Here is a 56493-nt window from a genome sequence, read left to right as displayed (position 1 = left end):
GACGTTCGAGCCGGTCTCCTTGAGCTTGCCGAGCACGACCTCGAGCGCCTGGTGCGTGTCGAGGCCGGCGAGGGCGCGACGCAGCTTCCAGGTGATCTTGACCTCGTCGTTCGACAGCAGCATCTCCTCGCGGCGGGTCGACGACGCGTTGACGTCGACGGCCGGGAAGATGCGCTTGTCGGCGAGCTGACGCGACAGGCGCAGCTCGCTGTTGCCGGTGCCCTTGAACTCCTCGAAGATGACCTCATCCATCTTGGAGCCGGTCTCGACGAGCGCGGTCGCGAGGATCGTCAGCGAACCGCCGTTCTCGATATTGCGCGCGGCGCCGAAGAAGCGCTTGGGCGGGTAGAGCGCCGACGCGTCGACGCCACCAGTGAGCACACGGCCCGACGTAGGCGCCGAGATGTTGTAGGCGCGGCCGAGGCGGGTGATCGAGTCGAGGAGCACGACGACGTCGCGACCGAGTTCGACGAGGCGCTTCGCGCGCTCGATGGCGAGCTCTGCGACGGTCGTGTGGTCCTCGGCGGGACGGTCGAAGGTCGACGCGACGACCTCGCCCTTGACGGTGCGCTGCATGTCGGTGACCTCTTCGGGGCGCTCGTCGACGAGCACGACCATGAGGTGGACCTCGGGGTTGTTGATCGCGATGGCGTTCGCGATCTGCTGCAGCACGATCGTCTTGCCGGCCTTGGGCGGCGCGACGATGAGGCCGCGCTGCCCCTTGCCGATCGGTGCGACGAGGTCGATGATGCGCTGCGTGAGCTTCTCGGGCGCGGTCTCGAGGCGCAGACGCTCCTGCGGGTACAGGGGCGTCAGCTTCGAGAACTCGACACGGTTCGCGGCATCCTCGACCGACAGGCCGTTGATCGCGTCGACCTTGACGAGCGCGTTGTACTTCTGGCGGCTCGACTGCTCGCCCTCGCGGGGCTGCTTGATCGCGCCGACGACGGCGTCGCCCTTGCGGAGGTTGTACTTCTTGACCTGACCGAGCGAGACGTAGACGTCGCTCTGGCCGGGCAGGTAACCGGTCGTGCGGACGAACGCGTAGTTGTCGAGCACGTCGAGGATGCCGGCGATCGGGATGAGCACGTCATCGTCGCCGATCTCGGTGTCGAACTCGTCGTTCTGGCCCTGACCGCGACGCTTGTTGCGCTGGCGACCGCGGCCCTGGCCCTGCTCGTCGTCGGACTTCTCCTCGACAGCGGGCTTGTCCGCGGCGTTCTGGGCGTTGCCGTTTTGGCTGTTGCCAGTCTCGGACTTGTTGCGGCTGCGGCTGCGCGAGCGGCTGCGCGAGCGGCTGCGGCCGGTGCCCTCGCCCTCCGCAGGCTTGTCACCCTCGGCGGGCTTCTCGGCGTCGGTGGCCTTCTCGGCGTCGGCGGATGCCTCGCCCTCAGCGGGCTGCGCGGCGTCGGCGGATGCCTCGCCGTCGGCGGGCTTCTCGGGGTCGGCTGCGGGCGCCTCGGCGGTGGTGGTCTCGACTGCGGCGGCTGCCGCTGCGACCTCGGCGGTCTCAGTCTCGGCGGGCGTCTCGTCGGCCGGCGCAGCCTCGGCGGCGGGCGCCTCGGCGGGGGCGTCCGTGCTCTTCGCACGGCGGGGGGCGCGCTTGCGCGGTGCCTTGGCGGGCTTGTCGGCCGGTGCGGCCTCCTCGACGGGAGTCGCGTCTGCAGCGGGCGCTGCGTCTTCGACGGGCGCCTCGGCAGCCGGTGCCTCAGCAGCAGGGGCCTCGGCGACGGTCTCGGTCGCGGGCGCCTCAGCGGCGGGGGCCTCGGTGGTGGCGACGTCGTCGCCGGTCTGGATCTCGGAGATGGACTCCACGAGTGCTCTCTTTCAGATGGTGAACGTTTAGAACCGCGACAGACTCCGTCCACGACGGAGACCGATCCACAGGCGGGAGTTCAGGCGAACCCAGGTGATGCGCCGACCCGATGAGTGGGGATGTGCGGTGCTTCGCAGATTGCGATGGAGGGCAGATTCACGTGACTACGTGGCATCCTCCGTGTTGTCCCTCACTGTACCACCCTTGACATCGACGGCCAGCAGGAGCGGGAGCCACCGCGTGTCGGTGAGGGAGGCGGCGTGCTGGGCGGCGTCGAGCCGGCGGCCCGGACCGTCGGCGAGGACGAGGACGCTGGGTCCGGCACCCGAGACGACCGCCGCGAACCCCGCTGCTCGGAGGCCCCGGACGAGTGCGTCGGTCTCGGGCATGGCCTGGGCGCGATAGGACTGGTGCAGCTTGTCCTCGGTGGCGGCCATGAGCAGTTCGGGGCTCTGGGTGAGCGCGGCGATGAGCAGCGCCGACCGCGAGACGTTGAACACGGCGTCCTCGCGGGTCACCTGGAGCGGCGCGAGCCCGCGGGCGACCGAGGTCGACATCGTGAACTCCGGCACGAACACGAGCGGCGAGACGCCGCGGTGCACGCCGAGCTTCTTGTGCTGCGGGCCGTAGTCGTCGACCCACGCGATCGTGAGGCCGCCGAACAGCGCCGGTGCGACGTTGTCGGGGTGCCCCTCGATCTCGGTCGCGAGGCGCAGCAACGTCTCGGGGCCGAGCTCGACGTCGCCTGCCAGCAGACCTTTCGCGGCGAGGAGGCCCGCCACGACGGCTGCGCCGGAGGACCCCATGCCGCGGCCGTGCGGGATCGTGTTGTGCGCCGTGAGTCGGATGCCGGGCATGGTGCGGCCGACCGCCTCGAAGGCGTACGCGATCGAGCGGACGACGAGGTGCGAGGCATCCGTGGGGACGTCGGCCGCACCCTCGCCGGTGACCTCGATCTCGAGGCCGGGCCCAGGGAGCACGGTCACGACGAGCTCGTCGTGGACGCTCAGCGCGAGGCCGAGCGTGTCGAACCCCGGGCCGAGGTTCGCGCTCGTCGCCGGAACGCTGACGGCGACGCTGCGTCCTGGCGTGGTCATCCCTGAACGGGCGTGAGGTCGAGTGCCGAAGCGACTTCGCTGGTGGTCGCGTCGACGACGAGCGGCTCAACCTGCGAGCCGTCCGCGGCGCGGAGCGCCCACTGCGGGTCCTTGAGGCCGTGGCCCGTGACGGTGAGGACGACCTTCGCGCCGGCGGGGATGACGCCCGCCTCGGCGCGGTCGAGCAGGCCCGCGACACTGATCGCGGATGCCGGCTCGACGAAGACGCCGACAGTGCTCGACAGCAGCTTCTGGGCCGCGAGGATGCGCTCATCGTCGATCGCGCCGAACCAGCCGTCGGTCGCGGCCTTCGCTTCGAGGGCGAGATCCCACGAGGCGGGGTTGCCGATGCGGATCGCCGAGGCGATGGTCTCGGGGTTGCGGACGACCTCGCCGCGGACGAGCGGCGCGGAACCCTCGGCCTGGAAGCCGAACATGCGGGGCACGCGCGTGGCGACGCCGCGCTCGGCCTCTTCGCGGTACCCGCGCGAGTACGCGGTGTAGTTGCCGGCGTTGCCGACGGGGATGAAGTGGAAGTCGGGCGCGTCGCCGAGCTGGGAGACGATCTCGTACGCGGCGGTCTTCTGACCCTCGATACGGTCGGGGTTCACCGAGTTCACCAGGTGCACCTTGTAGCCGGTGGCGAGCTCACGGGCGATCTCGAGGCAGTCGTCGAAGTTGCCGCGGATCTGGATGAGCGACCCGCCGTGGGCGACGGCCTGGCTGAGCTTGCCCATCGCGATCTTGCCCTCGGGAACGAGCACGGCGGCGGTGATGCCCGCGTGCGCGGCGTAGGCCGCTGCCGACGCCGACGTGTTGCCGGTCGAGGCGCAGATGACGGCCTCGGCGCCGTGCTCGACGGCGCGCGAGAGCGCGACGGTCATGCCGCGGTCCTTGAACGACCCGGTCGGGTTCATGCCCTCGAACTTCACGTACACGTCGGCACCGGTCAGCTTCGACAGCGACGGCGCCGGGATGAGCGGCGTGCCGCCCTCCCCCAGCGTGACGACGGTCGAGGCGTCGGTGACGCCGAGCCGATCGGCGAACTCGCGGAGGACTCCGCGCCAGACATGCACCATCTCAGTCTCCTTCTACGCGCAGGACCGACACCACCCGCCGCACCGCGGGGTTCGCGGCGAGGCGGTCGACGGTGTCGGAGAGATCCTGCTCCCGTGCCGTGTGGGTTCCGATGACGAGGTGCGCGATCGCGCCCTCGGATGCCTCGTCGGCGGTGCCGGCCGAGGTGGTCTGTTCGACGGTCGCGATCGAGACGCGTCCGTCGCTGAGGATGCCGGCGACCGTGGCGAGGACGCCCGGCTTGTCGTCGACTTCGAGCGTGATCTGGCAGCTCGTCGAGATGCGCCCGATCGGGACGATCGGGAGGTTCGCACGGGTTGACTCGCCGACGCCCGGACCACCGGCGAGGTGGCGGCGGGCGGCCGAGACGACATCGCCGAGGACGGCCGAGGCGGTCTGCACGCCGCCCGCGCCGGCGCCGTAGAACATCAGGTCGCCGGCAGCTTCGGCCTCGACGAACACCGCGTTGTTCGCGCCGTGGACGGATGCCAGCGGGTGCTCGCGCGGCACGAGTGCGGGGTACACGCGGACCGAGATCGCTTCACCGGTCGGCGCGGCGTCGGGCTGGTCGACGAGACGCTCGCAGACGGCGAGCAGCTTGACGACATAGCCCGCCTTGCGTGCCGCGTCGATGATGCCGGCGTCGATGTGCGTGATGCCCTCGCGGTGGACCGCGTCGAGCGGCACCGAGGTGTGGAAGGCGAGGCTCGCGAGGATCGCCGCCTTCTGCGCGGCGTCGTAGGCCTCGACGTCGGCGGTCGGGTCGGCTTCTGCGTAGCCGAGGCGCTGCGCGTCGGCGAGGACCTCGTCGAAGTCGGATCCCTCGCGGTCCATGCGGTCGAGGATGTAGTTCGTCGTGCCGTTGACGATGCCCATGATCCGGCGCACGCGATCGCCGGCGAGCGAGTCGCGCAGCGGGCGGATGATCGGGATCGCGCCGGCCACGGCGGCCTCGTAGGCGACGGTCGCCCCGACGCGGTCGGCCGCCTCGAAGAGCTCGGTGCCGTGCGTCGCGAGCAGCGCCTTGTTGGCGGTGACCACGTCGGCGCCGGAGTTCAGTGCGTGCAGGATTCGGGTGCGCGCGGGCTCGAGCCCGCCGGTGACCTCGATGACGATGTCGGCGCCGGCGATGAGCGTGTCGGCATCCGTCGTGTAGAGCTCACGGGGCAGGTCGACCTCGCGCGGCGCGTCGACGTCGCGCACGGCGATGCCGACGAGGTCGAGCGGGGCGCCGGCGCGCTCGGCGAGCTCGTCGGCGTGCGTCACGAGCAGGCGGGCGACCTGCGATCCGACGGCGCCCGCGCCGAGCAGCGCGACACGGAGGCGGCGGGGTTCGATCATGCGGATCCCTCCGGAGACGAGCGCACGACACCGACGTCGCGCGCGAGCAGGTCGTCGACGGTCTCGCCGCGGACGATGAGACGGGCGGTGCCGCCGGCGACCGCCACGACGGGCGGGCGGGGCACATAGTTGTAGTTGCTCGCGAGCGAGTAGCAGTAGGCGCCGGTGGCGGGCACCGCGAGGAGATCGCCGGGGGCGACGTCGCCCGGCAGGTACTCCGCGTCCACGACGATGTCGCCCGACTCGCAGTGACGACCCACGACGCGGCTGAGTGCGGGGGCAGCCGGGCTCGTGCGCGAAGCGATCCGTGCGGAGTAGTGCGCGCCGTAGAGCGCAGGGCGGGCGTTGTCGCTCATGCCGCCGTCGACGCTCACGTATCGACGCTCGAGGTCGTCTGAGACCCGCACCGGCTTCACGGTGCCGACCGAGTACAGCGTGACGCCGGCCTGCCCGACGATGGTGCGACCGGGCTCGAAGGCGAGTTCGGGCAGCGGAATACCGCGGCCCGCGCACTCGCGCGCGACGGCGTCGACGATGCCGTCGGCCAGCGCCTCGATCGGTGTGGGGTCGTCGTTCGTCGTGTAGGCGATGCCGAATCCTCCCCCGAGGTTCAGGAGCGGCACATCGCCTCCGGCGAGGAGCTCGGCGTGCACCTCGACGAGGCGGGCCGCCGACTCCGCGAACCCCGCGGTGCCGAAGATCTGCGAACCGATGTGGCAGTGGAGGCCGACGAAGCGAAGCGACGCGTGCTCGCGGATGCGGGCGACGACGGCCGCGGCATCCGTCAGCGCGAAGCCGAATTTCTGGTCTTCGTGCGCCGTCGCGAGGAAGTCGTGGGTCTCGGCGTGAACGCCACTGTTGACGCGCACGAGCACGTCCTGCACCGTCCCGGCTTCGGCTGCGGCGGCGGCGACCCGCTCGATCTCGACGAGGCTGTCGAGGATGATCGTGCCGACGCCGACCCGCACGGCTGTGTCGATCTCGGGCAGCAGCTTGTTGTTGCCGTGCAGGCCGAGGCGCGATGGCTCCGCACCGGCAGCGAGCGCGACGGCGAGTTCCCCTCCCGAAGCGACGTCGACGCGCAGGCCCTCCGCGGTCACCCAGCGGACGACTTCGGTCGAGAGGAACGCCTTGCCGGCGTAATACACGCGGACGGCGCCGTCGTGACGGGATGCCGCCGACTCGAACGCCTCACGGACCCGCCGGGCGCGAGCGCGGACGGCATCTTCGTCGAGGACGTAGAGCGGCGTGCCGAACTGCGCGGCGAGATCGGTCGCGGCGACACCGCCGAGGTGCAGCACCCCGTGGTCGTCGCGGACGGCGGCATCTGGCCAGACACCAGAGACCAGGGCGTTCGCGTCTTCCGGCGCGACGAGCCACTCGGGCACGGCCGGACGTTCGGAGGCGGTGGACACGCAGGGGCACCAATCGGTGTGGGAACGGGTACTGGCCGGCGGCATGACCACGCCCGCGCAGTGCCCACAGTCTAGGGCACCGTCTATGCCCGACCCGGACCGTGTGACGCCCCGGGACAGTCCGCCGACGTCAGTCGCAGGTGCCCGACTGCTGCGCCGACGCGTCGCGCAGGATCGCGCTGTCGATCTCGAAATCAGCGACGACGGTGGCCCCGTCGACGGCGACGTCGGTGAGGGTGAGCGCCGCGGGAAGGTACTCCGCGATGCACACTGGCCACTGTTCGGCGAACGAGCCGAGGAGCGGCCCCGCCTGCTGGCGCAGAGCATCGGCAGAAATCTCGGTGCCGGCGAGGAGGAACGTCGTCGGGGAGAGCAGGATGTCGCCCTCTTCGGCGCCGACCTCGAGCCGCACGCCGAGCGGGATCGCCTGTCCGAAGAGCTCGAGCTCGGTGTCGAGCGCTACCTCGGGGTCGTCGAGACTGAAGCTGTCGACCGGGAACCCGTCGGCCTGTCCGAGGAGCGCTCGCATCTGCGCCTCGTCGAGGGTGACGCGCGCCTGCCCGCCACTCCAGTCCGTCCCACCCCACACCGGCACGTCCTGGAGGGCGACCTCGACGTCACCGGTGAGTCCTTCGACCTCGACGTCCTGCGCTGACAACGTCATCTCGGTCAGGCTGCCGACGACGAGATACGGCAACAGCACCGGACCGGGGAGCCCGACATCGATCTGCTGGTCCTCGGCGAGCCCGAGGTTCGCGACGAGCTGGTCGCGGATGATCGTCGGCGCGAGCGTACGCGCCACGACTTCGGCACCGACCATCAGTGCGACGAGCACCACCACGACCGCGCCGACGATCCACCCCGCCTTCCGGCGGCGTCGTGGCGCGTTCGAGGTCGTCACGTCACATCCGCTCGGGTGCGCTCACACCGAGAAGGTCGAGGCCGTTGCGCAGCACCTGACCGGTCGCGTCGTTCAACCAGAGGCGCGTGCGGTGCAGGTCGGTGATCTCCTCGTCGCCCAGCGGGGTGACGCGGCACGAGTCGTACCACCGGTGGTACAGGCTCGCGAGCTCTTCGAGGTAGCGCGCGACGCGGTGCGGCTCGCGCAGTTCGGCCGCGAAGGCGACCAGGCGTGGGAACTCCTGCAGCGCGCCGAGGAGCGCCGACTCGGTCTCGTGGTCGAGCAGCTCCGGCGCGAACGCGTCGCGCATCACACCCGAGTCGGCCGCGTTGCGGGCGACGTTGTGCGTGCGGGCGTGCGCGTACTGCACGTAGAAGACGGGGTTGTCGTTCGTGCGCTTGCGGAGGATCTCGGGGTCGAGCGTCAGCGGCGAGTCGGCCGGGTAGCGCGCGAGCGAGTAGCGCAGCGCGTCGGTACCGAGCCAGTCGCGCAGGTCGTCGAGCTCGATGATGTTGCCGGCACGCTTGGACAGGCGTGCACCGTTCACCGAAACGAGCTGCCCGATGAGCACCTCGATGTCCTTCTCGGGGTCGTCGCCCGCCGCACCGGCGAGCGCCTTGAGACGGTGGACGTAGCCGTGGTGGTCGGCGCCGAGCAGGTAGATCTTGTGCGCGAAGCCGCGGTCGCCCTTGTTGAGGTAGTACGCGGCGTCGGCGGCGAAGTAGGTGTACTCGCCGTTCGAACGGCGGATGACGCGGTCCTTGTCGTCGCCGAAGTCGGTCGTGCGCACCCAGACGGCGCCTTCCTGGTCGAAGACGTGGCCCTGCTCGCGGAGGCGGTCGACGGCCTCGTCGACGAGGCTCGGAGCTCCGTCCTCACCGGCGGCGTGGAGCGTCCGCTCGCTGAACCACACGTCGAAGTGGACGTTGAACTTCACGAGGGACGCCTGCAGGTCGCCGAGCTGGAACTCGTAGCCACGGTCGCGGGCGACGGTCACCTGCTCGTCCTCGGGGAGGTCGAGGATGCCCGGCTCGGCAGTTTTCACGCGCGCGGCGAGCTCGTCGATGTAGGCGCCCGGGTACCCGTCCTCGGGAGTCGGCTCGCCCTTGATCGCAGCCAACACGGAGCGACCGAAGCGCTCCATCTGCGCGCCGGCGTCGTTGATGTAGAACTCGCGGACGAGCGTCGCGCCACTGGCGAGCAGGAGGCGCGCGATCGCATCGCCGAGCGCGGCCCAACGGGTGTGGCCGATGTGCATCGGACCGGTCGGGTTCGCGCTCACGAACTCGAGGTTGATCGAGTTGCCGTCCTGCGAGCGGTTGGAGCCGAACGCGGCGCCTGCCTCGACGATCGTCTTCGCGAGGGCGCCCGCGGCAGCGGCATCCAATCGGATGTTGATGAACCCGGGCCCGGCGACCTCGACCGATGCGATGCCATCGGCGGCGCCGAGCGCGTCGGCGATCTCAGCCGCCAGCTCGCGCGGGTTCGCACCGACCTGCTTGCTGAGCTTGAGCGCGGCGTTGGACGCCCAGTCGCCGTGGTCGCGGTTCTTCGGGCGCTCCACCGGGAAGTCGGCGGCGGTGAGACCGTCGGATGCGCCCACGCGTCGCGCCTCGACGAGGGGGGCGATGACGGCGAGCAGGGCGGCGGAGAGGGCGTCGGGGTTCATAGCCCTCCAAGTCTACGTTCGGCGGGTCGCCGCCGACGCCTTGGGTCCCCGTCAGGCGGGGAAGACCGCCCACACGCGGGCACCGCCGAGCGGCGCCGTGTCGATCCCGATCCGACCACCGTGTGCTTCGACGACACGGCGACAGGTCGACAGCCCGATCCCGAACCCCGGCGCGTCCGTGTTCGACCCGCGCTCGAGCGGTTCGAACACGAGGTCGCGTTCGTCCTCCGGGATGCCGCGGCCATTGTCGTCCACCGTGAGCCGGACGCCCCCGGTGACAGCCTCCGTCCGCACCTCGACGCGAGGACGGTCGCCGCGGGCACCGGCGAACTTGATGGCGTTGCCGACGAGGTTCTGGATCAGGACGCCGAGGAGTGTGGGGTCGCCATTCACCGTCGTCGACGCGTCGACGATGACCTCGGCGTCGTGGTCGACGCCGGCGCTGCGGAGATCTTCAACGGTGGCGGACACGAGCGGCGCGACGTCGACGGCCTTCGGTCGCAGTGGCGCGCCGCCCACCCGGGCGTAGTCGAGGAGGCGGCCGATCATGCCCGCCATCCGCTCGGCGGCAGACTCGGCCCGCGAGAGCGCGCGCGTCGCCGCCGGCAGGTCGGCGACTTCGGGGACCTCGGCGGCGAGCTCGATGTACCCGGTGAGTGCGGTGAGCGGGTTGCGCAGATCGTGGGCGACCTGCGCAGCGAAGCTTTCGAGCTGCTCGTTCGATTCGCCGAGCTCACGGGTGATGCGGCGCAGCTCCAGCACGTCGACGATCTGGTGCGCGATCAGCTTCAGCGCAGCGCTGTCGTCATCGGCGAGATCGCGGGCGTAGTCGTCGAACACGCAGATCGACCCGATCGGCACTCCGACTGGCGTGACGAGGGGACTCGACGCGTAGAAGCGGACGTTCGCGATCTCGCCCGTCACGAACGGATTCGAGGCGAACCGGTCGTCGAGCGTCGCATCGCGGACCACGGTGTGCCCGGGCTTGCGGAACACGACGGCGCACATCGAGTCCTCACGACTACAGTCCGATGGTTCGAAGCCGACCGCGGCGATCTGATGCTGGAACCGGTCGTCGATGAGGTTGATGACCGCCGTGGGCACGTCGCAGACGGTCGCGGCGAGCTGCACCAGGCCTTCGAGGTCGGGCTCGGGCGGGCGCCCGACCACGCCGTAGTCCTCGATGATGGCGCGCCGGATGGCGTCGTCAGCCGTCTTCACATCTGCCCCCAGAGCGGTTCGAAGACCTCACACGGTATATCGATTGCCTACACACTAGTGCCGCGCACGGGGCGGGAGACGACTCCGGATCAGCCGATCGTGACCAGTGCCGTCCGGTCGTCCATGAGCGGATCGGATGCCGCAGCGATGACGCCCGTGTCACCCTCGACGACCGCGTCGACGACCATCCGCTGCAACGCGAGGTTGCCCCCGTAGTAGCTGAGGAACGCGCAGTCGGCGGCATCCCTCCCGGTGGCGATGCGGATGAGGCCGTGCCGGTTCGCGAGCCTGGTGGCGTCGAGCACGCGCCAGGCGCCGTCGAGCCACGCCTCGGCGACGGCGTGGAAGTCCATGGGGACGAGCCCCGGCGCGTAGCAGGCGACGTAGCGCGCAGGGACGTCCATGGCGCGCAGCAGCGCGATGACGAGGTGCGCATAGTCGCGGCACACCCCCTGCCCCGTGGACAGGGTGGTGAGTGCTGAATCGGTGCCCTGCGACAGCCCTGGCGAGTAGGTCACCGAGTCGAAGACGTACTGCTCGACCGCGGTCAGCAGCTCCGCACCGCGCAGCCCGCCGAACTGTCTGCGGGCATGCCCGAACACGGCGTCCGACGGCGCGTACCGGCTCGGCCGGAGAAAGACCGCAGTCTGCAGGCCGTCGGCGTCGAGCGGCGGCGCACCGGTCTCGACGGTCGCCTGATACCGGACGCGGACCGGTCCCGGCTCGACGCGCAGGCGGTGCAAGCGGGTGCCGACGAGGTCGCCGACTTCGTCGGGCTGCAGCGCACCGGCGTCGCTCTCGATCGTGAACGATTCCGCGCGAAGCGGGGTCACGCTCGACACCGCGACCGCCAGAATCAGGTCGAGCGAGCCTTCGATGTCGAGGTCGAGTTCAGCTCGGACGAGGCGTTGCACCGAGCAATCCTCGCACGCGTGGGAACCCATGGCGCCGGTGTCATCCGGAATCGCTTACCCTCTTCGCATGACTTCCGAACGACGCGCGCGCACGTGGGGCCTCGGCGCCATCGCGGCCGGGGTCGCCGCGGTCGTCGCGCTGTCGGCATGGCAGCCGTGGAATCGACCCTCGGCGATCGACTCGGCGGCCGTCGGCGCATCCGGCATCAGCACCGAAGCGCTCTCTGTGCCGGCGGACGCCGACGTGCTCGTGTTCGGCGACTCGTGGACGTACGGGTCGGCCGCAACTCGACCCACCGACGGGTACGCGTATCAGCTCGGCGACCTCACCGGGTGGAATGTGACCGTCGACGGCGTCCGCGGATCGGGGTACATGAAGCCGGGCATCGACGGCCCCGAGTTCGGCACACGTGCGAGCTGGCTCGATCCCGCCGAGGACTACGACCTCGTCATCATCCAGGGCTCGATCAACGACCGCCTGCAGGGTGCCCGCGGGTACCGCGAGCGTGTCGCGGAAGTGTGGGACCGGTTCGAGCGGACCTACCCGAACGCGCAGATCGTGATCTTCGGGCCGACGCCGCACCAGTTCCCGGTCGACGAGGGGACCGCGCGCATCGACGGCGACCTCGAGGCCGAGGCCGCCGAGCGCGGCTGGTGGTACATCTCGCCGCTCACCGAGCAGTGGATCACGCCGTCGAACTATCTCGACTACATCGACACCGGGGTCGGCAACAAGCACCCGTCCGACGCCGGGCACACCTACCTCGCCGAGAAGCTCGCCGAGGCGTTGCGCGATCGCAGCGCGACCACCGACGCGGGCACCGAGGCACCGCTCGAGCCCGTCGCGCCGTGACCGCGCCGCGCTGACACTCAGGCGCGGATCGCCTCCGCGATCGGGACGTCACCGCTGTTGAAGCTAATCGTCCGCCCGATGGTCGAGTCGTCGTCGACGGATGCCGCGACCACGGCTGCCACGTCGGCGCGCGACACCGACCCCGAGGTCTCCGCTGCGGTGTCGATGCGACCCGTCGGCGCGTCCAGGGTCAACGCGGACGGTGCGAGGATCGTCCACTCGAGCGCCGACGCCGCGAGGTGCACATCGGCGGCTGCCTTCGCCTCGGCGTAGGCGAAGAACGAGTTATCGGGGTCGACACCGTGGTCGGGTCCGGCGCCGAAGTACGACACCATCACGTACCGGCGCGCGCCGGCCGCGAGCGCGGCATCCATCGATCGGATCGCGGCGTCACGGTCGACGGCGTACGTCCGGCGCGGGTCTCCCCCGCCGGCACCCGCCGACCAGATCACGACATCCGCGCCATCCATCAACTGCGTGAACTGTGCGGTGTCCAACGCCTCGATGTCCGCGACGAGTGGCGTGGCGCCGGTCGCGGCGACCTCGGCTTCGTGCGAAGGATTGCGGATCACGGCGGTGACCTCGTGACCGGATGCCACAAGGAGCGGCTCGGCCAGCAGTGCGACCTTGCCGTGTCCGCCGATCAGGAGAACGTGTGCCATTGGGGATTCCTTTCGTCAGGGTTCGTCATCGAGGCGGGGGCGCGAGCGGGATCTCGCGTCGTTCGTCCCACGACTCGGTCCAGCCGAGGCGGGTGAACAGGCCGTCGAGGATCATCGCGGTGAAGCCCCAGACGAGTCGCTCGCCACGAGCCGTCGGGAGCAGGAACGCCGGGCCCCGGAAGGTCTGTGCGTCCCGCCGCAGGACGGTGACACCGCGGTTTGCGGGATCGAGCAGATCGGCGACGGGTGCGCGGAACACGTCAGCGGACTCCGCTTCGTCTACGACGGCGACCGGGGACGGATGCCGCCACCACGCGAGGACCGGGGTGACGAGATGCCCGGAGTGCTCGAGCGGGATCGCCGGGAGGGTGCCGAGCACCTCGACGCCGCTCGGGTCGAGCCCCGTCTCCTCCTCGCCTTCCCGGAGCGCGGCGGCCACCACATCGGCGTCATCGGGGTCGACGCGCCCGCCCGGGAAGGCGACTTGACCGGGGTGCGCACGCAGGGTCTCCGCCCGCGAGAGCAAGAGCACATCGAGGTCGCGCGACACCGCAGCCGCCTGCGCGTCGCGTCCGCCGGGGCGGTCGTCGAGGACGCCGAACAGCATGAGCACCGCCGCCGATCGCGCGGTCGCGGCGCGTGGCATCCGCTGGGCGAAGGCGAGGATCGGATCGTCCGCCGCTGCGCCGGGGAGCGCGGCGAGCTGGGCCCGCGCACCGAGTTCCTGCGCCTCGACGGTCATCACTCCAGGCTAGGCGAGTTCGGCGCTGGAGGGTCGGCGGATGCCGGGGCGCGGCGAGCACGGTGATAGTCTCGATCGGTACGCCTCCGTAGCTCAGGGGATAGAGCGTTGGTTTCCGGTACCAGAAGTCGGGGGTTCGAATCCCTCCGGGGGCACGGCGTACGAAACGGCCCGGATCTCACTCGAGATCCGGGCCGTCGTCGTCAGTGCTCGCCGCCGACGAGCTTGAGCCCGACGATGCAGGCGACGAGGCCGAGCAGCAGCACGACCTTCAGCAGCGACACGGATTCGGCGCCGGTGATCATCGCGTAGGTGACGGTCAGGGCTGCGCCGATGCCGACCCACACCGCGTAGCCGGTCCCCGTCGGGATCTCGCGCAGCGCGAAGGCGAGGCCGCCCATGCTCAGGGCGAGTGCGGCGCCGAACACGACGGTCGGCCACAGCTTGGTGAACCCCTCGGACTTACCGAGGGCGGTCGCCCACACGGCTTCGAGGACACCGGAGACGACGAGAACGATCCACGACAACATGACTGTGCTCCTGGCCAGTCTTGTCGCTCACCGGGTACTGAACCGTCGTCCGGGGATCCGGTCGGGATCCGCTCCCCACGATAGCCACGCCGCCTGTGCAGATCCGGTGCAGATCATCCCGGAGGATGATGCGGATGCGTCTGGCGGCGGACGCGGTGAGGATGCCGCGCTTCGTAGCGTCGAAGCATGGCAACCGCGTCGCTCCCCCGGCATCCCTCCCGTACCTCCGCATCCGCCGCGGCGGTGCTCTCGATCCTCGGCAACATCGCCGTCATCGGCGTCGTCGCGATCGGCGCGCTCGTCGTCCCGGTCGCGGCGCTCGTCGTCTTCGGCCCCGCACTCCTCGCGCTCATCTGACCGATCGTCAGGGCGCGGGGACGAGGAACAGCCAGTCGACGAGACCCGGGTTGTGGGCGTGTACGAGCACCCCGAAGACGACGGCGTCGAACAGCAGGTGCACGGTCACGACGTACGCGAGCGAGCGCGTGCGGAGGAAGATGACCGCCTGCAGCAGTGCGAACGGGATCGTAAGCACCGGCCCCCAGGCCCGATAGCCGAGCTCCCACAGGAACGACACGAACACGATCGCCTGGAGCACGTTCGACGTGGCATCCGCGAAGTGCCGGCGCAGCAGCGCGAAGCAGGTACAGATGAAGAACAACTCGTCCCAGATGCCGACCGCGCCCACGCCGACGAAGAGGCGCGCGATGAGGTCGGGTGTGTCGACGACGGGCCAGTTCTCGTACACGCCCGAGGTGATGAAGTAGAACGGCAGGATCAGCCAACCGAGGACGAGCACCGCCCCCAGCCACGTCCACTGCCAGGCCTTCCAGCGCCCGCCACCCCGCCACGGGAAGCGGATGGCGTGATCACGGTAGACGAACCGCGACACGAGATACGGCACCAGCACTGCCCCGCCGAGGGCGAGGGTGAAGCGCACCATAGCGGCGTTATCGAGCTCGGCCTTCAGTGGCACCGCGCTGACGATGAGCAGCCCGATCGCGATCAGCGACAGGTCGCGGGTCAGGCTCGGCCGACGGGCCACCCCCACGGATGCCGCAGTCCCCAGACGCGCGCCCACGGCGACGACCTCGCCCGCCGGCCGCCGACGGTCCACGAACACCGCCAGCACGAGACCTGCCGCGAGCAGCAGCCAGCCGAGCCACGGCTGCAGCAGGACGAAGAACGCGGGAGCCGCGAGGCACACGAGCAGCGCGGGCACCATGCCGATCGCGAGGATCGGTCGTTCGGTCGCCGCGCCGCGCACGCTTAGGCGTCCCGGGGTCGGCGTCGGTAGGTGAGGTCGCGGATGTCGCGGCCCTTCGCGATGCCCTTCCGCTCGAAGGCGGTCATCGTGCGGCCGTCGAACCTCGGCGCCCACTCTCCCTCGAACACGGGCTCGAAGTCGGCGGCATCCGCCATGACTTCACGCATCTGGAGCGCGTAGTCCTCCCAGTCGGTCGCGAGCCGCAGCACGCCGCCGCCCCGGAGCGCGCGGGCGACGATCGGCGGGAACGTCGGCGCGACGAGGCGGCGCTTGTTGTGCTTGGCCTTGTGCCACGGGTCGGGGAAGAAGATCCAGACCTCGTCGACGGATGCCGCGGGCAGCAGGTGCTCGAGCACTTCGGGCGCGTTCGCCTCGACAAGGCGGAGGTTCCGCGCGCCGGCACGATCGGCATCGAGCATGGTGCGCGCGAGGCCGGCGCGGAAGACCTCGACGGCGATGAAGTCGGTGTCGGGGGTCGACGAAGCGGCGTGGACGATCGCGTGCCCCTGGCCGGAGCCGATCTCGACGACGAGTGGTGCGGTGCGACCGAAGACGTCGCCGGGCTCGATGTGCGACCCGGGGAGGATGCTCGTGGCAGCGGCATCCCGTTCGACGGGGATGACGTAGCGCGGACCGAGGTCGGTCCAGGCACGTTCTTGCCCGTCGCTCATCCGACCGCTGCGGCGCACGAATGAGACCGGCTTGTCGCGGTAGCGCGGCGGAGCATCGGGAGCGTCAGACACGCCTCCAGGGTATCCGGCGGCCGGGTGCGCATCGGGCGCGGGGCCCCTTCTGCGGCCGGTCACGAGGTCACGAAATCGATGAGCTCCTCGACGCGGCCGAGGAGTGCGGGGTCGAGGTCGCGGTAGGTCTTCACCGAGGCGAGGATCCGCTGCCAGTTGCGGGCGATGTCGACGTGGTCGTCGGCGGGCCAGCCGAGCGCGCGACTCACACCCGTTTTCCAGTCCACGCCGCGCGGCACGTTCGGCCATGCCTGGATCCCGAGGGTCGCCGGCTGCACGCACTGCCAGACATCGATGTGCGGGTGCCCGACGATCTTGAGGTGCCGCCCGTGCGGGCCGCGAAGGATCTGCTCGGCGATGCGGGTCTCCTTCGACCCCGGGACGAGGTGGTCGACGAGCACGCCGTAGCGTCGCTCCGCCGTCGGCGGCTCCTCGGCGAGCACCGCTTCGAGCAGGTCAAGGCCCTGGAGAAACTCGACCACGACGCCCTCGGCGCGCAGGTCGTCGCCCCACACCTTCTCGACGAGCTCGGCGTCGTGCTTGCCCTCGACGAGGATCCGCGACGCCCGAGCCACGCGGGCGCGCTGCTGCGGTGCCGCAAACGATCCCGAAGCCGTGCGCGCACGGCCCGTCGGCGCGGCGATGGCGGGCGCAACGAGTTCGACCGGTGCCCCGTCGACGAGGAAGCCCTTGCCGAGCGGGAACAGCCGGGTGCGCCCGTGCCGGTCTTCGAGTTCGACGTGACCGGATGCCACGCCCACGACAGCCCCGACGAAGTCGTCGCCCGCCACCTCGACCACCAGGTCGCGGTCGGCGGCGACGCGCGCCACCTGCTTCTTGCCGACGTCGCGCCACCCCTTCGCGAGCACGTCCGTCCCATACCGATCGTCCACAGCACCTCCGAAGCCGTGAGCCTACGCAAGGAACACTTGGGGAACACACAGGCGCTCCGAGCGGATGCCGCTATCGAGGCATACGGCACGCGGCATAGACTCGCGGAAGGGCCGCTCGGTTTCCTGGAACGGCCCGCCGACGCCCCGGAGGAGAGGGACGGATGCGATCTCGACGGCTTCCCGCGCTCGCGGCGACGCTTCTGATCTCGCTCGCCTCGCTCGCCTTCGGGAGCGTCGCGTCGGCCACCGAGCCCGTGTCCCTCGACGCCGATCGCGTCGTCGACCAGGCCGGCGTCCTCACGGACGCGGACGAAGCACGGGTGAACGATCACCTCGAAGCGCTGTCGTCCGAGGCCGACCTCGACCTGTGGGTCGTGTACGTCGACGAGTTCACGTCACCGGCATCCGCCGAGGAATGGGCCAACGAGACCGCGAAGCAAGGGAACCTCGGACCCGACCAGTACCTGCTCGCCATCGCCACCGAAGGGCGCGCCTACTACCTGTCGGCCGATTCCTCCGGGCCGATCTCCGAGGCCGCGATCACCGCGATCGAGCGGGACGACATCGAGCCGCGGCTCGGCGCCGATGATTGGGCGGGCGCTGCGATCGGCGCCGCGGACGGTCTCGCCGACGCGCGCAACGGCGGTGGTGCATCGGGCTGGTGGATCATCGTCCTCGTCGTCGCCGTGATCGGTGCGCTCGTCATCTGGGCGCTCGTCCGAAAGCGCCGTCGCTCCGGTGGCGCGCCGGCGAAGACCGAAGTGCCGCTGGAAGAACTCGAGCGACGTGCGGCATCCGCTCTCGTCCAGACCGACGACGCGCTCACCGCCAGCCAGCAGGAGCTCGGGTTCGCGGCCGCCGAGTTCGGCGAAGAGGCGACCGCGGAGTTCGCCCAGGCCATCGCCGACGCGCGCACCGCGCTCGACTCGGCGTTCACCCTCCAGCAGCGGCTCGAGGACGGGACCCCCGACGGTCCCGAGCAACAGCGGGCCTGGCTCGGCGAGATCATCGCACTGTGTGAACGCGCCGACGACACCCTCGATGCGAAGGCGGAAGCGTTCGATTCGCTCCGAGACCTCGCGAAGAACGCGCCGGCCGCCCTGGCCACCGTCACCGCCGCGCACACCGCGGCTCTCGCCGAGGTGGATGCCGCCGCCGCGCGCGTGACCGAGCTCTCGGCGCAGTACGCGCCCTCGGCGCTCGCGACCGTCGCCGACAACCCGGCGCAGGCTCGTGACCGCCTCGACTTCGCTGCGACCCAGCTCGCCGCCGCGCAGCAGGCACTCACGTCGAACGACGGCGCCGCTGCGGCTGTCTCCATCCGTGCGGCCGAGCAGGCCGTCGACCAGGCACGCACCCTCGAGGTCGCGGTCGACACGCTCGGCGGCGACCTCGCCGCAGCCGAACAGCACGGCGCAGCGCTGCTCGCAGACCTCGAAGCCGATCTCGCGGCGGCCGCAGCCACACCCGACCCCGACGGACGCATCGCGCCGATCGTGGCATCCACTCGTCAGCAGGTCGAGACCGCACGGGCCGCGCTCACCGGCACGGCGCGAGACCCGCTGACCGTCGTCGCAGCCCTCGAACGGGCCAACACCGCGATCGACGCCGCGCTCGGCGGCATCCGCGACGCACAAGCACGGGCCGAACGCGCCCGCAGCGTGCTCGGGCAGACCATCCTCCAGGCGAAGGCGCAGGTGTCCGCGGGCGAAGACTTCATCACCGCGCGCCGCGGCGCCGTGGGCGCCCCCGCGCGCACTCGTCTCGCCGAAGCCGGCGCCGCGCTCGTGCAGGCGACGCAGCTCCAGCAGAGCGACCCGGAGCAGTCCCTCGCGCTCGCGCAGCGGGCGTCGAGCCTCGCCGCCGAGGCGATCAGCCTCGCGCAGCGCGACGTCGGTGCGTTCTCGGGTGGCGGAAGCGGTGGCGGCGGAGGGGACATCGGCGGCATGCTGGGCGGCATCGTCCTCGGTTCGCTGCTGAACAGCGGCGGCGGGTTCGGTGGCGGCTTCGGCGGCTCCCGCTCCCGGAGCTCAGGCTTCGGCGGTTCACGGAGTTCGGGATCCCGCAGCGGCGGCGCACGTCGCAGCAGCGGAGGCTCCCGCTCCAGGCGGGGAGGCGGTCGCTTCTGATCTTTCGACGCCGCTCCACACAGACACAGACACAGACTCAGATCTCGGGACCTCCCGCTAGGAAAGGAAACACGATGGCAAAGCAGTCCATCTTCGGCCGCATCTCGACGCTGGTGAAGGCGAACATCAACGCCCTCCTCGACTCCGCCGAGGACCCGCAGAAGATGCTCGACCAGCTCGTCCGCGACTACACCAACAACATCGCCGATGCCGAGGCTGCGATCGCCGAGACGATCGGCAACCTGCGCCTGCTCGAGCGCGACCACGACGAGGACGTGAAGGCTGCCGCCGAGTGGGGCAACAAGGCGATCGCCGCCAGCCGCAAGGCCGACGAGCTGCGTGGATCGGGCAACACGGCGGATGCCGACAAGTTCGACAACCTCGCCAAGATCGCGCTCCAGCGCCAGATCAGCGAGGAGAACGAGGCCCGTGCCATCGCGCCCTCGATCGCCTCGCAGACCGAGGTCGTCGAGAAGCTCAAGGACGGCCTCAACGGCATGAAGCAGAAGCTCGACCAGCTGCGCTCCAAGCGCTCCGAGCTGCTCGCGCGTGCGAAGACCGCCGAGGCCCAGAACAAGGTCCACGACGCCGTCAAGTCGATCGACGTGCTCGACCCGACGAGCGAGCTCGGCCGTTTCGAGGACAAGGTCCGCCGCCAGGAGGCCCTCGCCGCAGGCAAGGCCGAGATCGCAGCATCTTCGATCGACGCGCAGTTCAACCAGCTCGAGGACCTCGGCGAGCTCACCGAGGTCGAGGCGCGGCTCGCCGCGCTGAAGACCGGTGGGGCTGCCGGCGCGATCGAGCGCTGACACACCGCACCCACGACGGCGCCGGTCCCTGCCAGGACCGGCGCCGTCACCGCTCCCCCGGGCTGGAGGCACCGTGACCCGATTCGTCGTCGTCCCGCAGTGGCAGGGCTCGCCGTCGCCCCGCGCGATGCGCCTCATCGACGGCGCCGATGCGATCGCGGGCGACCTGCCCCGCTCACGAGTGAGCCGGGTCGACGTCCCCGCCGAAGCGGGTGAGGCGCTCGGCAGCGGCATCCGTCGGCTCAGCACCCTCACGCGCGTGCGCGATGCGATCGGCGACGCGCTGGCCGCGGACGATGAGACCGCGATCGTCGTCGGCGGCGACTGCGCGGTTGCGATCCCCGCGATCGCGCATGCTGCGACGCGGCATCCGTCGCTCGCCGTCGTCTGGTTCGACGCGCACGGCGATCTGCACACCCCTGCGACCTCGCCGTCCGGCGCCCTCGCCGGGATGGCACTCCGCGCGGTCAGCGCCCCCAACCCGTTCGTGGACGCGCAGCTCGTCCCCGCCGGCCGCGTCGTGCTCGCGGGTGCGCGAACGTTCGACGACGATGAGGCCGCGCACGTGTTCTCAGAAGAGCCGAGGCACGTCGCGGCGAGCGAGCTCGACGATCCAGCCACCCTCGCCGACGCGGTCGTCGCGACCGGCGCCGACGCCGTGTACATCCACGTCGACCTGGACGTCCTCGACCCGGCGACCGTCACCGGCGTCCTCGACCCGGTGCCGTTCGGGGTGACGCCGGCGGAGCTGGTCGCCGCGATCGGCGCCGTCCGAGACCGGATGCCGCTCGTCGGCGCCTCGATCGCCGGGTTCGCGCCGTCGTCGCCGGACGTCGCCGTCGACGATCTCGGCACCATCCTGCGGATCGTCGGGGCGCTCGCGTGAGTCCTGCTCCGCCGACGGGCTGGGAGGCGCGCGCCGAACGCGCCATGGCTCGGGGGCGTCGCCTGGATCGGTGGATCCCGGCGTTCCTCCTCGACTCCCCCATCAGCCGGCTCGGCTTCGCTGCCGGGACCGCGTTCGGATGGACCTGGGGCATGCTCTGGTCGACCGGGCGGGTCGAGCGCCGCTCGGGGCTTCTCATCTTCCGGGGGATGCCGGAGTGGACGTTCGGCCGCGGCGGCGTGTGCGTCGGCATGTGCTTCCTCACCGGGAACGGGCGCTTCGACGACCGTCTGCTCGCGCACGAAGCGGTCCACAAGACGCAGTGGCAGCGCTACGGGCTGCTGCTCCCGGTCCTCTATCTCCTCGCCGGCCGCGACCCCCTCACCAACCGCTTCGAGATCGAGGCAGGGCTCGCCGACGGCCGCTACGTCCCCCGCCGCTGACTTGAGCCGACGAGCGCGCGACGGAGCTCGGCGAGCTCGTCGGCGGTCAGGCCGTAGGCCTGCAGATACTCGACCGGCCCGCCGTACCGCACGCGCAGGTCGTCGAACACGGCGGTCATCGCCGCCGCGGGCGACCGGGTCGCGAGGTCTTCGAGGTGCCGCGCCGTCGGGTACATCCGACGCAGGTGACCGAGCACGACGGCGTTCCGCTGCGCGGGCAGCTCACCCTCGGTGCGCGCGTAGTCGGCGATGATCGCGGTTTCATCGACGCCCGCCGCGGCGAGGATGAGCGCGACGCTCACCCCGGTGCGATCCTTGCCGACGGTGCAGTGGACGAGCACCGGATGCCGCTCCAGCACGGCGCGCGCCACGTCGACGAGCCGAGCCGCCGAGCCGTCGATCAGCGCCCGGTAGAGGTCGTCGAGCGAGAGGTCCTCGTCGAAGAACGACAGGGCCGATCCGGCGAACATCGGGAGTCGGATCGTCTCGACGTCGAGGTCGCCGAGCTGCGAGGGCTCGTACCGGACCTCGGCATCGTCGCGCAGATCGACGATGCGCCGGATGCCGCGTTCCCGCAGCACCGCGCGGCCGTCGTCGGTCAGCCGCGCGAGGTTCCCCGAACGGAACAGCACGCCCGAGCGGGTCGAGCCCGCGCCGGCCGGGAGCCCACCGACGTCGCGGAAGTTGAACGCGCCGGGGAGGTCGGTCATGCGCCCTTCCGTGGCGGCACCGGGTACTTCCCCGCGATGGTGATCCGGTTGAAGGCGTTGATCGAGACGAGCAGCCAGCTGAGCGCGACGTACTCCTGCTCGCTGAGGATACCGCCGACCCGGTCGTACACGTCGTCGGGGACGCCGTCCTCGTGGATGAAGACGTAGCACTCGGCGAGTTCGAGGGCGGCGCGCTCGCGCTCGCTGAACACGCCGGATTCGCGCCACACGGCCAGCTGCGAGATGTCGTCGGCGGTGATGCCCGCCTTCGCCGCACGGTCGACGTGAACGCGCACGCAGTACGCGCAGCCGTTGAGCTGCGACGCGTGGATCATCGCCAGCTCCTTGAGCCGGTCGTCGATCCCCGCCTTCGCAGCGAGATCGCCCACCGTCGTCGCAAACGCATCGAGTGCGTCGTACGCGGGGCGGGCGGCACGGGAGAGGTGGACGCGGTGCTCATCCGTCATGACGCCACACTACCGACGCCCGCGCCATGCCCAGCCGGATCGGTGAGAATGGCCCGGTGAGCACCCCCGACGACGAGTTCTCGTTCCTTCCCGCGCAGGCGGCGGCCGCGGGCGTCGCGGTCCCACCGGTGCGACGACTGTTCCACTCGCTCCCCGACGGACGTCGGCTGAGTGCGCTCCAGTTCGGGCGACCCGGTGCCGCCGACTTCGCGACCCCCGAGGTCACCTTCCTGCACGGCGCCGGCCTCAATGCGCACACCTGGGACACGACCGTGCTCGCGCTCGGCCTGCCGGCGCTCGTCCTCGACCTCCCCGGTCACGGTGACTCGTCCTGGCGGGAGGATGCCGCGTACACCGGCGCCACGATCGCCGCCGACATCGCCCCGGCGATCGCGGCCTGGACCCGCGCGCCACAACTGCTCGTCGGGCACTCCCTGGGCGGGTTGACCGGTGCCGCCCTCGCCGCGACCGACCCGCGGCTCGTCGCCTCGCTCGTCGTGGTCGACATCTCCCCCGGCATCGATCCCAATGGCGGCGCCGCGCAGATCCGGGCCTTCTTCGCGGGCCCGTCCGACTGGGCGTCGCGCGATGATCTCGTCGAACGCGCGCTGTCGTTCGGGCTCGGCGGGTCGCGCGAGGCCGCCGAGCGCGGCGTCTTCCTCAACTCGCGCGTGCGCGAGGACGGCCGCGTCGAGTGGAAGCACCACTTCGCGCACGTCGCGAACCGGCTCGCGGCAGACCCCGACGCGGCGGCCGTCGTCGATGCGCAGCAGCGTGGGCGGGCGGGCATCCTCTCCGCGGAGGGATGGGACCACCTGGCCGCAGTCACTGCCCCCGTCACGCTCATCCGGGGCACGCGAGGGTTCGTCACCGAGGCCGACCGCGACGAATTCACCACACGCCTGCCCACCGCGCGGGTCTTCGAGCTGAGCGCCGGCCACAACATCCACGAGGAACTGCCCGCCGATCTGGCACAGACCATCGCGGGCGTGTGGCGCGTCGATCATGACGATGCGTGACACTGCGGCCGATGACCGAACCGGTCCCGCGGGACTCTAGGCTGTAACCCGCACCCGAGCACGAGGCGTCGGCAGCAACGACGCCCCATGTCCTCGCGAAAGGATCCCCCACATGTTCCGCCGCACTGCTTTGGCCGCGACGAGCCTGCTCCTCGCCGGCGCACTGGCGTTCACCGGCTGCACCGCCGAGACCCCCGACGACGACGCCACGACGGGGACGCCCGACCCCGCGGCATCCGTCGCGATCCGCCTCGTGCTGGAGCCCGGCAACCTCGACGTCCGCGAGACCGCGGGTGCGGCACTCGATCAGATCCTCATCGACAACGTGTACCAGGGCCTGGTCGCGCGCACGGCCGACCAGGAGATCGTGCCCGCGCTGGCGAGCGACTACGAGGTGTCGGACGATCGCCTCACCTACACCTTCACCCTCCGCGAGGGCGTCACCTTCCACGGCGGCGAAGAACTCACTCCCGAGGACGTCGTGTGGTCGCTCACGCAGGTGCGCGACACCCCCGAGTACCGCGATTCGGCGCGACTCGCGCACGTCACCGACATCGCAGCCGACGGTGACGAGATCACCCTCACGCTCGACGAGCCCGACTCGACACTGCTGTGGACCCTCACCGGTCGCGCCGGCCTCATCCTCAAGAAGGGCGACAAGACCGACCGTCAGACGGCCGCGAACGGCACCGGCCCCTTCACACTCGCCGACTGGAAGCAGGGCGACAGCATCACCTTCGCCCGCAACGACGAGTACTGGGGCGAGCCCGCCGGCGTCGCCGAGGTCGTCTTCTCGTACGTGGGCGACAACCAGGCCGCGCTCAGCGGCGCCGCAGCGGGCGACTTCGACGTGCTCACCGGGTTCGACGCGAACCTGCGCGAGCAGGTCGAGGCGAACGGCGACTTCGAACTCGTGCTGGGCGAATCGACCGACAAGGGGACGCTCGCCTTCAACAGCACCGAGGGCCCACTCGCCGACGTCCGCGTGCGCCAGGCGATCCGCCAGGCGATCGACAAAGAGGCGATCGTCACGGCGCTCGGCTCCGGTTCGACGCAGTACGGCCCGATCCCCTCGCTCGACCCCGGGTACGAAGACCTGAGCGAGCTCGCCCCGTTCGACCCGGAGGCCGCCACGGCACTGCTTGCCGAGGCGGGCGCCGAAGACCTCGACCTGACCCTCACGATCCCGTCCGCGTACGGCACGACGGTGGCGCAGATCCTCGTCTCCAACCTCCGCGACGTCGGCGTGACGCTGCACGTCGATCCGGTGGAGTTCCCGGCGTGGATCAACGACGTGTACGTGAACCGCGACTACGAGCTGAGCTTCGTCCTGCACACCGAAGCGCGCGACTTCGAGAACTGGGCCAACCCGGACTACTACTTCACCTACGACAACCCCGAGGTGCAGGAGCTGTACGCCGAGTCCGTCGCCGCCACCGACGACGCCGAAGCCGCCGCACTCCTGGCCGAGGCCGCTCGGATCGTCTCCGAGGACCACGCCGCCGACTGGCTGTACAACGGCGCCTCGGTGCTCGCGATCTCGACCGCCGTCTCGGGGATGCCGGAGGCGAACGTGAACGAGCGGCTCAACCTCGCAGAGTTGACCAAGAGCGAGGAGTGATCCGCTACGCGCTGACTCGACTGGCCCTGCTGGTGCTGGGCCTGTTCGTCGCCAGCGCGCTCATCTTCGCCACGCTCCGGGTGCTTCCCGGTGATGTCGCCCAGCTCATCGCCGGGATGAACTCCTCGCCCGAGCAGATCGCGGCGGTCCGTGAACGCTTGGGGCTCGACCGGCCCCTGCCGGTGCAGTACGCGGACTGGATCGGCGGCGTCCTGCGCGGCGACCTCGGCACCTCGCAGCTCAACGGCGCCCCGGTCTTCGACGAGTTGGTCGAGAAGGCGGAAGTCACGATCCCCCTCGGCGTGATGGCGCTGATGGTCGCGCTCCTCATCGCCGTGCCGTTCGGCGTGCTCGCAGCGGTCCGACGTCGACACGTCGATGGCACGCTTCTGTCGTTCGGTGCGCAGGCGCTCGCCGCCGTTCCCGTGGTGTGGGCGGGAATGATGCTCGTCGTCGTGTTCGCGGTGTGGCTGGGCTGGCTCCCCGCACAAGGGTTCCCCCGCTCGGGCTGGGCCGATCCGGTTGCGGCCTTCCGCGCCCTCATCCTTCCGGCGCTCACGATCGGCGTGGTCGAAGGCGCGGTGCTGCTGCGCTTCGTCCGGTCGGCGACGCTGCAGGCGGTCGGGCAGGACTTCGTCCGCACTGCCGCGGCCAAGGGCCTCACGCGCACGCAGGCGCTCCTCCGGCACGGCCTGCCGAGCGTCGGGCTCTCGGTCATCACCGTGCTGGGCCTGCAGGTCGCGGGCATCATCGTCGGCGCCGTCGTCATCGAGCAGCTCTTCAGCCTGCCGGGCATCGGCCGGATGCTCGTCGCCGACACCGGCAACCGCGACCTCGTGAAGGTGCAGGGCGAGCTGCTCGTCCTGACCGGGTTCGTGCTCGTCGTGGGCTTCCTCGTCGATCTGCTCCACCGCGTCATCGACCCCCGACAGCGGGAGGCAGCATGAGCCGCTTCGCCTGGCTCCCCCGCCTGTGGGCGACCGCGACCGGCCGCTTCGGGCTGCTCGTCGTGGTCGCGATCGCGCTGATCGCCCTCGTCTCGGTGTTCTGGACGCCGTTCGACCCCCTCCGCGTCGACATCGACAACCGCTGGGCGGGCCCCGGCGGCGCAAACCTCCTCGGCACCGACGGCTCGGGGCGCGACATCCTGAGCGTGCTGATGGCGGGCGCCCGCACGACGATCTGGGTCGCCGTGGGAGCTGGGGTCATCGCGACGCTCACCGGGCTCGCCCTGGCCGCCCTCGGGGCGCTCACACCGCGCGCGGTGCGCGAGAGCGTCGCGGTCGCGGTCGACATCCTGATCGCGTTCCCGGTCCTGCTGCTCGCGATGATGCTCTCCGCAGTCTGGGGAGGCTCGCTGCTGATCGTCGTCGTCTCGGTCGGACTCGGCTTCGGGGTCAACATCGCACGGGTCACGCGGCCGGAGCTCCGCCGGGTGCTGCACAGCGACTTCGTGCTCGCGGGACGCGCAAGCGGCCTCACGCCGTGGCAGAACCTGTGGCGGCATCTGCTCCCGAACGTCGCGCCGGTGTTCATCGTGCAGCTGTCCTGGGGCATGGCGGTCGCCGTGCTCGCCGAGGCCGGGCTCTCGTACCTCGGCTTCGGCGCAACCGTCACCGAGCCCTCGTGGGGGCTGCTGCTGGCGGAACTGCAACAGTTCATCACGATCCACCCCGGATCGGTCCTGTGGCCGGGCCTCGCGATCACCCTCACTGTGCTCGGGTTCAACCTGCTCGGCGACGGCCTGCGCGATGCCACCGACCCGACACTCGCCCGCCGCGCCACTCGTGCGGCGACACCTCCCCCGGCGGTGGTCGCATGAGCCTCACCGTGACCGACCTGGTCGTCGAGATCGGCGGCATCCGCGTCGTCGACGGCGTCTCGTTCGAGGTCGAGGCCGGCGCGCGCACCGGCCTCATCGGCGAGTCCGGCTCGGGCAAGTCGCTCACCGCCCTCGCCCTGCTGGGCCTCCTGCCCGACGGCGCGGCCGCCTCGGGCAGCGTGCGATGGGAGGGGCGCGAACTGCTCACGCTTCGCGACCGCGACCTCGCCGGCATCCGCGGCGACGAGATCGGCATCGTGTTCCAGGAGCCGCAGACCGCGCTCAACCCCATCCGCACCGTCGGCCGGCAGATCGCCGAGTCGATCCGCATCCACCAGCGGGGCGTCTCGCGGCGCGAGGCATGGGCGCGAGCGGTTGAAGAGGCCCGACGTGTGCGCTTGCCAGACCCCGAGCAGATCGTGAACCGCTACCCGCACCAGCTCTCCGGCGGGCAGCGACAGCGCGTCGCCATCGCGATGGCGCTCGCATGCCGCCCGCGCCTGCTCATCGCCGATGAACCGACGACCGCGCTCGACGTGACGATCCAGGCGGAGATCCTCGAACTCCTGCAGCACCTCGTCGACGAAGACGGCATGTCCCTCGTCTTCATCACCCACGACCTCGCCGTCCTCTCGCAGGTCGCGACCGACGCGGTCGTGCTCGAGTCGGGCCGCATCGTCGAGCAGGGGCCGCTCTCGCGCCTCCTGACGACGCCGCAGTCCCCCGTCACGCAGGGGCTACTCCGCGACGCGACCGCGACGCTGTGGAAGCCGGGAGGCATCGGATGACCGCCCTCCTGTCCGCCCGGGGACTCACCCGCCGATACCGGATGCCGCGCGCCGGGCTGTTCGCCCCCGTACGCGAAACCATCGCGCTCGACGACGCCGACGTCGACGTCCGCGCCGGCAGCACGCTCGGGGTCATCGGCGAGTCCGGATCGGGCAAGTCGACCCTCGTCCGGCTGCTGCTCGGGCTCGACACCCCGACGGCCGGCTCGGTGACCTTCGACGGTCGGGCGGTCGACGCCGCGGCATCCGCTCGGTCGCTCCACTGGCTGCGGCGCGAGACGGGCATCGTGTTCCAGGACCCGTACGCGTCGCTCGACCCGAGGATGCGCGTCGACCGCATCGTCGGCGAGCCGCTGTGGGCGCTGGACGTCGACGTGGACCGCAGAGCGCGGGTGCGGGAGGTGCTGGACGACGTGGGATTGCCCTCGGATGCCGGCGAGCGGTACCCGCACGAGTTCTCGGGCGGGCAGCGGCAGCGCATCGCACTGGCTCGTGCGCTCGTGCACCGGCCGCGGCTGCTCGTCGGCGACGAACCGCTCTCGGCGCTCGACGTGACGGTGCGCGCGCAGGTGCTGGAGCTCATCCGCGAGCTCCGCGTCCGCGATGGGCTGACCCTCGTCATGGTGTCGCACGACATCGGCGTCGTGCAGAACCTGTGCGACGAGGTCGTGGTCATGAAGGACGGCCGCATCGTCGAGGAGGGGCCGACCGAGAAGGTGCTGCTGCAGCCGCAGGTCGCCTACACGCGACGTCTGCTCGCCTCGATCCCGGTCATCGATCCGCCGCGCTGAGTGTGTGCAGTCGGCGCACGTGTCGGCGCCGGGCGTTACCGTGGCGTCATGCACGCGATCGTCCCGCCGTACCTGCTCGCCGCCCTCGCCGCCGCGCCCGCGGATCGGTTCCCCGCCGCGTCCGCGGCGGCGCGTGCCACGCTCGCGCTGCCCCGTACCTATACGCCGACGCGCGCGCATCTCGACCTCAGCGTTGACGGCGGCGCACTCGTCGTCTCGGCGAGCCCCGATCCCGACCGGCTCGTGTCCGATGCGCAGCAGCGCGAGGAGCTCCCGGGAGTGCCGGCGCGCGCCGAGGGCGCCGAGCCCACCGGTGACGCCGCGGTCGACGAAGCGTATGACGGACTCGGTGCGACGTTCGCGTTCTTCTGGCAGGCCTTCGAACGGGTCGGATTGGATGCCGCGGGCGGGCCGCTGCTCGCAACCGTGCACTTCGGCCGCGACTACGACAACGCGTTCTGGGACGGCACACGGATGGTGTTCGGCGACGGCGACGGCGAGGTCTTCACCGGGTTCACCCGCTCGGTCAGTGTCATCGCGCACGAACTCGCGCACGGCGTGATCGAGCACGCCGGCGGCCTGGTCTACCAGGGCCAGTCCGGAGCGCTCAACGAATCGGTCGCCGACGTGTTCGGCGCGCTCACCGAACAGCACCTCCGCGGCGAGACGGCCGGCGAGGCGACCTGGCTCGTGGGCGCCGAGATCTTCACCGACGCCGTCACCGGCTCCGCGCTTCGCTCACTCGCGGCGCCCGGCACAGCGTACGACGACGACATCCTCGGAAGGGATCCGCAGCCGGGCCACATGCGCGACTATGTCGAGACCTCGGGTGACAACGGCGGCGTCCACATCAACTCGGGAATCCCGAACAAGGCGTTCCACCTGGTTGCGACCACGCTCGGCGGGAACGCCTGGGAGCGCGCCGGACGTATCTGGTATCTGACGCTGACCGGCGGCTCGCTGTCGAGCACGGCGACCTTCACCGACTTCGCCGCCGCCACGACCGCGACAGCGATCGCGGAGTACGGTGAGGAATCGGAGGAGGCCGCCGCAGTCCGCAAGGCGTGGGACGCGGTCGGGGTCACGGGAGATGTCGCAGTCGGCTGATTCGCTCACGATCCTCGTCGTGCGCACCGGCGGCTTCGCCGGGCTCCGTCGCGCCTGGCGCGTCGCCGCCGACGAGGCATCCGCTCCGGGGTGGCGCGAACTCGTCGACGCATGCCCGTGGAATGCGGCCGCGCCCGCGGCGCCGGCGACGGGAGCGGACCGCTACGTCTGGGAGGTCACAGCGGCGGAAGCGCGGCATCCGCTCTCGAGCGAGGAACGGCACGTCGTCCTCGGCGAGCGCGCGGTCGCAGGGCCGTGGCGCGACCTCATCGATGCCGTCCGCGAGGGCGGGGAGCCGGCGGACGTCAGCGGTTGATCAGTCGCGACCACCAGGACGGCTGCTTCCGCGGCGACAGCGACTTCTGCAGGTAGATCGTGCCGAGCGGCCGCCCGAACTTGTATCCGACCCGGCCCATGCGCCCCACCTCGACGAAGCCGAGCTTCTCGTGCAGCGCGACCGACGCCTCGGCACCCTTGTCGCTGATCACGGCGACCATCTCGCGAAGGCCCTTCGCCTCGCACGCCGCGATGAGCGCTTCGAGGAGGGCTCGACCGAGGCCCTTTCCGGTCGCCGCCTGACCGAGGTAGATCGAGTTCTCGACGGTGTAGCGGACGCCGCTGCCGCCGGTCCACGGGCCGACCATGCCGTAGCCGAGCACCTGGTCGTTCGGTGACACCGCGACGAGGAACGGCAGACCGAGCTTCTGCAGGTGGTCGAACTTGTCGCTCCAGCGCTTGTGCGACCAGCGCTTCTCGTCGAGGGTGACGACCGAGTTCGTCACGTAGTAGTTGTAGATCTCGCGGATGTCGGGGATGTCCGCGCGCACCGCCGGACGGATCGAGAACGCGAACGCGGCTTCGGGTTCGGGCCGGCGACGCAGGTGGCGCGGAAGACGACGGCGATCACGCTCGTACTCGTCCTCCAACATGCGGACAGTGTACGGGTCAGTCTCCGACGCGCCAGTCGACCGGGGCGGCACCATGTGCAGCGAGCAGTTCGTTCGCGCGAGAGAACGGACGCGATCCGAAGAAGCCGCGACGTGCCGACAGCGGCGACGGGTGCGCCGACTGGATGACCGGGGTGTCGCCGAGGAGCGGGCGCAGGTTCGCGGCATCCCTCCCCCACAGGATCGCGACGAGTGGCGCCTCGCGCGCGACGAGCGTGCGGATCGCGTGCTCGGTGACGCGCTCCCAGCCCCAGCCGCGATGCGAGCCGGCGGCACCCGGCGCGACGGTGAGTACGCGGTTCAGCAGCATGACGCCCTGGTCGCTCCAGGCGGAGAGGTCACCGTGCGGGGCGCGGGCGATGCCGAGGTCGGACTCGAGCTCGGTGTAGATGTTCCCGAGGCTGCGCGGCAGCGGGCGGACGTGACGCTCGACGGCGAACGAGAGCCCGATCGCGTGCCCCGGCGTCGGGTACGGGTCCTGGCCGACGATGAGCACCTTCACGTCCGCGAGCGGCCGGGCGAACGCGCGCAAGACGTGCTCGCCGGCGGGAAGGTACCCGCCCTCGGCTTCTCGCAAGCGATCGCCGAGCGCCGCGATGTCGTCCGCGACGGGTGCGAGGGCTTTGGCCCAGCCGGCGTCGATGAGACCGGATGCCGCGAGCTCGGCGAGCGTCTTCGCCATCAGGCGCTCGCGGGGAGGCCGGCGTCTTCCTGCTCGACGGTGCCCTGGAACGACCACGGGAAGTTGATCCAGAGGTCGGTCTCGCGCCACGAGTAGTCGGGCGTCGCGACCGAGCCGGGCTTCGTGTAGATGCAGACCGAGCGGACGTCGGCGGCCGCCTCTTCGAGCATGCGGACGGCGAGCGCGAGCGTGCGGCCACTGTCGGCGACGTCGTCGACGAGGAGGACGCGCTTGCCGGGCAGGTAACCGAGGTCGAGGTCCGGCGGGAGGAGCTCAGGGGCATCGAGCACGGTGCCGATCCCGGTGTAGAACTCGACGTTCAGGGCGCCGCAGCTCTTCACACCGAGCCCGTACGCGATTGCCCCGGCCGGCAGCAGGCCGCCGCGTGCGATCGCGACGACGACGTCGGGCATGAACCCGTCGGCGACGATCGATCGGGCCAGGTCACGGGTCGCCTGGCCGAAGCCGTCCCAGGTCAACGTCTCTCGCTCGGTCACCGGCATCCCTTCGTCTGAAGACTCCAGCCTAGGCCGCCGGCCTCCGGGCGCGAGGTCGTTGAGCGAGGAAGCGAAGCGACCGAGACGAAACGTCCGACGAATCGCGGATGCCGCGGGTCCCGGACGCCCGCGATGACCGAGCAAACTGCTCGCCCGAAGAATGAACGCTTTCTGATCTTGATCTGGGATTCAGAAGCCCGAATCGACCCTCTCAATGTCGTACCCCCTCACCACAATGGAGGTATGACCAACCCAGTCGAGCACCCCGGATCGGACGCCTTCATGACGTCCCTCGCCGGGCTCGCGCACGGGATGGAAGGGCTGGCTCAGGATGCCGCTGCCCTGCAGATCCGAGAGGTCCGACTCCTCGCTGCCGCGGCCGCCCTCGCCGAGAAGACCGCAGCCGGGTCACCCGCGAAGGTGCGCGAGCAGGACATGGCGCTCCGGTCGATCTCCGCGGAGCTCGCAGGCATCATGCGGATCGCCGACCGCACGATGCAGCGCCGTATCGATGAAGCCCGAACAATCGTCGAGGACTACACCGCCGCCCTCGACGCGTGGGAAGCCGGTCGGATCGTGCGGGGGCACGTCCTCACGATCGTGGCCGCCGGCTCAGTACTGCCACCCGAGTTGCGTGGTCAGTTCGCGGAGTCCGCGATCCCGAAGTGCGAACGCGACACCCCCAACCGGGTCCGGCCCGCGCTGGAGATGCTCGCGCAACACCTGCACCCGCGGTCGTTCGCGGAGCGGCACGAAGCAGCCGCGGCCGGTCGGTGCGTCCGCATCGTGCCCGGGTCGAACGGGATGTCCGAGCTGATCGCGAAGATGCCGACCGCGATCGCAGAGGGCATCCACGACCGTCTCACCCAGATGGGCCGCGCGATCATCGACACGCGTGGCGAGCGCGCGGCCGGTGGTGGCCTGACCCTCGGGATTGACGGCAGTGACGAATCCCGCGCTGAGATCGTCTCCACCGACGCCCGCACCATGGACCAGGTTCGCGCCGACCTCTTCGCCGACCTGCTCCTCGCCGGAACGCCAGCGCTCGACGACACGCGCGACACCTCGGCCGGCCCGCTCGGGAAGATTCGCGCACGCATCCAGGTCGTCATCCCCGCACACGCCCTCGCTGGCGACGACCACGACGCCTGCGACCTCGTCGGACGCTCCCCCATCGACGCGGCCACCGCGCGTCAGCTCGCGGCAGGGAACAGGCAGTGGGAACGCCTCCTCACCCACCCCGTCACCGGCACCGTCCTGGCGGTGGACTCGTACCGGGTGCCGGAGAAGATGCGCCGGTACCTGCAGGCGAGGGACCAGCACTGCCGGTTCCCCGGATGCCGCCAGGCGGCCATTCGGTGTGAGGTCGACCACAGCGAGGATCACGCGCTTGGCGGGAAGACCAACACCTGCAACCTGTGCCATCTGTGCCAGCGACATCACTCGATGAAGCACTTCACTTGCTGGAGAGTCCGACAACTTTTGGGTGGCGTCCTCGAATGGACCTCACCCCTCGGCAGGATCTACAGAGAAGACGCACCCGCACCGGCCGTCGCCTTCACCCCTGCCATCGTCACGCCCACCGAAGCCGCACCCTTCTGATCGCCCCGGAGTGTTGCGGTGCCGCTGCACACCCGCGACGACGCCGCACCACTAGGCTCCGGAACGTGACCAGCCCGAACGCGTCCCCACTCACGACCTCGACGCTGCGCACCTCAGCGCTGCGTACTTCGGCTTTGGGAATCACTGCCGGGCTCATCGGCTGGTTCATCGTGGTCGAGATCGTCAGCGGCATCCTGCAGGGGTACTACATCCCCCTCTTCAGCGACATCGTCATCGAACTCGGCATCCGCGACGCCGACGTCAACTGGTTCGAAGCCGGGCAGCTCCTCCTCTCGGCCATCGTCGTCCCGATCCTCGCGAAGCTCGGCGACATGTACGGCCACAAGAAGATCCTGCTCATCGCGGCCGTTCTCACCGCCCTCGCCTCGTGGGGGCTCGTCTTCGCCGGCGACTTCTGGTCGTTCCTGCTGTTCTGGTCGCTGCAGGGCTTCTACGTCGTCTGGCTGCCGCTCGAGATCGCCCTCATCTTCGAGCGCGGCCGCCAGCAGAACCACGGCGTCTCGCTCACCCGCCGCGCCGCGGGCCTGCTCGTTGTCGGCCTCGAAGCCGGCGCCATCATCGGCGCCCTCGCCGCCGGCCGCATCTACGCCGCCACCGGTGACCTCGCCCTCACCCTCATGGTCCCGGCGATCGCCGTCTCGCTCGTCGCCGTCGTCATCGCCGTCTTCGTCCCCGAGTCCGCCCCCTCCGGCGCGAAGAAGATCGACACGCTCGGTACCGTCATCCTCGCGTGGGGCCTCCTCCTCGTCACCGGCGCTCTCGCCTGGATGCGCCTCATCGGCGAGCTCGACCTCGGCGCAGCCGCCTGGTGGGGCGTCGCAGGGCTCCTCGTCCTCGGCATCCTGCTGCTGGTCGGCTTCGTCTTCTATGAACTCCGCCAGACGAACCCCATCATCGACATCCGCATTCTCGCCCGCCCCGACATGTGGCCCGTGCAGGCGACGGCGTTCCTCATCGGCATCAGCCTGCTCGGCGCGCAGGGTCCTCTCTCCACGTACGCCGGCACCGACCCCGCCCTCGGCTACGGGCTCGGCCTTGACGCGTCCGAACGCTCCTACGTGATCGGGCTCTACCTCGTGTCGCTCATCATCGGCGCCGTCGCGTTCTCGGCGACCTCCCGGCGCATGAGCCCGCGCATCATGCTCATCGTCGCGGCGCTCCTCGTCGGCGTCGGGTACACGCTGTTCCTGCCGTTCCACCTCGAGCTCTGGCAGGTGCTCCTCAACCTCTCGATCGCAGGCATCGGATGCGGCGCCCTCGTCGGCGCCATGCCCGCCGCGGCGGCCGCCGCGGCGCCGTTCGGCCACACCGGCGAGGCATCCGGCATGACGAACACGACCAAGACGATCGGCGGGGCATTCTCGTCCGCGGTCTTCGGCGTCGTCCTCGCCGGCGGCGCGGGCGCCGTCGCGGGTCAGACCGCGGGATCGCTCGGCGGCTACATGACAGTGTGGGCGATCTGCGCCGCGGGCGGCTTCCTCGCTGCGCTGCTCCTGCTGCTCGTGCCGAAGGTCGCGTTCGCCGACGCCCATCCCGCCTGAACCGGGCTACCCCTCGAAGACGCGCGGCACCAGCGGCCCGCGCGCGAGCAGGTGCTGCGCCGACTGCGCGACCGGCCGCATCGTCACGAGATCGAGGTTGACGTGCCCCGGAGCGTTCAGCGCGTACGCGATCACGTCGGCGACGTCGCCCGCCGTCAGCGGGTCGGCGACACCGTCGTAGACCTTCTCGGCTGCGGCGCGGTCGCCGCCCAACCGGTTGAGCGAGAACTCTTCGGTGTAGACCATGCCGGGCGCGATCTCGACGACGCGGATCGGCTCGCCGTTCAGCTCCAACCGCAGCGCGTGCACGAGCATCGACTCCCCCGCCTTCGCGGCGTTGTAGCCGGCGCCGCCCGGGTAGGCGGTCTGCGCCGCAGTGGAGGTCACATACAGGGTGTCCGCGTGGCCGTCCTCGTGCGCCGCACGCCGCAGCAACGGCAGCAGCGCCGCCGTCAGCAGCTGCGCCGACAGGACGTTGACCTCGAACATCCACTGCCAGTCGGCGGCGGAGCCGTCCTCGACGCGGTCGGTCCCCCGCGCGCCGCCGGCGACGTGCACCAGCGCGTGCACCGGTCCGGTCTCGGCGAGGTGCGCGGCGAGCGCGGTGACATCGGCTTCTTTCGTGAGGTCGGCTGCGACCGACCGCGACCCGACCTCGGCGTCAAGTTCCTCGAGCCGTGACGCGCGTCGGGCGACGCCGACGACGTCCCACCCGCTCGACCGGAGTGCGCGCACAACGGCCTCACCGATCCCCGAGCTCGCACCGGTCACCACTGCACGTCGATTCGCCATGGCTCCACGCTAGCGCCGCCAGACGAATGCCCAGGCCGCGGCACGTTACGTCCCGTGTCTCGTGCCGTTGTCGCGGATGCCGCCCGCTCGTAACGTCGTACCCGGTCGCGGCATCCGTCGCACCCCCACTACATAGACGCAGGGAGCCTGACATGTCCGCACCCGAGAACTGGCGCTTCGAGACGAAGCAGATCCACACCGGCGCCGCTCCGGACCCGGTCACCAAGGCCCGGGCGACGCCGATCTACCAGACGACGTCGTACGTGTTCGACAACGCCGACCACGCCGCGAACCTGTTCGCGCTGGCCGAGTTCGGCAACATCTACACGCGCATCCAGAACCCGACGCAGGACGTGCTCGAGCAGCGACTCGCCGGTCTCGAGGGCGGCACCGGTGCCCTGCTCGTCGCATCCGGCCAGGCCGCGGAGACCTTCGCCGTCCTCAACATCGCGCAGGCCGGCGACCACATCGTCTCGTCGAGCTCGATCTACGGCGGCACCTACAACCTCTTCAAGTACACGCTCGCGAAGCTCGGCATCGAGACGACGTTCGTCGAGAACCAGGACGACGCCGAGGAGTGGCGCCGCGCTGTCCGCCCGAACACGAAGCTCTTCTTCGCCGAGACCATCGGCAACCCGAAGATCAACGTGCTCGACATCCGCACCGTCGCCGACGTCGCACACGACGCGGGCGTCCCGCTCATCGTCGACAACACGATCGCGACGCCGTACCTCATCCGTCCGTTCGAGCACGGTGCCGACATCGTCGTGCACTCGGTCACGAAGTTCCTCGGCGGCCACGGCACGACCATCGGCGGCGCCATCATCGACGGCGGCACCTTCCCGTGGTCGCAGCACAGCGACCGGTTCCCCGGCCTCACGACCCCCGACGAGTCGTACCACGGCGCGGTCTACACCGCCGCGGTCGGCGACGCGCTCGCGTACATCATCAAGGCGCGGGTGCAGCTGCTCCGCGACCTCGGCTCGGCCATCTCGCCGCAGAGTGCGTGGAACCTCATCCAGGGCGTCGAGACCCTCTCGCTGCGCATCGAGCGACACGTGCAGAACGCGCAGGAGATCGCCGAGTGGCTCGAGAACCACGCCGACGTGGCGTCCGTGAACTACTCCGGGCTGCCCACCTCGCCCTGGTACGCCGCAGCGAACCGCTACGCCCCGAAGGGCGTCGGCGCGGTGCTGTCGTTCGAGCTCAAGGGCGGTGTCGAGGCGGGCCGCGAGTTCGTCAACTCGCTCACCCTGTTCAGCCACCTCGCCAACATCGGCGACGTCCGCTCGCTGGTCATCCACCCGGCATCCACGACGCACTCGCAGCTCACGCCCGAGCAGCAGCTCACGTCGGGGGTGACGCCGGGCCTCGTGCGCCTGTCGGTCGGGCTCGAGAACATCGACGATCTCAAGGCCGACCTCGAGCAGGCTCTCGCCGCCGCGCGCCGCGTCTCCGAGGCCGCACGCGCCTGACACGCACCGTCCACGACACCCCGCCCGGTTCGCCGCGGCGGGGTGTCGTGCGTCCGGGTGACCCCGCATGACGTAACACGCGGGCCGCGGCCGGATCCCGCCGTGAGAATGGATGCCATGGACTGGCAGACCTCGGAAGACACGGTGCCCTCGGCGCCCGTGACCGAGGCCGACGCGCGCCTGCTCCTCGGCCGCCCGCCCGCAACCGGCGCATGGCGCGACGGCGACCCGGCCGGCCAGCGCCGCTTCGCGTCGCTCGGCGCGTTCACGACCGAGGGCGGCGAACGACTCCCCGGCATCCGACTCGCCTATGAGACCTGGGGCGAGCTCTCCCCCGCCCGCGACAACGCGATCCTCATCCTGCACGCCCTCACCGGCGACAGCCACGTCCGCGGCGAAGCGGGCCCGGGCCACGCGACCGAAGGCTGGTGGGGCGACATCGTCGGCCCCGGAGCCGCGATCGACACCGACCGCTGGTTCGTCGTCGCCCCGAACATCCTGGGTGGCTGCCAGGGCTCGACGGGCCCCTCGAGCATCGCGCCCGACGGGTACGAGTGGGCGTCCCGCTTCCCGTTCCTGACGATCCGCGACCAGGTCGCCGCGCAGGTGCTGCTCGCCGACGCCCTCGGCATCGACCGTTGGGGCGCCGTCGTGGGCGGCTCGATGGGCGGCATGCACGCCCTCGAGTGGGCCGTCGGCCTCCCCGACCGTGTCGAACGCCTTGCCGTGCTGTGCTCGCCGCCGACGACGACCGCCGACCAGGTCGCCCTCAACTCCGTGCAGCTCGCGGCCATCCAGATGGACCCGCGGTTCGCGGGTGGGTCGTACTACGACGCCGCCGACGGCGATGGTCCGCACCGCGGCCTGTCGCTCGCCCGGCGCATGGCCCTCCTGAACTACCGGACGCCGACCGAGTTGAACCAGCGGTTCCAACGCTCGTGGCAGTCAGACAAGAGCCCGTTCGGCGAGGGCGGTCGCTACGCCGTCGAGAGCTACCTCGACTTCCACGGCAACCGCTTCACCCGCCGCTTCGACGCGAACAGCTACCTCACCCTCGTCGAGGCGATGAACTCCCACGACGTCGGGCGGGACCGCGGCGGCGTCGAGGATGCCCTTGCACGCGTGACGGCGCGGACGCTCGTCCTCGGGATCGACAGCGATCGACTGTTCCCGGTCGAAGGGCAGCACCGCATCGCACGCGGCATCCGCTCGACGATCGACGATGACACGGTCGTCCTCTCGAGCGACTTCGGGCACGACGGCTTCCTCATCGAGACCGCCGCGGTCGCGGTGCACCTGCGACGACTGCTCGCGAGCTGACTCAGACGGGCGAGAGGTCTGGCATCGTCGTGATGCCGAACTCGCGCCGCAGTGCGCTGCGCGCGGCGTGCCATCCCGCCAGGCCGTGGACGCCCGGGCCCGGACTCGTCGACGCCGACGACAGGTAGACCCCCGGCAAGGGCGTGCGCCAAGGCTCCGGCGACAGCGTCGGCCGACGAAGCAGCTGTCGAAGGCTCGGCGCACCGGCCGCGATATCCCCGTCGATGTAGTTCGGGTTGTGGGATGCCACCTGCACCGCGGTCCGCGACGCGTGTGCGACGACGACATCGCGGAACCCCGGCGCGAACCGCTCGATCTGCGCGGTCACGGCCTCGGTACGGTCGACGCCACTGCCGGCTGGGACATGCGTGTACGCCCACAACGTGTGCGCGCCGGTGGGCGCACGGGTGTCGTCGAACAGCGACGGCTGCGACACCAGGACGTAGGGGTTCGCGGGCACTTCGCCCCGTGCGACTGCCCGTTCGGATGCCGCGATCTCGGCTCGCGTGCCACCGAGGTGCACCGTGCCAGCCTCGGCGACCGCCGGGTCGCGCCACGGCACCGGCGCCGACAACGCGAAGTCGACCTTCGCGACGGCACCGCCGAAACGGAACCGCGCCAACGCCCGTCGATACGCGGCGGGGAGCCGGTCACCCGCCATGCGCAACAGCGCCGGCGGCGCGATGTCGAGCAGCACCGCGCGCGAGGGCGGCAGCTCGTCGAGGCTCCGGATCGTCGTGCCGGTGACGATCTCGCCGCCGTGTGCGCGCAGGTCGGCTTCGAGCGCGTCGGCGATCCGCTGACTGCCGCCGACCGGGATCGGCCAGCCGCGGGCATGCCCGTAGGCCCCGAGCACGAGCCCCGCGCCGGCCGCGGCGAGCCCCGGCATCGGCAAGATCGCGTGGGCGGCCACGCCGGCCAGGAGCGCGGGCGCCGCCTCGGCCGAGAACCCCCTATCCCACCACGGGCCGCCCTGGTCGAGTGTCGCCGCAGCCAGTCGGGCGGCGGTCAGCGGATGCCGCGGCATCCGCACCAGCGACCCACCCGTGGTCTCGGCGACCTCGGCGGCGCGTGCGGCGAGCGGTGCCAGCAGTCGCGCGTATCGGGCGCCGTCGCCGCGAAGCGTGTCGGCGGTGCGCTCCAGGTCGCGGTAGGCGATCGCCGCGGGGCCGTCGTCGAGCGGCTGCGCGTACGACGCCTCCGGGACGACGAAGGGCACCCGGTCGGTGAGTCCGAAGGCGCGGAAGAACGGCGACTCGAAGGCGAGCGGATGCACCGCCGAGCAGATGTCGTGCCGATATCCGGGAAGGGTGAGCTCGTCGGTCCGGGTGCCGCCGCCGAGCTGCGGCGCGGCTTCGATGAGGAGCACCGACAGGCCGGCGCGGGCGAGCGTCACGGCCGCGGCCAGCCCGTTCGGGCCGGATCCGACGACCACCGCATCGCGCATGCTCACACCGTGATGTTCTCCTGTGCCGCAGCGCGGGCGGCGACGCCACGGCGTTCGACGCCGAACCCGATGATCGCGACGACGAGGCCGCCGACCGCCAGGAACATCCCCGCCCAGACGGGCGCGGCGTAGCCGAACCCCGCCGCGATGACCGCACCGCCGAGGGCCGCGCCGAGCGCATTGCCCATGTTGAACGCGGAGTGGTTGAGCGCGGCGGCAATCGATTGGTTGTCGCCCGCGACGTCCATGAGGCGCGTCTGGATCGTGGGGCTCACCGCGGACGCCGCGAAGCTGACCGCGAAGGCGAAGAAGACGAGCGTGACGATCCATCCAGCCGTGAGCGCGAGCAGGAGCTGGGTGAGGATCAGGGCGCTCAGCAGCCCGAGCAGCGAGCGCTTGAGGTTCACGTCGGCGAGGTGTCCGCCGACGAGGTTGCCGATCGTCATGCCCAGACCGACGACGACGAGCGTGAGTGGCACCATCCATTGCGGCGACCCGGCGACCTCGGTGACGAGCGTCGCGACGTATGAGTACACGGCGAAGAAGCCACCGAAACCGACGGCAGCGATGCCCAGCGTGAACCAGACCTGACCGATCCGGAAGACGCTGAGTTCGGCGCGGAGCGTCCGAGACGGCTCGCCCGCGCGCTGCGGCACCGTTGCGAAGATGGCGATGGTCGCCACCGCGAAGATGAGGACGACGAGCAGGTGCGCCCACCGCCATCCGAAGTGCTGACCGAGGAACGTGCCGATCGGCACCCCGACGACGTTCGCCACGGTGAGGCCCGTAAGCACGAACGCGACGCCCTTCGCCCGGTTGCCGGGGCCCATGACCTCGGCGGCGATGAGCGCGCCGATCCCGAAATAGGCGCCGTGCGGGAGGCCTGCGAGCAGGCGCGACGCGGCGACGAGCTCGAACGTCGGGAGGACGAGCGTCAGCAGGTTGAAGACCGTCAGTGCGAACGCGAGCGCGATCATGACCCGGTGCCGCGGATACTTCGCGACCGACCCCGCGATCGTGGGGGCGCCGATGACGACACCGAGGGCATAGAAGCTGATGAGCCACCCGGCCTGCGCGATCGCGTCCTCCTGGCTCGCCTGCCAGACGGTCGGGAGCAGTTCGCGCGCGATCTCGGGAAGCAGCCCCATCACGACGAACTCGGTCATCCCGATGCCGAAGCTGCCGATCGCGAGCGCGAGGAGAGCTCCGGTGGTGTGGCGGCGCGAGGGGGTGGTCACTCCGCGATGGTACTGCCGCCCGAGGCCGTGGCACGAATCGATTCGATCGCGGCCTCGAGACGTTCCACCTTCCCGTCGATCTCTCCGACGTACCCCGGCCGGATGTCAGCCTTGAGGACGAGCGAGACCCGCGAGCCGAACGGGGTGACGGCGTCGACGGCGCCCTTCACGACCGCCATCACCTCGTCCCACTCCCCCTCGATCTCGGTGAACATCGAGCCGGTCCGGTGCGGGAGCCCCGAGGCACGGACCACCGAGACCGCGGCGGCGACCGCGTCGTGCACCGACGCGTCGGGGCGGCCGGTGCCGCTGGGGGCGACGGAGAAGGCGATGAGCATGGGAACCTCCGGTCAGACGAGGGCGGGGCGAGTGGGGACGGGCAGGCGCACGAGCCGGACGACCATCCAGGCCAGCAACGCGAACAGGAGCAGGTTCCGGACGGAAAGCACCGTCACTGCGATCGGCTCGGGGTACAAGATCCCCATGTACAGCACGGGGTACACGAGCTGGGTGAGCCCGGCGACCGCGAGGACGAGGACACCGGGCAGCGCCCACCGTCGACGGTCGACGACGAGCCCCAAGACGATCACCGGGAACAGCCAGGTCTGGAACTGCGGCGACCCGACCTTGTTGCAGACGATGAGCGCCGCCACGAGCGCGAGAGCGAGGGGCGGGAAGAGCCGTACGAACGACACCCCTCGCGACGCCTTCCACGCGCCGATCCCGGCGATGGCGAGCGCCGTCACCGCGAGCACCGGCGTCATGACGGCGATGACGACGTCGACCTGGCTGCCGGTCACCTGGAAGGTCAGCAGTTCCTGGTCGTAGAACACCCAGAACCCGTCGACGCGCAGGAGCGCACCCCAGAGGTAGGGCGCACTGATCGGCGCCTCGACCTGCAGGCCGCGGCCGGTCTGCCCCGCGACGAATCCGAGCGCGTGCGCGCCGCCGCCGGCCGCGACGACGCCCCCGATGACGAGCGCCGTCACGATCGCGGCACCGCCGACGACGGCACCGCGGCGGCGGATGGCGACGAGTGCCGCCGCGAGCAGCGCTGCCGGCCAGACCTTCATCCAGGTCGCCGCCGCGAGCAGGATGGATGCCGCCCAGGGTCGACCGACGAGCCAGAGCAGCGCGATGATCGCCAGCGGCACCGTCATGCCGTCGAGCCGGTACATCCCGACCGGGCCGAGGCAGGCGATCGCGACGAGCCAGAACCACGCCGCGACGACGCGGCCGTGCGAGCGCCCCGCGCCGACCAGGACCGCGAACGCGACGGCGTCGACGGCCGTCACGAGGACGGCCCACCCGAGCGTGTAGTCGCCGAGGAGCGCACCCGGTGCGTGCGCGAGGAGCATCGGCAGGAGCGCGAGCTGCGGATACACCCACGCCTCGGTGACGCCGACGATGCCGCGACCCTCCCAGGCGGCGGCGGACCACGGCTCGTAGACGCGGTACACGTCCCCCATGGGCTCGTTCGGCATGAAGAATCCGAGCCAGGCGACGACGAGGTGGACGACGGCGAATGCGATCCACAGCACGACCCGATTCGTCACGACCCCATCCTACGAGCGGGGTCTCCGCGTCAGCGTCGCAGCACGCGCCCGATCACACCCGGGATGTGCTCGGCCACGTCGAGCGCGACGATCGGCCCGCCGCCGTTCGCTGCCACCGCTGCGGATGCCGCCTGCCCGTGCAGCCACACCGCCGAGGCGGCGATCCGCTGCAGCGTGGGCGCGTCGGTGGCATCCGCTCCCGCGGCCAGCGCACCGACGATCCCGGCGAGCACGTCGCCCGTGCCGGCGGTCGCGAGCCACGATGTCGGCGCCTCCACCACCAGGGAATCGAGTCCCGGTGCGGCGATCTCGGAGCGCGCGCCCTTGCGGACGACGACGGCGCCGAGTGCGGTCGCGGTCTCCGCCGGGCTGTCGACGTCGGCATCCAGTCCGAGCGCGTCGCGCAGCTGCCCGTGCTCCCCGGCGTGCGGCGTCACGATGACCGGAGCGGATGCCGCCGGCGCAAGGTCGAGCGCGCCGGCGTCGACGACGACGGGCACACTGCCTTCGAGCACCTCGCGCAGGGCCTCGGTCTCGGCGGCGTCTCGAGACGCGGCATTCGTCCCCGACCCGATCACCCACGCCTGCACGCGACCGGCGGCCGCGACCGTCTCGGGACGGCGTGCGAGGACGAGGGACGCCGCGGGCCCGAGGTAACGGACCATGCCGACGCCCGTGCGCCAGGCTGCTTCGACGCCGAGCACGGCGGCACCGGGGAACGCCGTCGACCCGGTCCGCATGCCGACGACGCCGCGGGAATACTTGTCATCCGAGGCCGTTGGGCTTCTGAGCACCGCGGCGACATCCGCTTCGGTCCATCCGCGCCCCGTCATGGCGCCACCCTACTGCGACGGAGACCTGCATGAGCCTGCTGTTCACGCCCCTCGAGATCGACGGGCTGACCGTCCGCAACCGCCTCTGGGTGTCACCGATGTGTCAGTACTCGGCGCAGGACGGCGTGCCGAACGACTGGCACCACGTGCACCTCGCGCAGTTCGCCTCGGGTGGCGCCGGCGTGGTCATCGCAGAGGCGAGCGGCGTCGTCCCCGAGGGTCGGATCACGCCGTTCGACACGGGGCTCTGGAACGACGAACAGCGCGACGCGTGGGCGCCGATCGTCGCCGCGATCCACGCTCGCGGCGCGGCCGCCGGCATCCAGCTTGCCCACGCAGGACGCAAGGCCTCGACACACCGCCCGTTCGACGCGACCCGCGGGAGCGTGCCGCTCGATGCCGGCGGCTGGGTCACCGAAGCCCCCTCGGCGATCGCGTTCGACGGCTACGCAGAGCCTGCAGAGCTGACGACCGCCCGCATCGACGACCTCGTGGGTGCGTTCGCCGCCGCGGCCCGCCGCGCCGGCGAGGCTGGTTTCGACCTGCTCGAGATCCACGCCGCCCACGGCTACCTGCTGCACCAGTTCCTCTCGCCGCTGTCGAATCTCCGCACGGACGAGTACGGCGGGACGCTCGAGAACCGCGCACGATTCCTGCTCCGCGTCGTCGAGGCCGTCCGGGCCGCAGCGCCCACCCGCACGATCGCGGTCCGGTTCTCCGCCACCGACTGGGCCGACGGCGGCTGGGACGTCGAAGAGACCGCGACGGTCGCGCAATGGGTCGCCGACCGCGGCGCCACCGTCATCGACATCTCCACTGGCGGCCTCGTCGCCCACCAGCGCATCACCACCGGCCCGGGCTACCAGGTGCCGTTCGCCGCCGCGATCCGCGAGCGCACCGGCCTGCTCGTCACCGCCGTCGGCGAGATCACCGACGGCCCGCAGGCCGAGACGGTCCTGCAGGACGGCCTCGCCGACGCGATCATGGTCGGCCGGGAGTGGCTCCGCGACCCGCACTTCGCGCTCCGCGCCGCGGGAGAACTGCGCGACGCGGATGCCGCGTCGTTGTGGCCCCCGCAGTACGACCGCGCCCGCCGGCACCGCTGACGCGCACAGGCGACGACGCCCGCCCCCGCACGAAGCGGGCGGCGGGCGTCGTGGCATCCGGGTCAGATCCGACGCGTCGCGTCGTGCACCTCTCCGACGAGTTCCTCGATGATGTCCTCGAGGAACAGCACTGCCGTCGTCTCACCGGCCGCGTCGCGCACCTGCGCGAGGTGACGCGACGAGCGGCGCATGAGCGCCAGCGCGTCCTCGAGGTCGGTCGACTCGCTGATCGGCAGCATGTGGTGGATGCGCTTCGGCTTGATCGGCCGCTCGACGTTCGACTCGGCGTCGGCACCCTCGGCGGCCCGCAGCACGTCCTTGAGGTGGACGTACCCGAGGGGCGCGCCGTCCTCGTCGACGATCACATAGCGCGAGAACCCGTGGCGGGCGACGGCGCGTTCGATCTCATCGGGCGTCGTCGTCTCGGGCAACGTGACGAGCTCGGCCAGCGGCACCGCGATGTCGCCCGCCTTCTTGTCGGTGAACTCCACGACCGCGGCGACCGCGCCGGAGGCGTCGTCGAGGACGCCTTCCATGCGCGACTGGTTCACGATCGTGGCGACCTCGTCGAGCGTGAAGGTCGAGGCGGCCTCGTCCTTCGGCTCGACGCGGAACAGGCGCACGATGTGGTTCGCGATCCAGTTCAGCGCCACGATCACGGGGTGGAACACCCGCGAGACCCACACGAGCGGCGGAGCCAGCAGCAGCACGGCGCGGTCGGGCACCGAGAACGCGAGGTTCTTGGGCACCATCTCGCCGAACACGACGTGCAGGTACGACACCAGCAGCAGCGCGATGACGAACGCGACGACATCCACGACCGCGTACGGCCAGCCGAAGAACTCCAGCGGCACCGCCAGCAGGTGGTGGATCGCGGGTTCCGAGACGTTCAGGATCAGCAGCGAGCAGATCGTGATGCCGAGCTGACAGGTCGCGAGCATGAGCGTCGCGTGCTCCATCGCCCACAGCGCGGTCTTCGCCGCACGCGAGCCCTTCTCGGCGAGCGGCTCGATCTGCGAGCGTCGCGCCGAGATGACGGCGAACTCGGCACCGACGAAGAAGGCGTTGGCGACGAGGAGCACCACGAGCCAGGCGATTCCAGCCCAATCGCTCATCGGTCCTCACCCCCTTCCGTCTCGGCCCCGACCGGCACCGGCGCGGGCACGAACTTCACGCGGTCGACGCGGCGACCGTCCATGCGCTGGACGGCGATCGTGCCGTCCTCGAGCTGGATCTCGTCACCGACGATCGGGATGCGTTCGAGTGTCGCCATGATGAACCCGCCGACGGTGTCGTAGACATCGCCTTCGGGCACCCGGATGCCGGTGCGGTCGAGCACTTCATCGGGGCGCAGGTCACCGGGGAAGATGATCGACCCCGCGGCGCGGACGACGCCCGCACGGCTGCGGTCGTGCTCATCGAGCACTTCACCGACGATCTCCTCGACGAGGTCCTCGAGCGTCACGACGCCCGCGGTCCCGCCGTACTCGTCGACGACGACGGCCATCTGGTAGCCACGGGAGCGGAGCTCGGACATGAGCCCGTCGAGGTGGACCGCCTCCGGCACACGGAGCGGCTCCTCGGCGATCGCGGCCGCGGGCACCTCGGCGCGACGCTCGCGCGGAACGGCGACGGCCTGCTTGAGGTGGACGATGCCGGTGATGTCGTCCATCGACTCGGCGTACACCGGGAACCGGCTGTGGCCGGTGCGGCGGGCGAGCTGGATGACGTCTTCAACGCTGTCGTCGGATGCCACGGCGTGGATGCTCGGCCGCGGGGTCATGACGTCCGCCGTGGTGAGGCGCGAGAAGGTGAGCGTGCGGTCGAGCAGCGACGCGGTGTCCTTCTCGAGCACGCCGGCGCTCGCGGAGCGACGCACGAGGCTCGAGAGCTCTTCCGCGGTGCGCGCCCCCGACAGCTCCTCCTTCGGCTCGATGCCCATCGACCGCAGCACGGCGTTCGCGCTGCCGTTGAGCACGACGATGGCGGGCCGGAACACGGCGGTGAACACGGTCTGGAACCCGATGACGAGCTTCGCGGTCTGCCGCGGCACGGCGAGCGCGAAGTTCTTCGGCACCAGTTCGCCGATGATCATCGAGAAGATCGTCGCGATGGTCATCGCCACGACGGTCGAGATCGGGCGCGATGCCTCTTCGGGCACGCCCCACGCGGTGAACAGCGGGCGCATCAGGTTCGAGAGCGCCGGCTCCATCGTGTAGCCGGTGAGCAGGGTCGTGAGCGTGATGCCCAGTTGCGCGCTCGAGAGGTGCGTGGAGGTGATGCGCAGCGCGTTGATCGTCAACGACAAGCGGGATTCGCCTGCGGCGCGACGCGCTTCGAGGTCGGCGCGGTCGAGGTTCACGAGCGCGAACTCGCTCGCGACGAACAGGCCGGTCCCCACGGTCAGGAGGAGCCCCACGCCCAACATGACGTAGTCCATCACACGTCACCCCCGAACATCGGGGAGCAGGGTCGGTGGGGCGAAGGTCTACTGGGAGGGTCGTCCATTGTGCGGACGATTCTACGGCACGCGCACCCGTGTGCGCGTGGGCGCGTGCGTGATCTGTCGCGCGCGCGGCATCCGCGTCACCAGCTGACGGGGAGCGCCTTGCCCTCTTCGTAGCCCGCGGCCGACTGCAGGCCGACCGTCGCGCGCTCGTGGAACTCGGGAACCGTGGCCGCACCGGCATACGTGAACGACGACCGGACACCCGAGGTGATCATGTCGACGAGGTCCTCGACGCTCGGCCGCAGGGGGTCGAGATAGATCTTCGACGACGAGATGCCCTCGGCGAACAGCTCCTTGCGGGCACGCTCGTAGGCGTCGAGCCGACCGAACCGGCCCTGCACCGCCTTCGTCGAGGCCATGCCCCACGATTCCTTGAAGACGCGGCCGTCCGGGTCGACGCGCAACTCCCCCGGCGCCTCGATCGTGCCGGCGAACCAGGAGCCGATCATGACGGATGCCGCGCCCGCGGCCAGCGCGAGCGCGACGTCACGCGGGTAGCGGACGCCGCCGTCGGCCCACACGTGCGCACCGACCGCGCGAGCTGCCTCCGCGGTCTCGAGGACGGCGGAGAACTGCGGTCGTCCGACGGCGGTCATCATGCGGGTCGTGCACATCGCCCCCGGGCCGACGCCGACCTTGAGGATCGACGCACCCGCATCCACGAGATCGGCGACGCCCTCGGCGGTGACGATGTTGCCCGCGACGACGGGGAGCCCGAGCTGCAGCGCCGAGATCGTCCGGAGCGCCCGGATCATGCTGTCCTGATGACCGTGGGCGGTGTCGACGACGAGCACGTCGACACCCGCGACGGCGAGCGCGCGGGCCTTCGCGGCGACGTCGCCGTTGATCCCGACCGCGGCCGCGACGATGAGCCGACCGTCGGCGTCGAGCGCCGGCTGGTAGAGCGCGGCACGCAGCGCGGTCCGCTGCGAGAGCGTGCCGACGAGGTACCCGTGGTGCAGCACGGTCGCGATGTCCGCATCCGCCTCGACGAGCAGGTCGAACGCTGCGCGCGCCGACTCGACGTCGTCCGCGTTGATCGAGACGGCCCGAGTTCGCACGAGGTCGCCGAGCGTCGCATCGGGGAGCGCCGTGCCGAGCCGCTCGGCCGACACGACGCCGAGGATGTCGTCCGCGTGCACGCGCGGCCCACCGGTCGCGACGACGATGCCGTGACCGGGCGCCGGCGGCAGGAGTGCGGCGGCCTCGGCGACGGTGGCATCCGGCGTCAGGACGAGCGGCGAGTCCCACCGGACCGGCTGATCCTTGACCCACCGGATCGCCGCGTCGATGTCCTGCAGCGGCATGTCCTGCGGCAGTACCGCGAGCCCGCCGCGTCGAGCGAGCGCGGCCGCCAACCGGGGCCCGGTGACCGAGTTCATGTTGGATGCCACGAGGGGCAGCGTCGCCGTCGTACCGTCGCGCGGCGAGAGGTCGACGTCCAGGCGGCTCGAGACACCGGATCGGCGCGGCACGAGGAACACGTCGGAGTAGGTCAGATCGACCGCGGGACGCTCGCCGGAGAAGTGCATGCCTCCACGCTACCCACCCGCCGCGCGCCCGGATCGGCGCCCTCGATCGGCGGGGCCGTGGGCGGTCGGGGCGCGCCAACCTGAGATACCCTTGATCTCTGTGCGCGTAGCCGCGCGGGCTCCGCACACTCTGACACCTCAACGACGAAAGCAGGCGGATCCGTGTCCAGTCAGGTGACCGGCGTGGGAACTACGAACGACGGGGAATTCGGAGCCAATGAATGGCTCGTCGCGGAGCTGTACGAGCAGTACAGCCGCGACAAGAACTCCGTGGACAAGGAGTGGTGGCCGATCCTGGCCGCGTACACGCCTGAGGGCGACTCCCCCGCATCCGCTCCCGCCGCCGCGCCGGCCGAGGATGCACCCGCCCCCGCGGCGCCCGCCGCACCGGCTGCAGCCCCCGCCGCATCCCCCGCCACCGCGGCGCAGCCGGTCGCGCGCACGACCGCCCGTCCCGCCGCGCCGCAGCCCATCCCCGCCGAAGCGCCGAAGACGGCGCCCGCCGCCGACGCCGAGGCCGGTGAAGACAAGGTCACCCCGCTGCGCGGTCTGCCGAAGACCCTCGCCGCGAACATGGACGAGTCGCTGACCGTCCCGACCGCGACGAGCGTGCGCACCATCCCGGCGAAGCTGATGATCGACAACCGCATCGTCATCAACAACCACATGTCGCGCACCCGCGGCGGCAAGGTGAGCTTCACCCACATCATCGGCTGGGCGCTCATCCAGGCGCTCAAGGCCTTCCCGTCGCAGAACGTCTTCTATGCCGACGTCGACGGCAAGCCGTCGGTCGTCGCGCCCGCCCACATCAACCTGGGCATCGCGATCGACCTCCCCAAGCCCGACGGTACGCGCGCCCTCATGGTGCCGAGCATCAAGCGCGCGGAGTCCCTCACCTTCGGCGAGTACCTCGCCGCGTACGAGGACCTGGTCCGCCGCGCCCGCGGCAACAAGCTCACCGCCGCGGACTTCCAGGGGACGACCGTCTCGCTGACGAACCCCGGCGGCATCGGCACCGTGCACTCGGTCCCCCGCCTGATGAAGGGGCAGGGCTGCATCATCGGCGCCGGTGCCCTCGACTACCCGGCCGAGTTCCAGGGCGCGAGCGAGAAGACGCTCGGCGAGCTGGGCATCGGCAAGACGATCACGCTGACGAGCACCTACGACCACCGTGTCATCCAGGGCGCGGGTTCCGGCGAGTTCCTGAAGATCGTCCACCAGCTGCTGATCGGCCAGGACGACTTCTACGAGGGCATCTTCGCGGCCCTCCGCATCCCCTACAAGCCGATCCGCTGGTCGAGCGACATCAAGGTCGACATCGCCGAGCGCGTCGACAAGACCGCCCGCGTGCAGGAGCTCATCAACTCCTTCCGGGTCCGCGGCCACATGATGGCCGACATCGACCCGCTCGAGTACGTCCAGCGCACGCACCCCGACCTCGAGATCGAGAACCACGGGCTGACGTTCTGGGACCTCGACCGCGAGTTCGTCACCAACGGGTTCGGCGGCAAGCGCACGTCGAAGCTGCGTGACGTCCTCGGCATCCTGCGCGACTCGTACTGCCGCACGATCGGCATCGAGTACATGCACATCCAGGACCCGGCGCAGCGCGCGTGGTTCCAGGAGAACCTCGAGGTCAAGTACCAGAAGCCCGGCCACGACGAGCAGCTGCGCGTCCTCGGCAAGCTGAACGAGGCCGAGGCGTTCGAGACGTTCCTGCAGACCAAGTACGTCGGGCAGAAGCGCTTCAGCCTCGAGGGCGGCGAATCGCTCGTGCCCCTGCTCGACCGGATCCTGCAGGGCGCCGCGGTCGAGGGCCTCGAAGGCGCCGCGATCGCCATGGCCCACCGCGGTCGCCTCAACGTCCTCACCAACATCGCCGGCAAGACCTACAGCCAGATCTTCCGCGAGTTCGAGGGCTCCGTCGCCATCGGCTCCAAGAGCGGCTCGGGCGACGTGAAGTACCACCTCGGCACCGAGGGCACCTTCGTCGCCGAGAGCGGCGAGGAGCTCCCCGTCTACCTCGCCGCGAACCCGTCGCACCTCGAGACCGTCGACGGCGTGCTCGAGGGCATCGTCCGCGCCAAGCAGGACCGTCTGCCGATCGGGTCGTTCTCGTGGCTGCCGATCCTCGTGCACGGCGACGCGGCCTTCGCCGGCCAGGGCGTCGTCATGGAGACGCTGCAGATGTCGCGCCTGCGCGGCTACCGCACCGGCGGCACCATCCACGTGGTCGTCAACAACCAGCTCGGGTTCACGACCCTGCCGCTCGACGCCCGCACGTCGATCTACGCCACCGACGTCGCCAAGACGATCCAGGCACCGATCTTCCACGTGAACGGCGACGACCCCGAGGCCGTGGTCCACGTCGCGGAGCTCGCCTTCCGCTACCGGCAGGAGTTCAAGCGCGACGTCGTCATCGACCTCGTCTGCTACCGCCGTCGTGGTCACAACGAGGGCGACGACCCCTCGATGACGCAGCCGCTGATGACAAACCTCATCGAGGCGAAGCGCTCGGTCCGCAAGCTCTACACCGAGGCGCTCGTCGGTCGCGGCGACATCACCGAGGAGGAGTACGACAAGGCGAAGCAGGACTTCCAGAACCGCCTCGAGATCGCCTTCGCCGAGACGCACGCCGCCGAGACCGGCACCTCGCCCGTCATCACCCCGGAGATGACCGAGGCCGTCGTCGCCGGTGCGCCCGAGACCACAGGTGTCTCGCGCGAGCTCATCGAGCGGATCGGCGACGCGTTCGTGAACAAGCCCGAGGGCTTCACGGTGCACACGAAGCTCCAGCAGCTGCTCGACAAGCGCAACGACATGAGCCGCAGCGGCAAGATCGACTGGGGCTTCGGCGAACTGCTCGCATTCGGTTCGATCCTGGCCGAGGGCTCGAACGTCCGGCTCGCCGGTCAGGACGTCCGCCGCGGCACCTTCGTGCAGCGCCACTCGGTCCTCCACGACCGCGAGAACGGTCAGGAATGGCTGCCGCTCGCGAACGTCAGCGAGAACCAGGGCCGTTTCTACGTTTACGACTCGCTGCTGAGCGAGTACGCGGCGATGGCGTTCGAGTACGGCTACTCCGTCGAGCGCGCCGACACCCTCGTCCTGTGGGAGGCGCAGTTCGGCGACTTCGCCAACGGTGCACAGTCGGTCATCGACGAGTTCATCTCCTCCGCTGAGCAGAAGTGGGGCCAGCAGTCGAGCGTCGTCCTGCTGCTCCCCCACGGCTACGAGGGCCAAGGGCCCGACCACTCGTCGGCACGTATCGAGCGATACCTGCAGATGTGCGCGCAGGACAACATGACCGTCGCGCGCCCCTCGACCCCGGCGTCCTACTTCCACCTGCTGCGTCGACAGGCGTACGCGCGCCCGCGTCGCCCGCTCGTGGTCTTCACCCCGAAGGCGATGCTGCGGCTGCGCAGCGCGACGAGCCCCGTCGAGGACTTCCTCGAGGGCACGTTCGAGCCGGTGATCGACGACCAGCGGGGTCTCGACAAGAACGCGGTGACCCGCGTCCTGCTGCACGCCGGCAAGATCCACTGGGACCTCGTCGCCGAGCTCGAGAAGAACCCGAATGAGCGCGTCGCCCTCGTGCGTCTGGAGCAGTACTACCCGGCGCCGATCGACGAGCTGAACGCGGTCATCGACACGTACCCGAACGCCGAGCTGTTCTGGGTCCAGGAAGAGCCCGAGAACCAGGGTGCCTGGCCGTTCATCGCGCTCGAGGTTGTGAAGCACCTGCACGGGCGCACGATCCGTCGCATCTCGCGTTCGGCCGCGGCATCCACCGCGACCGGCTCGCCGAAGGTGCACGCTCGCGAGCAGGCGGCGATCGTCGAGAAGTCCCTGCAGTTCTGAGCCATCCGGTGCGCGTCTGCCTGATCGTGAATCCGGCCGCGCGCGCCGGCTCCGGTGACGCGCCCGCGACACGGGCCGCGACGCGGTTGCGCGCAGCCGGCGTGGACGTCGAAACCGTGACCCCGGCGGATGCCGCGGGTACTGCGGCCGCAGTGGACACGGTGGCGACCACCGGCGTCGACGCCGTCCTCGTCGCCGGCGGCGACGGGACCGTGGGGCTCGCGCTCGCGCGACTGCGCGGCGGCATCCCGCTCGGCATCGTACCGACCGGCACGGGGAACGACCTCGCACGGGCGCTCGGCCTCGCGGCCGACGACGACGCACTCGTCGACGCGGTACGCAGCGGGACGACCCGCCGGATCGATCTCGCCGTGGTGACGGATGCCGCGGGGCGAGCGTCGCGCTTCGCGACGGTGTTCGCCAGCGGATTCGACTCGCGTGTCAACGATCGCGCGAACCGGATGCGCTGGCCGCGTGGCCCGCTGCGGTACACGCTCGCGATCCTGCTCGAGTTCCTCGTGCTGCGCGCGATCCCCTACGTGATCGAGCTCGAGCACGCCGACGGCACGATGACGCGCATCGAGGAGGAGCTATTGGTCGCGGCGGTCGGCAACTCGCGTTCCTACGGTGGCGGCATCCCGATCTGCCCCGACGCGATCCTCGACGACGGACTGCTGGATGTGACGCTGATCCGTTCGGCCGGGCGCCTGCGGCTGCTCCGGCTGCTGCGATCCGTCTACGCGGGCACGCACACGGCGGCCCCCGAAGTGCGCACGTTCCGGGTACGGGCCGTGTCGCTCGCGGCACCGGGCAGCACGGGCTATGCCGACGGTGAGCCGCTCGGCGCCCTTCCGGTGCGCATCTCGGTGGAGCCTGCCGCGGTCACGGTGCTCGCAGCGCGCTGACTCGCAGCACCCTGGCTCGCAGCACCCTGGCTCGCAGCACCCTGGCCCGCACCACCTGGGGAGCCTCGCTCAGTGGTGCGTGGCCTGCTCCGCGCGCAGGCGCGTCAGCACGAGGTCGCGCAGCTGCTCCGGAGCGGTCTCTTTGCAGGCACGCGCGACGACAGCGGTGAGCGTGGTCGCGACGAGGGCCTCGTCGCGGCACGCCTGGCAGTTCTCAAGGTGCTCGGTGATGTCCGAGTGCTCCGTCTTGCAGACCTCGTTGCGGAGGTACTCCTCGAGATCTTTCCGCGCCTTGTTGCAACCGCAATCGGTCATTTCGCACTCCTCGTGGCGGGCACGTCGATGCCGCGCTCTCTCGCGTAGTCGGCCAACAGGTCACGCAGCTGCCGCCTGCCACGGTGCAGACGGCTCATGACCGTGCCGATGGGGGTCTTCATGATGTCGGCGATCTCCTGGTACGCGAAGCCCTCGACGTCCGCCAGGTACACCGCCATCCGGAAGTCCTCGGGGAGCGCCTGGAGGGCGTCCTTCACGACGGATGCCGGCATGTGGTCGATCGCCTCGGCCTCGGCCGACCGCGCCGACGAGGCCGTCGTCGATTCCGCACCGCCGAGCTGCCAATCCTCGAGTTCGTCGATCGTGCCCTGGAACGGCTCGCGCTGCTTCTTGCGGTACGTGTTGATGTACGTGTTCGTGAGGATGCGGTACAGCCAGGCCTTGAGGTTCGTGCCCTGCGTGAACGATGCCCACGCCGCGAACGCCTTGACGAAGGTCTCCTGTACGAGATCGGCGGCGTCGGCCGGATTGCGCGTCATCCGCATCGCCGCGGCATAGAGCTGATCCATGAAGGGCAATGCCTGCTCTTCGAACTGGGTGCGCGGGTCGTCAGCCGCCGGTGCGTTCATCGCCCGCAATTCTACGTCCGACCACAGATCGAGCACGGTGGACTCGAGCAGGGGGGTCTCGACGGTGGTGGTCATCCCACTCCTTCGGCGGTCGGGGCCCACGCCTTCGGCAGGAATGGCGCGGTTCAGTAGGCTGGAACCGATGACCGCCGACTCGTATTCCCCCGCCGCCTGGCCCGCGCCGACCCCCGACGCACCGGTCGAGGCGACGGTCGCCGTGCCGGGCTCGAAGTCGCTGACGAACCGCGAGCTCGTCCTCGCCGCGCTCGCCGACGGCCCGAGCCGGCTGACCGGTGCGCTCCACTCCGACGACTCGGCCCGCATGATCGGCGCACTGCGCTCGCTCGGCGTCGAGATCGAAGCGGTTCCGGGCGACAACCCGTTCGGCCCCGACCTCGACGTCACGCCGCCCGCGGCGTTCGCCGGCGGGACGACGGTGGACTGCGGGCAGGCCGGCACGGTCATGCGCTTCGTGACACCGATGGCGGGGCTCGCCGTTGGCGACGTCCACGTGACCGCGCACGAGACCGCCCTGCACAGGCCGATGGGCGCGATGATCAGCGCCCTTCGCGAGGCCGGCGCCGACATCGACGACGCGGGCAGCTGGTCGCTCCCCTTCGACGTCCGCGGCCATGGCCACATCCGGGGCGGCGAGGTCACCGTCGACGCGAGCCAGTCGAGCCAATTCGTGTCGGGCCTGCTGCTGGCCGCCGCACGCTTCGACGTCGGGCTGCGCCTGATCCACGACGGCGAGCGGCTCCCGAGCCTGCCGCACATCGAGATGACGATCGAAGCGCTCGCCCGCCGCGGTGTGCACGTCGAGCACCCGAGCCCCAACGAGTGGCTCGTGCCGGCGGGGCCCATCCGCGGCAAAGACGTCACGATCGAGCCCGACCTGTCCAACGCGGCCCCGTTCCTTGCCGCCGGCATCCTCACCGGCGGATCGGTCACCGTCCCCGGCTGGCCCGCCCACTCGACGCAGCCGGGCGCCCTCCTGGCCGACATCCTCCCCGTCATGGGCGCCCGCGCGCACCGTCGCGGTGGCGCGCTCACCGTGACCGCGGGCGAGACGATCACGGGTGTCGACCTCGACCTCTCGGCAGCGAGCGAGCTCACCCCCGCGCTGTTCGCGCTCGCCGCCTTCGCCGACAGCCCGACGACCTTCCACGGGATCGGGCACATCCGCGGCCACGAGACCGACCGGATCGCGGCGCTCGTTGCGAACCTGCGCGCCCTCGGCGGTGAGGCGGAGGAGCTCGAGGACGGCATCCGTGTGGTCCCCCGCCCCCTCCACGGCGGCGTCTGGAAGGCGTACCACGACCACCGGATGGCGACCGCCGGCGCGGTCATCGGCCTCCGCGTCCCCGGCGTGACCGTCGACGACATCGGCACGACGGCGAAGACCATGCCGGAGTTCCCCGAGCTCTGGGCGGACATGCTCGCGTGAGCTGGCTCAGCGACGACGAAGACGACGACCTCGAGTACGACGAGGCCGACATCCGCGTCCGACCGAACCCGAAGGCGAACCGGCCGCGCACGAAGCGTCGCCCCGCGCACGCCGACGCACGCATCGCCCGCGTCCTCGGCGTCGACCGGGGCCGGTACACCGTCCTCGTCGACGAGGACGGCCCCGATGAGCGCCAGATCCTCGCCTCACGTGCGCGGGAGCTCCGCAAGCAGCCGATCGTCAACGGCGACCTCGCCCGCGTCGTCGGCGACACCTCGGGTGACGACGGCACGCTCGGCCGCATCGTCGGCATCCAGGACAGGACGTCGTTGCTCCGGCGGAGCGCCGACGACACCGATCAGGTCGAGCGGATCATCGTCGCCAACGCCGATCAGATGCTGATCGTCGTGGCCGCCGCCGACCCCGAACCGCGTCCGCGGCTCGTCGACCGGTACTTGATCGCAGCCCTCGACGCCGGCATCCACCCCATGCTCGTCGTCACCAAGACCGATCTCGCCGATCCGACCGCGTTCCTCGCCCACTT

General features: G+C 70.8%; 54 protein-coding genes, 1 tRNA gene and 1 riboswitch (2 of these 56 only partly in view). Of the genes, 24 read left to right on the top strand and 31 right to left on the bottom strand.

All coding sequences use genetic code 11. The annotated features are described in order from the left end of the window. From rho to QNI14_RS00995, 9 genes are all read right to left on the bottom strand, one after another. A protein-coding gene (gene rho, locus QNI14_RS01035) for a transcription termination factor Rho (RefSeq protein WP_283714330.1) crosses the window boundary here: on the bottom strand, positions 1-1815 show its 5' portion. The gene continues 84 nt to the left of window position 1, outside the view; the window shows 1815 of its 1899 coding nt (coding positions 1-1815); it begins with the start codon at positions 1813-1815; the stop codon falls past the left edge of the window. 165 nt (positions 1816-1980) lie between these two features. After that, positions 1981-2913: a homoserine kinase gene (gene thrB, locus QNI14_RS01030; RefSeq protein WP_283714329.1), complete on the bottom strand. Its 933-nt coding sequence runs from the start codon at positions 2911-2913 to the stop codon at positions 1981-1983. Further along, positions 2910-3992, bottom strand: a complete 1083-nt coding sequence (thrC, locus tag QNI14_RS01025) for a threonine synthase (RefSeq protein ID WP_283714328.1) — start codon at positions 3990-3992, stop codon at positions 2910-2912. The genes thrB and thrC overlap by 4 nt, the downstream gene beginning before the upstream one ends. Before the next feature lies 1 nt (position 3993). Next, on the bottom strand, positions 3994-5331 hold the full coding sequence (locus QNI14_RS01020; protein ID WP_283714327.1) for a homoserine dehydrogenase: 1338 nt from the start codon (positions 5329-5331) through the stop codon (positions 3994-3996). Then, positions 5328-6746 (bottom strand): diaminopimelate decarboxylase, encoded by a 1419-nt coding sequence (lysA, locus tag QNI14_RS01015; RefSeq protein ID WP_283714326.1) that lies wholly within the window; start codon positions 6744-6746, stop codon positions 5328-5330. The genes QNI14_RS01020 and lysA overlap by 4 nt, the downstream gene beginning before the upstream one ends. Before the next feature lie 130 nt (positions 6747-6876). Then, on the bottom strand, positions 6877-7647 hold the full coding sequence (locus QNI14_RS01010; protein WP_283714325.1) for an LmeA family phospholipid-binding protein: 771 nt from the start codon (positions 7645-7647) through the stop codon (positions 6877-6879). Between the two features lies 1 nt (position 7648). Beyond that, on the bottom strand, positions 7649-9316 hold the full coding sequence (locus QNI14_RS01005; RefSeq protein ID WP_283714324.1) for an arginine--tRNA ligase: 1668 nt from the start codon (positions 9314-9316) through the stop codon (positions 7649-7651). A gap of 51 nt (positions 9317-9367) precedes the next feature. Beyond that, on the bottom strand, positions 9368-10537 hold the full coding sequence (locus QNI14_RS01000; RefSeq protein ID WP_283714323.1) for a sensor histidine kinase: 1170 nt from the start codon (positions 10535-10537) through the stop codon (positions 9368-9370). Between the two features lie 89 nt (positions 10538-10626). After that, entirely contained in the window at positions 10627-11451 is an 825-nt protein-coding gene (locus QNI14_RS00995) for a transglutaminase-like domain-containing protein (protein ID WP_283714322.1), read from the bottom strand. Between the two features lie 67 nt (positions 11452-11518). On the opposite strand from QNI14_RS00995, the gene QNI14_RS00990 reads away from it, so the two are divergent. Beyond that, entirely contained in the window at positions 11519-12304 is a 786-nt protein-coding gene (locus QNI14_RS00990) for an SGNH/GDSL hydrolase family protein (RefSeq protein ID WP_283714321.1), read from the top strand. Positions 12305-12321: 17 nt separating this feature from the next. On the opposite strand, the gene QNI14_RS00985 is transcribed toward QNI14_RS00990, so the two are convergent. After that, the gene (locus QNI14_RS00985) at positions 12322-12966 is read right to left on the bottom strand and encodes an NAD(P)H-binding protein (protein ID WP_283714320.1); all 645 of its coding nucleotides are present in this window, start codon (positions 12964-12966) and stop codon (positions 12322-12324) included. A gap of 25 nt (positions 12967-12991) precedes the next feature. Continuing rightward, positions 12992-13708, bottom strand: coding sequence for an NUDIX hydrolase (locus QNI14_RS00980; protein WP_283714319.1), 717 nt, complete (start codon positions 13706-13708; stop codon positions 12992-12994). A gap of 82 nt (positions 13709-13790) precedes the next feature. Here QNI14_RS00980 and QNI14_RS00975 point away from each other — a divergent pair. Further along, positions 13791-13863 (top strand) — tRNA-Arg (locus QNI14_RS00975). Positions 13864-13911: 48 nt separating this feature from the next. On the opposite strand, the gene QNI14_RS00970 is transcribed toward QNI14_RS00975, so the two are convergent. Further along, positions 13912-14235: a DMT family transporter gene (locus tag QNI14_RS00970; RefSeq protein ID WP_283714850.1), complete on the bottom strand. Its 324-nt coding sequence runs from the start codon at positions 14233-14235 to the stop codon at positions 13912-13914. A 12-nt stretch (positions 14236-14247) separates the two neighbouring features. Next, a riboswitch (guanidine-III (ykkC-III) riboswitch) is annotated at positions 14248-14312 on the bottom strand. A gap of 112 nt (positions 14313-14424) precedes the next feature. Between QNI14_RS00970 and QNI14_RS00965 the strand changes: the two genes are divergently transcribed. Continuing rightward, positions 14425-14595, top strand: a complete 171-nt coding sequence (locus QNI14_RS00965) for a hypothetical protein (RefSeq protein WP_283714318.1) — start codon at positions 14425-14427, stop codon at positions 14593-14595. Between the two features lie 7 nt (positions 14596-14602). On the opposite strand, the gene QNI14_RS00960 is transcribed toward QNI14_RS00965, so the two are convergent. The 3 genes from QNI14_RS00960 to QNI14_RS00950 form a co-directional block, all read right to left on the bottom strand. Continuing rightward, positions 14603-15463, bottom strand: coding sequence for a CPBP family intramembrane glutamic endopeptidase (locus QNI14_RS00960; protein WP_283714848.1), 861 nt, complete (start codon positions 15461-15463; stop codon positions 14603-14605). 44 nt (positions 15464-15507) lie between these two features. Next, positions 15508-16176, bottom strand: a complete 669-nt coding sequence (gene trmB, locus QNI14_RS00955; RefSeq protein ID WP_283714847.1) for a tRNA (guanosine(46)-N7)-methyltransferase TrmB — start codon at positions 16174-16176, stop codon at positions 15508-15510. Between the two features lie 131 nt (positions 16177-16307). Next, positions 16308-17141, bottom strand: coding sequence for a DUF3097 domain-containing protein (locus QNI14_RS00950; RefSeq protein WP_283714317.1), 834 nt, complete (start codon positions 17139-17141; stop codon positions 16308-16310). Between the two features lie 161 nt (positions 17142-17302). Here QNI14_RS00950 and QNI14_RS00945 point away from each other — a divergent pair, with 161 nt between their 5' ends. The 4 genes from QNI14_RS00945 to QNI14_RS00930 all read left to right on the top strand — a co-directional run bounded on the left by QNI14_RS00945 (position 17303) and on the right by QNI14_RS00930 (position 21408). Next, positions 17303-19270: a TPM domain-containing protein gene (locus QNI14_RS00945; protein WP_283714316.1), complete on the top strand. Its 1968-nt coding sequence runs from the start codon at positions 17303-17305 to the stop codon at positions 19268-19270. A 74-nt stretch (positions 19271-19344) separates the two neighbouring features. Beyond that, positions 19345-20079: a PspA/IM30 family protein gene (locus tag QNI14_RS00940; RefSeq protein ID WP_283714315.1), complete on the top strand. Its 735-nt coding sequence runs from the start codon at positions 19345-19347 to the stop codon at positions 20077-20079. Positions 20080-20152: 73 nt separating this feature from the next. After that, a complete protein-coding gene (locus QNI14_RS00935; protein ID WP_283714314.1) occupies positions 20153-20965 on the top strand; it encodes an arginase family protein in 813 nt (270 codons plus the stop codon). Positions 20966-21009: 44 nt separating this feature from the next. Next, positions 21010-21408 carry a Fe-S oxidoreductase gene (locus tag QNI14_RS00930; RefSeq protein WP_430539232.1) on the top strand — a complete coding sequence of 133 codons (399 nt, stop codon included), beginning with the start codon at positions 21010-21012 and terminating at the stop codon, positions 21406-21408. Here QNI14_RS00930 and QNI14_RS00925 read toward each other — a convergent pair. Both QNI14_RS00925 and QNI14_RS00920 read right to left on the bottom strand, forming a co-directional pair. Continuing rightward, positions 21390-22118: a tyrosine-protein phosphatase gene (locus tag QNI14_RS00925; protein ID WP_283714312.1), complete on the bottom strand. Its 729-nt coding sequence runs from the start codon at positions 22116-22118 to the stop codon at positions 21390-21392. The genes QNI14_RS00930 and QNI14_RS00925 overlap by 19 nt on opposite strands. Then, positions 22115-22585, bottom strand: coding sequence for a carboxymuconolactone decarboxylase family protein (locus QNI14_RS00920; RefSeq protein WP_283714311.1), 471 nt, complete (start codon positions 22583-22585; stop codon positions 22115-22117). The genes QNI14_RS00925 and QNI14_RS00920 overlap by 4 nt, the downstream gene beginning before the upstream one ends. 56 nt (positions 22586-22641) lie before the next feature. On the opposite strand from QNI14_RS00920, the gene QNI14_RS00915 reads away from it, so the two are divergent. The 8 genes from QNI14_RS00915 (at position 22642) to QNI14_RS00880 (ending at position 30049) form a co-directional block, all read left to right on the top strand. Further along, positions 22642-23604 carry an alpha/beta fold hydrolase gene (locus tag QNI14_RS00915; RefSeq protein ID WP_283714310.1) on the top strand — a complete coding sequence of 321 codons (963 nt, stop codon included), beginning with the start codon at positions 22642-22644 and terminating at the stop codon, positions 23602-23604. Positions 23605-23716: 112 nt separating this feature from the next. Continuing rightward, the gene (locus QNI14_RS00910) at positions 23717-25225 is read left to right on the top strand and encodes an ABC transporter substrate-binding protein (RefSeq protein ID WP_283714309.1); all 1509 of its coding nucleotides are present in this window, start codon (positions 23717-23719) and stop codon (positions 25223-25225) included. After that, entirely contained in the window at positions 25222-26172 is a 951-nt protein-coding gene (locus tag QNI14_RS00905; protein WP_283714308.1) for an ABC transporter permease, read from the top strand. The genes QNI14_RS00910 and QNI14_RS00905 overlap by 4 nt, the downstream gene beginning before the upstream one ends. Then, on the top strand, positions 26169-27047 hold the full coding sequence (locus QNI14_RS00900; protein ID WP_283714307.1) for an ABC transporter permease: 879 nt from the start codon (positions 26169-26171) through the stop codon (positions 27045-27047). Before QNI14_RS00905 ends, QNI14_RS00900 begins: the two co-directional genes overlap by 4 nt. Beyond that, a complete protein-coding gene (locus QNI14_RS00895; protein WP_283714306.1) occupies positions 27044-27835 on the top strand; it encodes an ABC transporter ATP-binding protein in 792 nt (263 codons plus the stop codon). The genes QNI14_RS00900 and QNI14_RS00895 overlap by 4 nt, the downstream gene beginning before the upstream one ends. Beyond that, positions 27832-28626 (top strand): ABC transporter ATP-binding protein, encoded by a 795-nt coding sequence (locus tag QNI14_RS00890; RefSeq protein WP_283714305.1) that lies wholly within the window; start codon positions 27832-27834, stop codon positions 28624-28626. Before QNI14_RS00895 ends, QNI14_RS00890 begins: the two co-directional genes overlap by 4 nt. Before the next feature lie 48 nt (positions 28627-28674). Continuing rightward, a complete protein-coding gene (locus tag QNI14_RS00885; RefSeq protein WP_283714304.1) occupies positions 28675-29733 on the top strand; it encodes a M4 family metallopeptidase in 1059 nt (352 codons plus the stop codon). Then, positions 29717-30049, top strand: coding sequence for a protealysin inhibitor emfourin (locus QNI14_RS00880; protein ID WP_283714303.1), 333 nt, complete (start codon positions 29717-29719; stop codon positions 30047-30049). Before QNI14_RS00885 ends, QNI14_RS00880 begins: the two co-directional genes overlap by 17 nt. On the opposite strand, the gene QNI14_RS00875 is transcribed toward QNI14_RS00880, so the two are convergent. The 3 genes from QNI14_RS00875 to QNI14_RS00865 are packed head-to-tail and all read right to left on the bottom strand — an operon-like array spanning position 30039 to position 31865. Continuing rightward, a complete protein-coding gene (locus QNI14_RS00875; protein WP_283714302.1) occupies positions 30039-30662 on the bottom strand; it encodes a GNAT family N-acetyltransferase in 624 nt (207 codons plus the stop codon). The genes QNI14_RS00880 and QNI14_RS00875 overlap by 11 nt on opposite strands. Positions 30663-30678: 16 nt before the next feature. Then, positions 30679-31362: a uracil-DNA glycosylase gene (locus tag QNI14_RS00870; RefSeq protein WP_283714301.1), complete on the bottom strand. Its 684-nt coding sequence runs from the start codon at positions 31360-31362 to the stop codon at positions 30679-30681. After that, positions 31362-31865 (bottom strand): phosphoribosyltransferase, encoded by a 504-nt coding sequence (locus QNI14_RS00865; RefSeq protein ID WP_283714300.1) that lies wholly within the window; start codon positions 31863-31865, stop codon positions 31362-31364. The genes QNI14_RS00870 and QNI14_RS00865 overlap by 1 nt, the downstream gene beginning before the upstream one ends. A gap of 237 nt (positions 31866-32102) precedes the next feature. Here QNI14_RS00865 and QNI14_RS00860 point away from each other — a divergent pair, with 237 nt between their 5' ends. Beyond that, the gene (locus QNI14_RS00860) at positions 32103-33461 is read left to right on the top strand and encodes an HNH endonuclease signature motif containing protein (RefSeq protein WP_283714299.1); all 1359 of its coding nucleotides are present in this window, start codon (positions 32103-32105) and stop codon (positions 33459-33461) included. Positions 33462-33526: 65 nt separating this feature from the next. Next, complete coding sequence (locus QNI14_RS00855) at positions 33527-35023, top strand: MFS transporter (protein ID WP_283714298.1); 1497 nt, start codon at positions 33527-33529, stop codon at positions 35021-35023. 6 nt (positions 35024-35029) lie between these two features. Here QNI14_RS00855 and QNI14_RS00850 read toward each other — a convergent pair whose 3' ends face one another. Next, a complete protein-coding gene (locus tag QNI14_RS00850) occupies positions 35030-35815 on the bottom strand; it encodes an SDR family oxidoreductase (protein WP_283714297.1) in 786 nt (261 codons plus the stop codon). A gap of 152 nt (positions 35816-35967) precedes the next feature. On the opposite strand from QNI14_RS00850, the gene QNI14_RS00845 reads away from it, so the two are divergent. Both QNI14_RS00845 and metX read left to right on the top strand, forming a co-directional pair. After that, positions 35968-37290 (top strand): bifunctional o-acetylhomoserine/o-acetylserine sulfhydrylase, encoded by a 1323-nt coding sequence (locus tag QNI14_RS00845; protein ID WP_283714296.1) that lies wholly within the window; start codon positions 35968-35970, stop codon positions 37288-37290. A gap of 117 nt (positions 37291-37407) precedes the next feature. Further along, positions 37408-38610: a homoserine O-acetyltransferase MetX gene (gene metX / locus QNI14_RS00840; RefSeq protein WP_283714295.1), complete on the top strand. Its 1203-nt coding sequence runs from the start codon at positions 37408-37410 to the stop codon at positions 38608-38610. Between the two features lies 1 nt (position 38611). On the opposite strand, the gene QNI14_RS00835 is transcribed toward metX, so the two are convergent. From QNI14_RS00835 to QNI14_RS00815, 5 genes are read right to left on the bottom strand one after another with little or no spacing between them, the layout of a single operon-like run. After that, complete coding sequence (locus QNI14_RS00835; RefSeq protein WP_283714846.1) at positions 38612-40057, bottom strand: phytoene desaturase family protein; 1446 nt, start codon at positions 40055-40057, stop codon at positions 38612-38614. 2 nt (positions 40058-40059) lie between these two features. Continuing rightward, entirely contained in the window at positions 40060-41295 is a 1236-nt protein-coding gene (locus tag QNI14_RS00830; RefSeq protein ID WP_283714294.1) for an MFS transporter, read from the bottom strand. Further along, positions 41292-41633 (bottom strand): thiamine-binding protein, encoded by a 342-nt coding sequence (locus QNI14_RS00825; RefSeq protein ID WP_283714293.1) that lies wholly within the window; start codon positions 41631-41633, stop codon positions 41292-41294. The genes QNI14_RS00830 and QNI14_RS00825 overlap by 4 nt, the downstream gene beginning before the upstream one ends. 12 nt (positions 41634-41645) lie before the next feature. Continuing rightward, a complete protein-coding gene (locus QNI14_RS00820) occupies positions 41646-42851 on the bottom strand; it encodes a hypothetical protein (protein WP_283714292.1) in 1206 nt (401 codons plus the stop codon). A gap of 29 nt (positions 42852-42880) precedes the next feature. Further along, positions 42881-43684 (bottom strand): ADP-dependent NAD(P)H-hydrate dehydratase, encoded by an 804-nt coding sequence (locus QNI14_RS00815; protein ID WP_283714291.1) that lies wholly within the window; start codon positions 43682-43684, stop codon positions 42881-42883. 29 nt (positions 43685-43713) lie between these two features. Here QNI14_RS00815 and QNI14_RS00810 point away from each other — a divergent pair, with 29 nt between their 5' ends. Next, the gene (locus QNI14_RS00810) at positions 43714-44790 is read left to right on the top strand and encodes an NADH:flavin oxidoreductase/NADH oxidase (protein ID WP_283714290.1); all 1077 of its coding nucleotides are present in this window, start codon (positions 43714-43716) and stop codon (positions 44788-44790) included. Positions 44791-44852: 62 nt separating this feature from the next. Here the strand turns inward: QNI14_RS00810 and QNI14_RS00805 are convergent, their stop codons facing one another. The 3 genes from QNI14_RS00805 to guaB1 all read right to left on the bottom strand — a co-directional run bounded on the left by QNI14_RS00805 (position 44853) and on the right by guaB1 (position 48831). Continuing rightward, complete coding sequence (locus QNI14_RS00805) at positions 44853-45905, bottom strand: hemolysin family protein (RefSeq protein WP_283714289.1); 1053 nt, start codon at positions 45903-45905, stop codon at positions 44853-44855. After that, a complete protein-coding gene (locus QNI14_RS00800; RefSeq protein WP_283714288.1) occupies positions 45902-47230 on the bottom strand; it encodes a hemolysin family protein in 1329 nt (442 codons plus the stop codon). Before QNI14_RS00800 ends, QNI14_RS00805 begins: the two co-directional genes overlap by 4 nt. A gap of 146 nt (positions 47231-47376) precedes the next feature. Continuing rightward, complete coding sequence (gene guaB1 / locus QNI14_RS00795; protein WP_283714287.1) at positions 47377-48831, bottom strand: GMP reductase; 1455 nt, start codon at positions 48829-48831, stop codon at positions 47377-47379. Between the two features lie 162 nt (positions 48832-48993). On the opposite strand from guaB1, the gene QNI14_RS00790 reads away from it, so the two are divergent. Together QNI14_RS00790 and QNI14_RS00785 are read left to right on the top strand one after the other, a co-directional pair. Then, positions 48994-52692, top strand: a complete 3699-nt coding sequence (locus tag QNI14_RS00790) for a multifunctional oxoglutarate decarboxylase/oxoglutarate dehydrogenase thiamine pyrophosphate-binding subunit/dihydrolipoyllysine-residue succinyltransferase subunit (protein ID WP_283714286.1) — start codon at positions 48994-48996, stop codon at positions 52690-52692. 8 nt (positions 52693-52700) lie between these two features. Continuing rightward, positions 52701-53597 carry a YegS/Rv2252/BmrU family lipid kinase gene (locus QNI14_RS00785; RefSeq protein WP_283714285.1) on the top strand — a complete coding sequence of 299 codons (897 nt, stop codon included), beginning with the start codon at positions 52701-52703 and terminating at the stop codon, positions 53595-53597. Positions 53598-53666: 69 nt separating this feature from the next. Here the strand turns inward: QNI14_RS00785 and QNI14_RS00780 are convergent, their stop codons facing one another. Both QNI14_RS00780 and QNI14_RS00775 read right to left on the bottom strand, forming a co-directional pair. Beyond that, on the bottom strand, positions 53667-53912 hold the full coding sequence (locus QNI14_RS00780; protein ID WP_283714284.1) for a zf-HC2 domain-containing protein: 246 nt from the start codon (positions 53910-53912) through the stop codon (positions 53667-53669). Beyond that, positions 53909-54502 carry a sigma-70 family RNA polymerase sigma factor gene (locus tag QNI14_RS00775; protein WP_347177825.1) on the bottom strand — a complete coding sequence of 198 codons (594 nt, stop codon included), beginning with the start codon at positions 54500-54502 and terminating at the stop codon, positions 53909-53911. Before QNI14_RS00775 ends, QNI14_RS00780 begins: the two co-directional genes overlap by 4 nt. Positions 54503-54644: 142 nt before the next feature. Between QNI14_RS00775 and aroA the strand changes: the two genes are divergently transcribed. Both aroA and rsgA read left to right on the top strand, forming a co-directional pair. Further along, positions 54645-55949: a 3-phosphoshikimate 1-carboxyvinyltransferase gene (aroA, locus tag QNI14_RS00770; protein WP_283714282.1), complete on the top strand. Its 1305-nt coding sequence runs from the start codon at positions 54645-54647 to the stop codon at positions 55947-55949. Beyond that, positions 55946-56493, top strand: the 5' portion of a protein-coding gene (rsgA, locus tag QNI14_RS00765; RefSeq protein WP_283714281.1) for a ribosome small subunit-dependent GTPase A. The gene runs 490 nt beyond the window's last position; 548 of the gene's 1038 nt are visible here — the first part of the coding sequence; its start codon is at positions 55946-55948; its stop codon lies off the right edge, out of view. The genes aroA and rsgA overlap by 4 nt, the downstream gene beginning before the upstream one ends.

The organism is Microbacterium dauci (assembly GCF_030065535.1).
Taxonomy (GTDB): Bacteria; Actinomycetota; Actinomycetes; order Actinomycetales; family Microbacteriaceae; genus Microbacterium; species Microbacterium dauci.
This window is presented reverse-complemented; position numbering and strand designations above follow the sequence as displayed.

What these genes read in the sequence shown, in the direction of transcription:
- thrB (WP_283714329.1), bottom strand. Translation starts at nt 2,913, where the DNA reads ATGACCACGCCAGGACGCAGCGTCGCCGTCAGCGTTCCGGCGACGAGC.
- thrC (WP_283714328.1), bottom strand. Translation starts at nt 3,992, where the DNA reads ATGGTGCATGTCTGGCGCGGAGTCCTCCGCGAGTTCGCCGATCGGCTC.
- QNI14_RS01020 (WP_283714327.1), bottom strand. Translation starts at nt 5,331, where the DNA reads ATGATCGAACCCCGCCGCCTCCGTGTCGCGCTGCTCGGCGCGGGCGCC.
- QNI14_RS01005 (WP_283714324.1), bottom strand. Translation starts at nt 9,316, where the DNA reads ATGAACCCCGACGCCCTCTCCGCCGCCCTGCTCGCCGTCATCGCCCCC.
- QNI14_RS00990 (WP_283714321.1), top strand. Translation starts at nt 11,519, where the DNA reads ATGACTTCCGAACGACGCGCGCGCACGTGGGGCCTCGGCGCCATCGCG.
- QNI14_RS00985 (WP_283714320.1), bottom strand. Translation starts at nt 12,966, where the DNA reads ATGGCACACGTTCTCCTGATCGGCGGACACGGCAAGGTCGCACTGCTG.
- QNI14_RS00980 (WP_283714319.1), bottom strand. Translation starts at nt 13,708, where the DNA reads ATGACCGTCGAGGCGCAGGAACTCGGTGCGCGGGCCCAGCTCGCCGCG.
- QNI14_RS00965 (WP_283714318.1), top strand. Translation starts at nt 14,425, where the DNA reads ATGGCAACCGCGTCGCTCCCCCGGCATCCCTCCCGTACCTCCGCATCC.
- QNI14_RS00960 (WP_283714848.1), bottom strand. Translation starts at nt 15,463, where the DNA reads ATGGTGCCCGCGCTGCTCGTGTGCCTCGCGGCTCCCGCGTTCTTCGTC.
- trmB (WP_283714847.1), bottom strand. Translation starts at nt 16,176, where the DNA reads ATGAGCGACGGGCAAGAACGTGCCTGGACCGACCTCGGTCCGCGCTAC.
- QNI14_RS00945 (WP_283714316.1), top strand. Translation starts at nt 17,303, where the DNA reads ATGCGATCTCGACGGCTTCCCGCGCTCGCGGCGACGCTTCTGATCTCG.
- QNI14_RS00940 (WP_283714315.1), top strand. Translation starts at nt 19,345, where the DNA reads ATGGCAAAGCAGTCCATCTTCGGCCGCATCTCGACGCTGGTGAAGGCG.
- QNI14_RS00930 (WP_430539232.1), top strand. Translation starts at nt 21,010, where the DNA reads ATGGCTCGGGGGCGTCGCCTGGATCGGTGGATCCCGGCGTTCCTCCTC.
- QNI14_RS00925 (WP_283714312.1), bottom strand. Translation starts at nt 22,118, where the DNA reads ATGACCGACCTCCCCGGCGCGTTCAACTTCCGCGACGTCGGTGGGCTC.
- QNI14_RS00920 (WP_283714311.1), bottom strand. Translation starts at nt 22,585, where the DNA reads ATGACGGATGAGCACCGCGTCCACCTCTCCCGTGCCGCCCGCCCCGCG.
- QNI14_RS00910 (WP_283714309.1), top strand. Translation starts at nt 23,717, where the DNA reads ATGTTCCGCCGCACTGCTTTGGCCGCGACGAGCCTGCTCCTCGCCGGC.
- QNI14_RS00900 (WP_283714307.1), top strand. Translation starts at nt 26,169, where the DNA reads ATGAGCCGCTTCGCCTGGCTCCCCCGCCTGTGGGCGACCGCGACCGGC.
- QNI14_RS00895 (WP_283714306.1), top strand. Translation starts at nt 27,044, where the DNA reads ATGAGCCTCACCGTGACCGACCTGGTCGTCGAGATCGGCGGCATCCGC.
- QNI14_RS00890 (WP_283714305.1), top strand. Translation starts at nt 27,832, where the DNA reads ATGACCGCCCTCCTGTCCGCCCGGGGACTCACCCGCCGATACCGGATG.
- QNI14_RS00885 (WP_283714304.1), top strand. Translation starts at nt 28,675, where the DNA reads ATGCACGCGATCGTCCCGCCGTACCTGCTCGCCGCCCTCGCCGCCGCG.
- QNI14_RS00880 (WP_283714303.1), top strand. Translation starts at nt 29,717, where the DNA reads ATGTCGCAGTCGGCTGATTCGCTCACGATCCTCGTCGTGCGCACCGGC.
- QNI14_RS00875 (WP_283714302.1), bottom strand. Translation starts at nt 30,662, where the DNA reads ATGTTGGAGGACGAGTACGAGCGTGATCGCCGTCGTCTTCCGCGCCAC.
- QNI14_RS00870 (WP_283714301.1), bottom strand. Translation starts at nt 31,362, where the DNA reads ATGGCGAAGACGCTCGCCGAGCTCGCGGCATCCGGTCTCATCGACGCC.
- QNI14_RS00865 (WP_283714300.1), bottom strand. Translation starts at nt 31,865, where the DNA reads ATGCCGGTGACCGAGCGAGAGACGTTGACCTGGGACGGCTTCGGCCAG.
- QNI14_RS00860 (WP_283714299.1), top strand. Translation starts at nt 32,103, where the DNA reads ATGACCAACCCAGTCGAGCACCCCGGATCGGACGCCTTCATGACGTCC.
- QNI14_RS00850 (WP_283714297.1), bottom strand. Translation starts at nt 35,815, where the DNA reads ATGGCGAATCGACGTGCAGTGGTGACCGGTGCGAGCTCGGGGATCGGT.
- QNI14_RS00845 (WP_283714296.1), top strand. Translation starts at nt 35,968, where the DNA reads ATGTCCGCACCCGAGAACTGGCGCTTCGAGACGAAGCAGATCCACACC.
- metX (WP_283714295.1), top strand. Translation starts at nt 37,408, where the DNA reads ATGGACTGGCAGACCTCGGAAGACACGGTGCCCTCGGCGCCCGTGACC.
- QNI14_RS00835 (WP_283714846.1), bottom strand. Translation starts at nt 40,057, where the DNA reads ATGCGCGATGCGGTGGTCGTCGGATCCGGCCCGAACGGGCTGGCCGCG.
- QNI14_RS00825 (WP_283714293.1), bottom strand. Translation starts at nt 41,633, where the DNA reads ATGCTCATCGCCTTCTCCGTCGCCCCCAGCGGCACCGGCCGCCCCGAC.
- QNI14_RS00815 (WP_283714291.1), bottom strand. Translation starts at nt 43,684, where the DNA reads ATGACGGGGCGCGGATGGACCGAAGCGGATGTCGCCGCGGTGCTCAGA.
- QNI14_RS00810 (WP_283714290.1), top strand. Translation starts at nt 43,714, where the DNA reads ATGAGCCTGCTGTTCACGCCCCTCGAGATCGACGGGCTGACCGTCCGC.
- QNI14_RS00805 (WP_283714289.1), bottom strand. Translation starts at nt 45,905, where the DNA reads ATGAGCGATTGGGCTGGAATCGCCTGGCTCGTGGTGCTCCTCGTCGCC.
- QNI14_RS00800 (WP_283714288.1), bottom strand. Translation starts at nt 47,230, where the DNA reads ATGGACTACGTCATGTTGGGCGTGGGGCTCCTCCTGACCGTGGGGACC.
- guaB1 (WP_283714287.1), bottom strand. Translation starts at nt 48,831, where the DNA reads ATGCACTTCTCCGGCGAGCGTCCCGCGGTCGATCTGACCTACTCCGAC.
- QNI14_RS00780 (WP_283714284.1), bottom strand. Translation starts at nt 53,912, where the DNA reads ATGACCGATTGCGGTTGCAACAAGGCGCGGAAAGATCTCGAGGAGTAC.
- QNI14_RS00775 (WP_347177825.1), bottom strand. Translation starts at nt 54,502, where the DNA reads ATGAACGCACCGGCGGCTGACGACCCGCGCACCCAGTTCGAAGAGCAG.
- aroA (WP_283714282.1), top strand. Translation starts at nt 54,645, where the DNA reads ATGACCGCCGACTCGTATTCCCCCGCCGCCTGGCCCGCGCCGACCCCC.